Source organism: Leifsonia poae (assembly GCF_020009625.1).
In the GTDB taxonomy this organism is placed as follows: domain Bacteria; phylum Actinomycetota; class Actinomycetes; order Actinomycetales; family Microbacteriaceae; genus Leifsonia; species Leifsonia poae_A.
The window spans coordinates 1-55,085 of record NZ_JAIHLP010000001.1; the positions used below are offsets into that span (position 1 = coordinate 1).

Here is a 55,085-nt window from a genome sequence, read left to right on the forward strand (position 1 = left end):
GAGGTGCTGGTCTCCGACAACGCCGCCCACGCCGAGGGTCCCGGCGAGGAATGACCGCGCCGACGGCCGATCTGCTGCTCGGCGACTTCCATGTGCACTCGACCTTCTCCGACGACGCCCGCAGCACCCTCGCCGAGAACATCTCGGCGGCCGCTTCCGTGGGACTGCGACGCCTGCGTCTGACCGACCATGTGCGCTCGTCGACCACGTGGGTGCCCGAGTTCGTGCGTGCGGTGGCGGCGGAGCCGGTTCCGAGCGGGCTCGTCGTGGTCACCGGCGTCGAGGCGAAGCTTCTGGATGCGTCAGGCGCCGTCGACACGCCCGCGGGTCTGATCGTCGGGCGCGCCGGGGGAGTCGATGCGGTGGTGATCGGCGACCACCAGTTTCCGGGGACCGACGGCCCGTGGTCGCCGGCCGCCACCCGTGAACGGCTCGCGGGCAACCTCTCGGTCGACGACGCGCTCGACCTGTTCGTGACCGCGAGCATCCGCGCGATGGAGCGCACGCCGCAGGCACAGCTCGCGCACTGGTTCTCGATCCTGCCGAAGATCGGGCTCGCCGAAAACGATCTCGGTGCCGAGCGACTCGCGGCGTGGGCCGGCGCCGCCGCCCGCACAGGCACGATCGTCGAGGTCAACGAGAAGTGGGCCTGCCCGGGGCGCGCCGCGGTCGTCGCGCTGCAGGCGGCAGGCGCCAGGCTCGTCGCCTCGACCGACAGTCACGACGCGGCCGACGTCGGCCGCTACGAGCGGGTGCAGCGCATCCTCGCCGCGGCGGATGACACGTCGGAGCCGACCGACACGACCGGATGGATGCGATGAGTCACGAACTGGACGAGACCACGCGCGCCGAGTTGCAGCGGGAGATCGACGAGAACCGACGCTCCGAGCGTCGCCTGATTCCCGCGGCCGGTATCGCGCTGCTGGTGATCGCGGTCATCATCGTCGTCCGCGTGGTGTTCTTCTCGTGAGCGCAGGTGTGGGCGGCCCCAAGCGGGTTGTCATCGCCGACGACGACGCCGACATCCGCGCTCTCATGGTGATCGCTGCGGAGCGGGCCGGAGCGGAGGTCGCGGCAGCGGTCGACAACGGTCGGGCGGCGCTCGATGCGGTACGCGCCGGTGGTGTCGACCTGGTGGTGCTCGACCTCTCGATGCCGGGCCTGAACGGGATCGAGGTCGCGGAGGCGATCCGCTCGGAGCCGTCGGCCGGCGGCACGCTCATCCTCATGGTGTCGGCATCCGTTCAGCTGCTCACCGACCATGGCGTGGTCGCCGATCGTTCGGACGGGTTCGTGATCAAGCCGTTCAGCCCACGCGTGCTGTCGGCCCGCATCCGGGACATGCTCGGAGCGGGGGAGCGAGAATGACGATCGATCGTTGGATCCGCCGGATCTCCCTCGAATCGCCGTCTCCGTTCGTCAAACAGATTCCGACGATCGCCGGCTTCGCATTGGCCATCATCATCACTGTGCTGCCGTTCCAGCCGAGAATGAGCGACTCCGTCTACTTCGGCATCGCGCTCGGGATCGTGCTGCTGGCATCGATCCTCGCCTTCGCGCTCCCCTGGAACCGGCTGGGGATGGAATGGTCGATCATCGTCCCGGTGCTCTCGCTCATCGCGGTGGGCTTCTTCCGTCTCGGCACCGGTGGAGCCGCCTCGCCGTTCGGTGCGCTGCTGCTGCTGCCGTTCGTGTGGATCGCCAGCGAAGAGGGCCGCATCAATGTGCTCATCGCCGGGCTGGGGATCTTCCTCGTGCTGCTCGCGCCGTCGCTGTTCAGCGAGGATCCGGCGACGGTCGGCGAACTCGTGCGGGCGTTCTTCTCGCCGTTGATCTACGTGATCGTCGCCGCGGTGATCAACGAGATCGCGCACCGGGTGCGCCAGCAGCTCGCTGCGGCCCAGGCGGCGGCGGCCCAACGGAAGTCATTGCTGGAGGAGGCGATGCGGGTCTCTGACGAGCTGACCCTCAACGAGGCGCGCCTGAAGACCGCGAATCGACTCATTCAGAGCATCTGGAACGCCGTGACCGAGCAGTCGGTGATCGGCACCGACCTCGACGGTCTCATCGATGTGTGGAATCCGGGTGCGGAGAAGATGTTCGGGCTCACCGAACGCCAGGTTCTCGACGCCGGCCGGCACGTCGTCGACTTCCATCTGGCGTCGGAGCTCGAGGACCGTCTTCGCGACATGGACGCGCGGCTCAGCACCGTCTCCAGCGCTGAAGATTTCTCGGCGCTCGTCGACGCAGTGCGTTCCGGCTATGCGGATGTGCGGGACTGGACGTATGTGCGCCCCGACGGCAAGCATGTCCCCGTGCAGGTTGCGGCGACACCGCGCCTGGACGAGAACGGTCACCGTGTCGGCTTCATCTTCGTTGCGACGGACATGACGAAGGCCCGGGAGTTCGCCCGTCTGAAAGACGAGTTCGTCGGCCTCATCTCGCACGAGCTGCGCACCCCGCTGAGTTCCATCCTCGGATATCTGGAGCTCCTGCGCGACGATGAGGAGGCGCCGCTCTCGAGCGAGCAGATGCAGTACCTCGGGGTGGCCGAACGCAACGCCCACCGCCTGCTCCGTCTCGTCGGCGATCTGCTCTTCACGGCTCAGGTCGAGTCGGGTCGCTTCCCGCTCGACCTGCGTCCGGTTGACCTTGGTCCGGTGATCGCCGCATCGGTCGAGTCGGCTCGTCCCGTGGCGGACGCCGCCGCCGTGACGCTCGTGACGGGCCTGCCGGAGGAGTCCATCGTGCTCACCGGTGACCCGGTGCGTCTTGGTCAGGCGGTGGACAACCTCATCTCGAACGCGATCAAGTTCACTCCCGCCGGCGGGCACGTCACCGTCGCGGTGCGGTCCGAGGGGGCGGATGCTGTGATCACCGTGACCGATACCGGCATCGGCATCCCGGCCGTCGAGCTCGGTCAGCTCTCGACCCGCTTCTTCCGTGCCTCGACCGCGACGAGGAACGCCGTGCCGGGGGTCGGCCTCGGTCTCACGATCACGAAGGCGATCGTCTCCGCCCACGGCGGCAGCCTCGACATCGCCAGCGAAGAGGGTGTCGGCACGACGATCAGTGTGCGGCTACCGTTGACAGGGGCGACGCCGAGGGATGATCGGGGCGACGCCGAGGCGGACCCGCCGTCGGGTGTCGCCGCCGGTTCGACGACGGGAGTCTGATGGAGGGCGCGAGCGCACCGGAGATCGTCATCGCGGTCGTGCAGTTCGCACCGGGTGACGACCGGGCCGCCAACCGAGAGCGGGTGCGAGGGTTCGTGGCCGAGGCGGCTTCACGCGGGGCGAGGCTCGTGGTGTTCCCGAGTACTCGTCGTACTTCACGCATCCGCTCGGCGAGTCGTTCCTCGGCAACGCCGAGGCGCTCGATGGCGAGTTCGTGCGTGCGCTCGGCTCGGCCGCGCGCGAGCACGACGTGTTCGTGGTCGCCGGGCTGGTCGAGCGGGCGGCGGGGGACCGCTTCTCTAACACCCTCGTCGCGGCCGATCCGTTCGGTGAGATCGTCGCGGTCTACCGCAAACAGCACCTCTACGATGCGTTCGGTGCGAACGAATCGGAGTGGGTCGCACCGGGCGGGCTGGAGGATCCGGAGACGTTCGACGTCGACGGGATCCGGGTCGGGATGCAGACCTGCTACGACATCCGTTTCCCGGAGGTGACGCGCCGGCTCGTCGACGCCGGCGCCGAGCTGGTGCTCGTGCCCGCCGAATGGGTTCGCGGGCCGCTGAAGGAGCATCACTGGCGCACCCTGCTGACCGCGCGGGCGATCGAGAACACCGTCTACCTGGCGGCCGCCGACCACAGCCCGCCGATCGGGGTCGGCTCGAGCCTGATCGTCGACCCGATGGGGGTGGCGATCGCGGCGCTCGGCGAGACCCCGGGGATCGCGACGGCCCCGGTCTCCGCCGCCCGGATCGCAGAAGTGCGGACCACCAACCCGGCCCTCGCGCTCCGTCGCTACCGGGTCGAACCGCTCGGCTGAGGTCGCAGGCCGGCGAGCCTCGCGGCGGCCTGTTCGAGCACGTCCACGCGCTTGCAGAACGCGAAGCGGACCAGGGATGCGGTGCTCGCGGCGTATGCGTCGCGGCAGAAGGCCGACAGCGGAACGGCGACGACCCCTGCGAGACCGGGAAGAGCCTGGCAGAACTCGACCGCGTCCGAATAGCCGAGCGGAGCGGCATCGGCGACGACGAAATACGTTCCGTCGCTGGGGGAGACCGTGAAGCCGGCCGCGCGCAAACCCTCCGACAGGACATCGCGTTTGTGTCGGAGGTCTCGCGCGATTCCGGTGAAGAAGTCATCGCCGAGCCGGAGCCCGACGGCCATTGCCGGCTGGAACGGTGCGCCGTTGACGTAGGTGAGGAACTGCTTCACTGCGAGGATCGCCGTCACGAGCTCGGCGGGTGCCGTGAGCCAGCCGACCTTCCAGCCGGTGGTGTTGAACGTCTTGCCGCCCGAGGAGATGGTGACAGTGCGTGCGCGAGCGCCCGGAAGCGAGGCGATGGGAACGTGACGCGGCCCGAAGGTGAGGTGCTCGTAGACCTCGTCGGTCACGATGACCGCGTCGTGCCGGTGGGCGAGCTCGACGACGAGCTCCAGCGTCTCGCGGGGCAGGACGGTGCCGGTGGGATTGTGCGGATTGTTCACCAGGATCACCCGCGTGCGGTCGGTCACGGCACGGCGAAGTTCCTCCGGATCGGGCCGGAAGTCGGGCAGATGCAGCGGAACGGTGCGGTGCACGCCACCGGCCAAGCCGATGAGGCCTCCGTAGGCGTCATAGAACGGTTCGAACGTGACGACTTCGTCGCCAGGCTCCAGCAGAGCGAGGAGACTGGCGGCGATCGCCTCGGTCGCGCCGGCGGTCACCAGCACTTCGCGCTCAGGATCGACCGTGAGGCCGTAGAAGCGTGCCTGGTGTTCGGCGATCGCCGCACGCAGATCGGGGAGTCCGAGCCCGGGCGGGTATTGATTCACACCGGCCCGGATCGCCCCGATCGCAGTGTCGAGCACTTCGCTGGGACCGTCTTCATCGGGGAATCCCTGACCCAGATTGATCGCGCCGGTGCTCGCCGCGAGTGCACTCATCTCGGCGAAGATCGTGGCGGCGATCCGGCCGTCGGTCCCGAGGAGCCCTGCCCCGCGTGCTGCTGCCTGCCATGATCCGCTGACCGTCATCGGTGTCCCTCCTCGCGCTGTGAGTCCAACCTACGACCTGGTCTGCTCACGCGGCGTTCGGTACGTTAAGCAGAGTCATTGGCAGGCGGTAGCTCGCCCACAGGACTCGCAAATAGAACGTCCAGGTTCAACACCCAAGCTGTGAGTGCTTGGAAGGAGCAACACAATGACGGACACCCCGATCACACCGGAACCAGCGAAGCCCGACCACGACGCCGCCGCGGAGCCGGTCGTGGATGCGGTCGCCCAGAACATTCCCGAGCCGGCACAGGCCCCGGTTGCGGACACCACCTCCGCGGTCCCAGCGGAGCCTGCCGCGCAGACACTGGAGTCCCCGGCTCCGATCGAGCCGTCGGTCGCTGCCCCCGAGGTGCCGACCGCCGCTGAGGTGCCGGCCGTCGCTGAGGTGCCGACCGCCGCTGAGGTGCCGACCGCCGCTGCGGTGCCGGCCGTCGCTGTCGCGCCGATCCCCTCCGAGGGCCAGGCGACCCAGCCCCAGGGCGTTGCCGCACCGACCGCGACGCAGCCGACGCAGCCGCTCCCGCCGCAGGCGTATGGGCAACAGCCGTACGGCCAGCAGCCCGCCGCCCCGCAGCAGTATGGGCAGCAGCCCTACGGCCAGCAGTCGACGGCTCAGCAGCCCACCGTTCCGCAGCCGAACTATGGCCAGGGGTCCTTCGGCCAGCCCGGCGCACACGCCCCCTACCAGGGTGCCCCTCAGCAGCCGTACGCCCCGCAAGCGCCGAACCAGCAGTACGCGACCCAGAACGGTGGAGCCCCCGCCGGGGCAGCGCCCAAGACGGCGAAGAAGCGTTCGACCGGGGTGATCATCGCAACCCTCGCGATCGGCGCTCTCATCGGCGGTGTCGCCGGAGCCGGAGCCGGGGTCGGGATCTACGCCGCATCCGGTGCGAACAACGCCGTCATCAAGACGGCCACCGGCCCGCAGAACATCACGGTCAACAATGCGAACGACGCGACGACTGTGACAGCGGTGGCCGCGAAGGCCTCCCCGAGCGTTGTCACCATCTCCGTCACCGGGAGCAGCGAAGGCGGCACCGGTTCCGGGATCGTCCTGACATCCGACGGGTACATCCTGACGAACACGCACGTCGTCACGCTCGACGGCCAGGCCTCCAACGTCACCATCTCGGTGCAGGACAACAATGGCAAGATCTACACGGCCAAGATCGTCGGCACCGACCCCACGACCGATCTCGCGGTGATCAAGCTCGACGGCGCATCCGGGATGGCACCGATCACGTTCGCCGACTCGAGCAAGCTCAACGTCGGTGACACGGCCGTCGCCATCGGCGCGCCGCTCGGACTTTCCGGAACAGTCACCGACGGAATCGTGAGCGCGCTGAACCGCAGCATCAGCATCGCCTCCTCGGCTGCGCCGAAGAGCTCCGACGGATCCAGCGGCGGCGGCAGCGGTGGCGACAGCAACGGCAACCCCTTCAACTTCGACTTCCCCGGTCAGGGTGGAAGCGGCAGCGGAAGCCAGTCGCAGACTCAGACGCAGGCCACGATCTCGTTGCCGGTCATCCAGACCGACGCCGCGATCAACCCGGGCAACTCCGGTGGCGCGCTCCTCAACGCGAAGGGCGAGCTGATCGGCGTCAACGTCGCCATCGCCAGCGCCAGCGGCTCGTCCAGCTCCGGCACGCAGTCGGGCAACATCGGGGTGGGCTTCTCCATCCCGTCGAACCTCGCCAAGCGGGTCTCCGACGAGCTGATCAAGAACGGTTCGGCCAGCCACGGTCTGCTCGGTGCCTCGGTCGTCGACGCCAGCTCCGACGCGAAGGCCACGACGGTCGGCGCCGAGATCAAGACGGTCACGAGCGGCGGTGCCGCAGCCGGCGGCGGTCTGAAGGCGGGCGACATCGTCGTCGGTTTCAACGGTCTCCCGATCACCAGCGCGACCGACCTGACCGCGCAGGTGCGCGCGCTCGCGGCCGGGTCCAAGGCAGATCTGACCTACATCCGCGACGGTCAGACGAAGACAACCTCGGTCACCCTCGGATCGCTCCCCGCGAGCTGATCCGCGACCGCTCGGCGCAAAGGCCGTCCCGCTTTCGGTGGGGCGGCCTCTGCGCGTTCGGGAGCCGCCGACCCCCGGCTGATAAGCTCGAACAACCCGAACGAATGGACCAGATGCCGGACACTGCCGCACAGAACACCCTCCCCGGTGTCTCGTACGTGATGCCCGTTCTGAACGAGGTCACCCATGTTCGCGCGGCGGTGGACAGCCTTCTCCGGCAGGACTATGCCGGGCCGTTCGAGGTCACTCTGGCGCTCGGCCCGAGCATGGACGGCACGACCGAGCTCGTCGCCGAGCTGGCCGCGGTCGACCCGCGCATCCACGTCGTCGACAATGTGGTCGGCTCGACACCGGCCGGGCTCAACCTCGCCATCCGCGCATCGCAGTACCCGATCGTGGTGCGCGTAGACGCGCACTCCGTGCTGCCGCCCGACTACGCGCGCATCGCGGTCGAGACGATCGAGCAGACGGGGGCCGACAACGTCGGCGGTCTGATGGATGCCCAGGGCACCACCCCCTTCGAGGCCGCGGTCGCCCGCGCGTACGGCAGCAGAATAGGTCTGGGGGGCACGAAACTGCATGTCGGGGGCGAAGCAGGTCCGGCCGAGACGGTCTACCTCGGTGTGTTCCGCCGCGACCGCCTCCTCGAGGTCGGACTCTTCGACGAAGGAATCAAACGCGGGCAGGACTGGGAACTCAACCGCCGGCTGCGGAGCACGGGCGGGACCGTCTGGTTCACCCCGGAGCTCAAGGTGACCTACCGCCCACGTCCCAACCTCTACCGGCTCGCCCGGCAGTTCGTCTCCACCGGCGTGTGGCGTGGCGAGCTCGCCCGCCGCTTCCCAGCCGCGAACGGGTTGCGCTACTTCGCCCCACCGGTCATGGTCATCGCGGTGGCGGTCGGGTTGATCCTCGGAATCGTCGGGATCGTCCAAGCCGCGGTGGGGGCTGCACCGTGGCTGCTGCTCGGGTTCGCGGTTCCGGCCTTCTACATCCTCGTTGTCATCGCCTCCGCAATCCTCTGGGGTCGACGCGACGGACTTCGCTCGTTCCTGTGGTTTCTCGTAGTCTTGCCGTGCATCCATTTCTGCTGGGGGATCGGCTTCGTGCTGGGGTACCTCTCCCTCACGCGCAATATCACGGCCCACACGGGAAGGTAGCCATGTCAGCCCCTGACAGCGGTGCGCGCGGCGCGCGCCCCACCTCGATCGCCGAGCTGCGTGCTGTCGCACAGCCCCCGGAGGTGCGCGGTCGACGCAACGCCGAACACTGGACGGCGTCGCTCTACCTGCGAAATCTGTCCCCGTACCTCACCTGGTTCCTCCTGAAGACGCCGATCTCGGCCAACGGCGTGACCGGGCTGATGATCCTCGTCGGCTGGGCGACCGCGGCTTCCCTGCTCATCCCGGGGATCGCTGGTCCGGCGCTCGCCCTCGTGCTCGGCCAGCTGCAGATGCTCGTCGACTGCTGCGATGGCGAAGTCGCACGCTGGCGCAAGACATCGTCGCCGGCGGGGATCTTCCTCGACAATGTCGGGCACTACTCCACCGAGACGCTCATCGCCATCGCGCTCGGGTTCCGCGCCGCCGGTTACCCGTTCCAGGCCCCCGACGACTTCCTCTGGACGAACCTCGGCACGCTGCTCGCCCTCATCGTGGTGCTCAACAAGGCCCTCAACGACATGGTGCGGGTTGCGCGGGCCAACGCGGGGCTGACGAAGCTCGCCGACACTCAGAGTGAGTACGCGCCCACCAACGGCGCCATCGCCCGGCTGCGCCGGGTTGCGCGGTTCGTGCCGTTCCACCGGCTCTACCACTCGGTAGAACTGACGATCCTGATCTTCGTGTTCGGGATCGTCGGGCTGTTCATCGGAGACCAGCTCGCCGACCGCATCCTGCTGAGCGCACTCGTGCCGCTGGCGCTTCTGGCACTCGTGGGGCACTTCGTGACGATCATGGCGTCCAAACGGGTTCGTGGCTGAGGCGCGGGTCGGCGTCGTCGTTCTCACGCAGGGAACGCGCCCTGACGAGTTGCGCCACGGCATCGACTCGGTGCTCGCCCAAGTCGGCGTGAGCACCGACATCGTGGTGGTGGGGAACGGCTGGGATCCGGCGACCTCCGACCCTCCGCTACCGCCCGGTGTCGGAATCCTGCACCTGGAGGAGAACCTCGGCATCCCGGCCGGTCGCAACAGTGGTGTGCCGCTCGTGGAGGGGGAGATCCTTCTGTTCCTCGACGATGACGCGAGCATTCCGTCGTTCCGGTTCCTCGCAGACGCGATCGCACTGCTCGGGCGGGACGCGAGCGTCGGGATGATCCAACCTCGCATCGTCGACCCATCGGGCACGATGTCACCCCGGCGGTGGATCCCGCGCATCCGTAAGGGCGACCCCGCCCATTCCAGCCCTGTCTTCTCCGTGTGCGAGGCCGTGATCGTGATGCCGCGCCGCGTTTTCGAGCGGACAGGCGGCTGGGCTGCACCGTTCTTCTACGCCCACGAGGGCATCGACCTGGCTTGGAAGGTCTGGGATCAGGGCCTGCGAACCTGGTATGCCGGCGAACTCGTCGTCAACCATCCGGCGGTCTCTCCGACCCGCCACACCGAGTACTACCGTCTGAATGCTCGCAATCGGGTGTGGCTGGCGCGGCGCAACCTGCCGGTCGTCTTGATGCCGCTCTACGTCGGATCGTGGACCGGCATCCAGATCGTGCGCTGGTTCCGTCGCCCAGCCGCGCTCAAAGCGTGGTTCGGCGGCTGGGCGGAAGGCTGGCGGAGCGATCCGGGCGAGCGCCGTCCGATCAGCTGGTCGACCGTGTGGCGGATGGCGCTGGCCGGTCGTCCACCGATCGTCTAGCGCAGTGACCCGTCGAGATCAGTTCTCGCCGGGTTCGATTGCGGGCGCCTCCGTCCATCCACGCCGGGGGAGGGCGCCGCGCACAACGCGTCCCGCGCGGATCGCAGCATCACCCGCGCCGGCGCCAAGCCGTCGCGCGCCCCCGACCGTGGCAGCCAATGAGCGGGCCGCGATGGTGCCCTCACCACCGGATCGGACGCGCACGGTGCGCGCTTGCGGTGCAAGCGCGGCAGCAAAGGTTGCCGGAGCGGCGCCGAAGGCGAGGCGTGAATTCTGCACGACTCGTCGACCGACGATGTGGTTGCCTGCGCCGCCGATCACAGCGCCGACACCGAACGGGATGGCCCGTGCGACGAGACTCGTGCCACCGCGCACCGCGAACTGCCGCAGGAAGATGCTCTTGAGCCGGTCGACGAGCGGCCCCACAGCCATGGTCGGCAGGCTCGAAGTGACGAGTTCGCCCCAATAGGCGGAGCGGGTGCCGCCCCCGCCGGTCACCTGGCCGGCGAGCTGACGAACCAGGTCGGAGCCCTCCCGACCAAGCATCATGGTGAGCACGAGCGCGCGGGCGCGATCGGGGTCGTCGACGGCGATGCCGTGCAGTTCGCTCAGGGACTGCGCGTAGAGGGCGGTCGCCTCGAGGAAACCGGCAGTCTCGACCCCCGAGAGGACGAGGGTGAGGCCGGTGCCGATCGCCGGCACGACCGCCGTCACACCGACCGCCGCGCCCCCGGCGGTGACGGTCGCCAGATAGCGACGCTCGATGATCGTTGCGAGGTCGGACGGGGTGGCCTCGGGATGTCGCCGACGGATGCTGCGCAAGTGGGCGAGGACGACCGGGCGATGGATGGCGAGGAACCGATCGAGCGTCGTGTTGAGCAGCTGCGGAGTGTCGCCGCCCTTCGGCGGGCCGCCGGTGACCGAGACGATCGGCTTCTCTTGTTTCCCCATCGTCCGAGTTTACGTGGCCTCCCTGAACGCCGTCTCGAATACACGCATAGTCGGTGGTCTGGCCTGGAGGTCGACAGGCCCGAGGTGAGCCCGCTCTGGAATGAGATGTTTGATACCCGTAGGTATGTTGTATGGCAGAAAGACACTCCCGGGCCGCCCAGATTCTTGGCGAGCGAGTACGCACCGCACGAATGAAACTCGGACTCAGTCAAGAAAGCGTCGCGGATCTTGCTCAGATGCATGTGACCAATTTCGGGAAGATCGAACGGGGTTCCGCGAACCCGAGTCTTCACACGATCGTGCGCATCTCCAGCGTGCTCGGAATCGACCCCGCCATCCTCATCGGGGGATTGGATGGTGACGACCTTCCCGCAGCCCTGCGTGTTCTTACGGCGGCCGAGTTCATGCGCGAACGCCGAAATCGCACCCGTCGCTGAACGCGTGAGGGGGCCGCGCCCGCCTGTTTCGGGGGCCCGCCGGCCCGAGCCCCCGATTCAGCGCGTCAGAAACTGACGTGCCAGAGATATTCGGAACCATCGGACCGGAACCAGCGCACGACGAGAATCGTATCGCGCTCGATTCGAGCGCCGGTGACGGTGGCGTCGACGGCGGCACCCGGGGCGATGGAGGTGGGGGAGCTGACCTGCAGGCGCGATCGGCCCGCAATGCTGACGGAGACGCCGTGGAGCATCTCTCGGCTCGTGTTCACGAGACGATAGACCGGCGGTGCGCTCCGGTCGACACGCCAGGGAACCCGATGGGCGAGGCGAGGCGAACGTCGGACGGATGAGGGACTGTGAAGAACTCGATAACGAACCATGTGGCTAAAATAACCACCCCGTCCGACGCCCCGCGCCCTCTCCCGATCACGCCGAGAAACCAGTGGATAACTTCACAGCCCGCGACCCTGTGGAGGAGTCTTCGTGAGGTCGAAAAGCAGTCCTGATCGGGGGAAAGTATTCAGGACCCGTAGTCCACGTTGTACAGGTCGAGAACGTCGTCGATGGGTCCGTCGAGAACGAGCTTCCCCTTGTCGAGATAGAGTCCGCGCGTACAGAATCGACGCAGATCCTTTTCGTTGTGCGAGACGAAGAACAGCGTGCGGCCGCCGTCGAGGAGCTCCTCGATACGGGTGTAGCACTTCTCTCGAAAACTCCGATCGCCCACGGCGAGGACTTCGTCCACCAGGATGATCGGTTCCTCCAACTGGGAGATGACCGAGAACGCGATGCGCACCTTCATTCCGCTGGACAGGTGCTTGTACGGCGTGTCGACGAAGTCGCCGATCTCGGCGAAATCGATGATGCTGCCGAAACGCTCGTCGATCTGCGCTTTCGACATGCCGTGCAGACCCGCGGTGAGATAGACGTTGTCGCGCACGGTGAGGTCGTCGACGAACCCGCCGGTGATCTCGATCAGCGGGGCGACGCCATCGTCCACGCGCACCGTTCCCTCGTCGGGAAGCATCACGCCGGCCACGAGTTTGAGCAGAGTCGACTTCCCTTGGCCGTTGCGCCCGACGACGCCGATCGACTCACCGCTGTGCACCGTGAATGAAACGTCGCGCAGAGCCCAGAAATCGTCGGGGCGGACGCGCCGCTGTCGAGTGCTGAAGAGATCCTTGAATGAGCGGCGGCCGCCCCGGTTCCGGCGGAAGCGCACACCGAGCCCGGTGACGGAGATGACGGGTTCCGGCATCAGATCTCCTTCAGAACGGCGGCTTCACAGCGGCGGAAGACGAGCACCCCGATGCCGAGCAGGATCAGGGAGACGAGGCTGCTCGTGAGGACGAGATGCCAATCCAGCTCCTGGGCGAAGAAGGTCGATCGGTAGATGCTGAACAGGCCGGTGAGCGGGTTGAAGGCGGCGATGTCCCTGAGCCCGTGGATGTGTTCCAGGTCGCGCGCGCTGTAGATGATGGGCGAGGCGTAGAAGAGGAAGCGCAGGAACAGTTTGATCGCGCGCTCCAGGTCTCGGAAGAAGACCACGAGCGGGGCGACGATGAGGCCGACGCCGACCGTGAGCACGACCTGGATGGAGATGGCGAGCGGGAACAGCAGGATGTCGAGGTTGACCTTTGCGCCGCTGAAGATGGCGAACACCGCGAGCACGGGCAGGGAGAGGAGGAACTCGATCCCCTTGGAGGCCACGATCCGGTTGACCCAGATCGAGCGCGGGATCATGGTCGATCGGATCAGCTTCGACTCCCGCAGGAATGCCCGTGTGGAGTCGGAGACGGAGCCGTTGAACCACATCCACGGGAGCAGCGCGGAGAGGAGGAAGACGATGTAGGGGTTTTCGCCGACGTTCCGGTGGAAGATCTGTGTGAAGACGAGCCAGTAGATGCCGCTCATCACGAGCGGATCGAGGATCGACCATAGATAGCCCAGTGCACTCGTGGAATAGCGCACGCGCAGATCGCGCCTGGTCAGCAACCAGAGGGAGTGCCGATAGCGCGCGAACTTCGTCCGCTGGCCGGGCCGCACCTCAGAGAATGTACTGGTCACAGAACCCATCGTATTGATCGTTGCCGTGTGCTTCTGACACGGCCACGGTCACCAGTCGAGACGATCCGGCTCTCAGACGAAGAGATTGGCGCGTTCGAGGTCTTCGGCGAAGTCGACCTCCACCGCGTACAGGTCTGAGATGTCGACCGGTTCGGCGAGGAGGTTGTCCTGTTCGATGGCGAGCTCGATCCCGCGCTCGAAGTAATCCTGATCGCCGACACGCTGCAGCTGACGGAGCAACGACGCCTTGTCTTTGCTGGAGACGTAGTTGATGCCGACGGCCTCGCCGAGACCCCCCTTGACGGTCTTCGACAGCTCCTGGATGAATCCCTCGGCGCCGGTGGTGTACTTGACCTCTTCGTCGGCGACCGACGAGGTGTTGACGGTCACGAAGGTCTGGTCGCGGTTCACGAGCGCCGCGCCGCGAACGAGGACGGCGGGGTCGAAGACGACGTCGCCGTTCATCCAGAGCACGCCGCCGGCGGTCGACGCCTGGAGCGCGCGCATCAGGCTCTTGGATGTGTTGGTCTGGTCGTACTGCTCGTTGTAGACGAACGAGGCGTCGGGGAAGGCCTCGATGATGTGCTCGAGCTTGTAGCCGACGACGATGGTCACCTTGACGTCTTTGCCGAAGGCGGCGTGGATGTTGTCGAACTGCTGCTGCATGATCGTGCGACCGTCATTCAGCTCGGTCAGCGGCTTGGGAAGAGTTCGTCCGAGGCGGCTGCCCATGCCGGCGGCCAGAATCACTACCTGGGTCGTCACAATTGTCTCCTTGGGTTCCGTGCGGATGCGTTCCGAGGGTTCGTTCCCATCGGTTCACTGAACCTGGAAGAGTTTCGCCAGGGTTCACCCGCACTTACGCGTATCGACACCCCTTTATGCCTCCGCCAGAATACCGGCGCACCCCTTCGAGGGGCAGAGCGCGGACAATGTCGTTGTGGGGTCGTTATGTTCCTCACAGGAGTTTCCTAGGCTCAGATTTCTCAGGATTGCCCGCTGGGCATCCCAAGACTCGGGCGGCTTGGTACGTTAGCGGGGTGAGTTTCGAACGTTCGTCATCCGAGAGCCCCGAGTCCTTCGAGACGGTGGACGACTCGGCGCGCGAGACGGTCGGGCAGACCGGTGCGGCACCGACTCCCCGGAAGCGGACGGCGGCACCGCGAACTCGCAAGACCGGTTCGCCGGCCACACGCACGGGGGAGACGACGGGGGACGACATGGCGGGTCAGACGGACGAAGACGAAGCGGTGACACCGCGGAGAGCGCCGGCGAGGAGCGCGGCCAAGCGGCCTGCTGCGAAGACGGCCGCGGCGGCGGCGCCGTCGACAACGACCAGCACATCCGCGCGCGGTTCCCGGTCGACCGCGGCGAAGGGAACGGGCGCCCGCACGACCAAGCCGCCGACGCGATCGGGCACCACCACGAAGAAGGTCGCCGAACCCGCTGAGAAGCCTCTCATCGAGACTCAGGATCCGCCCATCCAGACGGCCGTGCCGACCGCCGAGAAGCTGCCGGCTGAGGCTGCGGCTCCGGTCACGCCCGCCAAGGCCAGCGTTCTGTCGCTGAGCGGACTCCACAAGCGGTTCGGCGAGACGATCGCCGTCGACGGCGTTTCGCTCGAGGTTCACGAGGGGTCGTTCTACGGCATCGTCGGGCCGAACGGCGCGGGCAAGACGACGACGCTCTCGATGGTGACAGGACTTCTACGCCCGGACGCAGGGCGGGTTCACATCCACGGCGTCGACGCCTGGAAGGACCCGGTGAAGGCCAAACGCGCCGTCGGCGTTCTGCCCGACAAACTCCGGCTTTTCGACCGTCTCACCGGCGCCCAGCTGCTCTTCTACGCGGGTTCGCTGCGGGGGCTGAGCGCTCATACGGTGCGCTCGCGTTCGGCGGACCTCGCGACGGCGTTCGGGATCGAGGATGCACTCGACCGGCTCGTCGCCGACTATTCGGCCGGCATGACCAAGAAGATCGCGCTGGCGGCGGCGATGATCCACTCTCCTCGACTGCTGGTGCTCGATGAGCCGTTCGAATCGGTCGACCCCGTCTCTGCCGCGAATGTCATCGACATCCTGCAGCGGTATGTGGCGGCGGGGGGAACGGTCGTGCTCTCCAGTCACGGCATGGACCTCATCCAACGGGTCTGCGACAGCGTCGCGATCATCGTTCGCGGGCAGGTTCTCGCGGCGGGACGATCGACGAGGTCCGTGGGGAGCAGACACTGGAGGAACGCTTCGTCGAGCTGGCGGGTGGGCGCAAAGCGGCGGAGGGCATGGAGTGGTTGCACAGTTTTTCGGACTGAAGCTCCGGCTGATGGGCAACGCCTTCCGGCGCAGCCCGTGGCAGGTGTTCGGCCTGGTCGTCGGCCTGGTGTACGGCGTGGCGATCACGGCCGTCGTGGTCGGGGTGCTCATCGCGGCCCGGTTGATCCCGGATGCGGCTTCGGTGCACAGCGTCATCGTCGTCATCGGCTCGCTGGTTGTGCTCGGGTTCGCGGTTCTCCCGCTCCTCTTCGGTGTCGACGACACGCTCGATCCGCGCAAGTTCTCGCTGTTCGGGATGCCCACTCGCCAGCTCTCGACCGGTCTCGCGCTTGCGGCGCTGATCGGCATCCCGTCGCTGGTGCTCTCGGTGTGCGCTCTCGCCACCGTCGTCACCTGGTCGAGGGATCCGGGCACGGCGCTGATCGCGCTGGTGTCGGCGGTCATCGTGGTCCTCACCTGCATGCTCGCCTCGCGGGTGACCACCTCGGTCGCCTCGTTCCTGCTTTCCACACGGCGTTCGCGTGAGTTCGGCGGTGTCATCGGCATCCTCGTGATCGTGCTGGTCGCCCCGGTCGTCTTCCTGCTGCTCACGATCGACTGGGGTCGTGACGGCCTCGGGGTGGTTTCGGGGTTCGCGTCCTGGCTGAGCTGGACCCCCCTCGGCGCGGTGTGGTCGGTGCCGGGCGAGGCCGCCCAGGGCGCATGGGGAACAGCCGTGCTGCAGCTGCTCGTGGCCCTGGCCACCCTCGGGCTTCTCTGGCTCGCGTGGACGAACCTCGTCGCTCGGATGCTTGTCACTCCGCCGCGCGAAGCGCAGGCGAGGGCATACCACGGTCTCGGCTGGTTCTCTCGTCTGCGCGGCGGCCCGACAGCGGCGATCTCAGCCCGGTCGATGACCTATTGGGGCAGGGACCCTCGCTACTGGATCTCGCTCGTGATCGTTCCGGTCGTGCCCGTGTTCATCATCGTCGCGCTCACCCTGGGCGGCATCCCGGCGCACTACGCGTCGCTCGTCCCGTTGCCGATGATCTGCCTTTTCCTCGGCTGGACCATCCACAACGACATCGCCTACGACAACACAGCGATCTGGCTTCACCTCGTCTCGGGCACCAGGGGGGTGGCCGACCGCGTCGGCCGGATTTTCCCGCCGCTGATCATCGGTGTTCCGGTGATCGTGGTGGGTTCCCTCCTCACGACCGCGATCTTCGGCGAGTGGGACATCCTCCCGGCCGTCGCCGGCCTCAGCGGAGCGATCCTGCTGATCGGTCTGGGGCTGTCGAGCGTCGCATCCGCACTGTTCCCGTATCCGGCCACGAAGCCGGGAGACAGCGCGTTCGCGCAGCCTCAGACCTCGGGAGCGTCTGCGGCGCTGGTGCAGGCGCTGAGCTTCCTCGCGATCATCGTGGTCGCCTCGCCCATCCTCGTGTTCTTGGTCCTCGGGCTCGCCGTGTCGCCGATCTGGCTCACGATCGCCCCGCTGTCGGCCGTAGTGCTCGGTTTCGGTTCGCTGTTCGGGGGCCTCTACCTGGGCGCGAGAGTCTTCGACCGGCGCGGGCCGGAGCTGATGGCCTTCGCGAACCGCAACGACTGACCCGCGGGCGATTTAGACTGGTCGGATGAACGAAGCGAGCATCTCCGAACCCGGCGCCATCCCCGACGGTGGCGGTACCGCGACGCTGGACCGCGAGCTCGAGGAGCTGCTGCAGAACCAGAACGTCGACCCGGGCGACCACGAGCGGTTCTCGCACTACGTCAAGAAGGAGCAGATCCTCGAGTCGGCCATGACCGGGAAACCGGTGAAGGCTCTCTGCGGCAAGATGTGGACGCCCGGCCGTGATCCGCAGAAGTTCCCGGTGTGCCCCACTTGCAAAGAGATCTACGAGAAGCTGAAAGACGAGTAGGTCGAACCCGACCCGTCACACGTAGATCGTCGGCAGCACGGCGTCGCCGCGTCCGACCCGGAATGCCTGGTCCGGCAGTTCCGCCATCGCACGTTCGCGGTGTTCGCGGGCGGCCGCCGTGCCCGACGCGCCGAGATGTTCCCGGTGCACGTCACCGGCGGTGACCAGGGGAACCAGGAGGTCGCGGCCGTTGTCGTGAACCGTGGCGCCGTGTTCCACGATGTGGATCGCCTCGGCCACGGCTCTGCCCTTCGCATCCAGGCGACGCACCGGATGCTTACGGCCGCCGACACTCGCTTTGCCGTCCGACTTCTTCGCCACCGGAACCCAGTCGCCGTCGCCGTCGTGGCTGCGATGCGCGACGAGCTTGTAGACCATACCGGAGGCGGGGGAGCCCGACCCGGTGACGACCGAGGTTCCGACACCGTATGAGTCGACCGGCGAAGCGGAAAGCGCGGCGATGGTGAACTCGTCGAGGTCGTTGGTCACGGTGATCCGGGTGCTCGTCGCCCCGAGGGAGTCGAGCTGAGCACGCACCTGTCGCACGAGGTTGGGCAGATCGCCGGAATCGAGGCGCACGGCGCCGAGGCCGGGGCCGGCGACGCGCACTGCCAGTTCGATCGCCTTCTCCACATCGAAGGTGTCGACGAGCAGGGTCGTCGACGGGCCGAATGCGTCGACCTGGGCGCGGAACGCTTCTTCCTCGCTGTCGTGCAGCAGCGTGAACGCGTGTGCGGCCGTCCCCATGGTGGGGACGCCCCAGGTGCGTCCGGCCTCCAGATTGGAGGTGGCGCTGAAACCGGCGATGAATGCCGCCCTGGCCGCCGCGACGGCCGAGCGCTCGTTCGCGCGGCGCGAACCCATTTCGGCGACCGGGCGCCCGTTCGCGGCGGTCACCATGCGCGCGGCGGCGCTGGCGACGGCTGAGTCGTAGTTGAAGACACTGAGGATGAGCGTCTCGAGGATCACACCCTCGGCGAAGGGCGCGTCCACGACCAGGAACGGGGAACCCGGGAAGTAGACCTCGCCTTCGCGGTAGCCGCTGATGGTGCCGCTGAACCGGTAGTCGGCGAGCCAGTCGAGTGTCGCATCCCGAACCACCCCGTTCTCGCGCAGCCACTCCAGCTCGGGCTCGCCGAACCGGAATTGCTCGATCAATGCGAGCAGGCGCCCGGTTCCCGCGAGGATGCCGTAGCGGCGACCCTCGGGCAGCCGGCGGGTGAACGCCTCGAAGACGCACTCCCGGTCGTGCGTGCCGGCCAGCAGCGCTGCGTCAAGCATGGTGAGTTCGTAGCGGTCGGTCAGGAACGCGGAAGAGGCGGTCACGCTGTCAGCCTAGGTGATGTCTGCCGTTTTCGGCGGGCTACGCGTTGTATGGTGGCTTCTTGTGACCGATGCGCCGATTGGGATTTTCGACTCGGGTGTCGGGGGGCTCACCGTCGCCCGGGCGATCCGCGATCAGCTCCCTCACGAGTCCCTGCTCTACGTGGGGGACACTGCGCACTCGCCGTACGGGCCGAAGCCGATCGCCGATGTGCGGCGCTTCTCGCTCGAGGTGCTCGACTTCCTCGTCGATCAGGGTGTCAAGTTGCTCGTGATCGCCTGCAATACTGCATCGTCGGCGATGCTGCGGGATGCGCGCGAGCGCTATTCGGTTCCGGTGATCGAGGTCATCCAGCCGGCGGTGCGTCGCGCGGTCGCCGCGACCAGGACGCGTCGTGTCGGGGTGATCGGAACACTCGGCACCATCAACTCGCGAGCCTACGAGGATGCCTTCGCCGCCGCTCCCGATCTGCAGCTGTTCACGCAGGCGTGTCCCCGTTTCGTGGAGTTCGTGGAGGCCGGGGTGACCAGCGGCGACGAGGTGCTGCAGATCACGGCCGACTACCTTCGGCCGCTCCGCGACGCCGATGTCGACACCCTCGTGCTCGGATGCACGCACTACCCGTTCCTGAAAGGCGCGATCTCGTACGTGATGGGCGAGGGCGTCACGCTCGTCTCCAGCGACACCGAGACGGCCAAAGACGTCTACCGCACTCTTGTCGGGCAAGGCCTGGAGAGGACCTCGACGGCTCCTCCGACGATCCGCTACGAGGCCACCGGCTCGGATGCGGGCGACTTCCTGCGCCTGGCGCACCGTTTCATCGGTCCCGAGGTCTCACGGGTCGACCTCGTGCAGACCGGTGTGATCGATCTTCCCCTCTGACCGCATCCCCACCCCTAGGAGACTCCTGTGACCGACATCACCCGCGCCGACGGGCGCACCCTCGACCAACTGCGACCGGTGACGATCGAGCGCGGCTGGAGCAAGAACGCCGAAGGCTCGGCGCTGATCTCTTTCGGTAACACCCGAGTGCTGTGCACGGCGTCGTTCACGAATGGTGTCCCGCGCTGGATGGCGGGCAAGGGCAAAGGCTGGGTCACCGCCGAGTACTCGATGCTGCCGCGCTCCACGAACAGTCGCATGGATCGCGAGTCGGTGAAGGGGAAGATCGGTGGACGCACCCACGAGATCAGCCGGCTCATCGGGCGCAGCCTGCGCGCGGTCGTCGATATGAAGGCTCTCGGCGAGAACACGATCGTGCTCGACTGCGATGTGCTCCAGGCCGACGGCGGCACGCGCACAGCGGCGATCACCGGGGCTTACGTCGCCCTCGCCGACGCCCTCGAGTGGGGACGCGAGCACCGGTTCATCGGCCAGCGCGCGACACCGCTGATCGACTCTGTCTCGGCCGTTTCGGTGGGCATCATCGACGGTTCGCCGATGCTCGACCTCGCCTACGTCGAGGATGTGCGCGCGGAGACCGACATGAACGTGGTCGTCACCGGTCGCGGCCTCTTCGTCGAGGTGCAGGGCACCGCCGAGGGTGCCCCGTTCGACCGACGGGAACTCGATTCGTTGCTCGACCTCGCGCTCGGCGGCGCCGAGACGCTGAAGACGGTTCAGAGCGAGGCGCTGGCGGCGGAACTGCGATGACCCGCGTCGTCCTCGCCACCCACAACCAGCACAAGGCCGGGGAGTTCCAGCAGATCCTCGGCGACGCGGTTCCGGGGTTGGAGATCGTCGCTTACGACGGCCCGGAGCCGGTCGAGGACGGGGTGACCTTCGAGGCCAACGCCCTCATCAAGGCCCGCACCGCTGCGACGCACACCGGGCTTCCCGCTCTGGCCGACGACTCCGGGATCTGCGTCGACGCGATGGGCGGCGCACCCGGCATCTTCTCCGCTCGATGGGCCGGCCGCCACGGCGACGCCGAGGCCAATCTGCGACTGTTGCTCGACCAGCTCGCTGATCTGCCGGACGGCGCCCGCGGTGCGTATTTCTCCGCCACGCTGGCTCTGGTCACGCCCGAGGGTGACGAGACCGTTGTGGAGGGTCGCTGGCCCGGCAGCATCGCCCACGAGGCTCGTGGCACCCAGGGTCACGGCTACGATCCGATCTTCGTCCCGCGCGGCCACGAGTCGACGACGGCGGAGCTCGGCCCCGAGGTCAAGAACGTGGAAAGCCACCGCGCCCGGGCCTTCGCGGCCGCCATCCCCGCGCTCAGGGAGCTGGTCGCGCGCGGCTGATCGCTGCCGGCGTCGTGAGAATGAGAACGGCACTCATTCCTATCTGGGCCCCACCTCTGGCGGGTCGAGGGTCTGCATGCCTACCGTTGAAGAGATGAGTCACAACCACGCCCACGGGCACACCGGAAACCGCAACCGCCTCCTGATCGCGATCGGGATCGTGGCGGCGGTGCTCGTCGTGGAGGTCGTCGGTGCCTGGCTGAGCGGATCGCTCTCACTGCTGGCCGATGCCGGCCACATGTTGAGCGATCTGACCGGGCTCATCGTCGCCCTGATCGCAAGCATCGTGGCCGCTCGACCCCCGAGCGACCGGCAGACGTTCGGCTACCAGCGCGCGGAAGTGTTCGGCGCGCTCATCAACGGCCTGATCCTGCTCGTCGTCGCTGTGACGGTCACGGTCGGAGCGATCGGCCGGTTGGTCGGCGGTGCCGAGGCCGAAGTGCAGAGCGTTCCGATGCTGATCGTGGCCGGGATCGGCCTGGTCGCCAATGCTGGTGCGCTGCTGCTGCTGCGCCCCGCGGCGGGGCGTTCGATCAACATGCGCGGCGCGTACCTGGAGGTGCTCGGCGACCTGATCGGGTCGGTCACGGTGATCGTGGCCGCTTTGGTCATCCTGTTCACCGGGTTCGTCCCCGCCGATGCGATCGCCTCGTTGCTGATCGCAGCCCTGATCGTTCCCCGGGCGTTCCTGCTGCTCAGGGATGTGGTGCGCGTGCTGAGCGAGGCGGCGCCGGCCGACACCGATGTGGCCGAGATCCGAACCCACATCCAGGGCACGAAGGGGGTCGTCGCCGTCCACGACGTGCACGTCTGGGCCATCACATCCGGCGCGCCGGTGTTCACCGCACATGTGGTGGTGGAGCCGGAGGTCTTCCGTTCGGGGCGCACGGGTGAACTGCTCGACGAGCTCTCGGGCTGTCTCTCGGCGCACTTCGATGTGGAGCACTCCACTTTCCAGCTGGAACCGGCCGAGCACGCCGCCCACGAGGACGAACTTCACCGGTAGCCGGCAGCCGGTAGCCGGCAGCGAGGAGGGGCGGTCAGTTCTCCGGCGCCGTCTCGGCGGCCCGGGCGGCCGCGTTCTTCTTGGCCTTCCGCGTGGACTTGATGTAGTGGTACAGCGTCGGGACGAGCGTCACGACGACCGCACCGATGAGGATCACGTCGATGTACTTCTCGACGAAATGCGCCACCGGCGGGATGTAGCCGATCAGGAAGCCGAAGTAGGTGAGCCCTGCACCCCAGAGGAGGGCGCCGATCGCGTTGTAGAGCGAGTACTTCTTGTAGTTCATGTGTCCGACGCCGGCGGCGACCGGCGCGAACGTGCGGATGATCGGCACGAAGCGCGCGAGGATCACGGCGAGGGCGCCGAAACGCTCGAAGAAGCCGTTCGTGCGTTTCACGTTCTCCATGCTGAACAGTCCGGTCTCTTTGCGTTCGAAGACGCGGGGACCGAGCTTGTGGCCGATCAGATAGCCGGCCTCGCCGCCGAGGAAGGCGGCGAACGCGATGGCGAGTGCCACCCACCAGATGTCGACGCCGAAGACGAGCGACGTATGGGTGAGCAGGCCCGCGATCACGAGCAGCGTGTCGCCCGGGAGGAGGAACCCGACGAGGAGTCCGGTCTCGGCGAAGACGATCGCGCACACGACGACCAGGGCCCAGGGTCCGGCGCCGGTGATGATGGCGTGCGGGTCGAGCCACGGGATGAGGGCAGCGTGATGGATCAAGGTTCTCCAGGTGGCATGTGGCCGGGCGGCGGATGCTCCGAGTTTAGCGGCGGGCTCCTCCGCGAACGCTCAGAATGTGCCAAGCCGACGCAAAGATCATCCCGTGGTCTGACGGCCGTTCACCCGACGGTACGGGGATGCCGATCGGCTGGAGCGAAGTGCGGGAGAAGGGACTTGAACCCTCACGCTCGAAAGCACAGGAACCTAAATCCTGCGTGTCTGCCAATTTCACCACTCCCGCGGTCGCGCTAGGCGCGGCTACGACAATAGCTCATGCACGCGCGGAGCGACCTCGGTGCCGTAGAGCTCGATGGCCTTCATGAGATGGTCGTGCCCGAGTGTCCCGTTGCTGATCTTGAGGTCGAAGCGTTCGATCCCGAGGCCACGTGCGGCGTAGGCGATCTTGTTCGCGACCGTCTCGGGTGACCCGACGACGAGCGCGCCGTCTTCTCCCGCCTCGTGTTCGAATCGGGCGCGGGTGGTGGGTGGCCAGCCGCGCTCGCGGCCGATCCGGTTGGTCATCGCCTCGTAGTGCGGCCAGAGGATCTCTTTCGCCTCTTCGTCGGTGGCGGCGATGAAGCCGGGGGAGTGGACACCGATCGGAAGGTCGGTGTCGTGCCCGAATTGTTCGAGGGCGCGGTGGTACAGCTCGGTGAGGGGCTGGAACCGCATCGGCCCGCCGCCGATGATCGCGAGCATCAGGGGCAGACCGTAGTGCGCGGCGCGCACGACCGATTCCGGGCTGCCTCCGACGCCTATCCAGGTCTTGAGGGGTCCGTTGTCGAGGTGTGGGTACACGGATTGGTTTTCGAGTGGTGCGCGCAATTGGCCTGTCCAGCTGACCGGCTGCTCTTTGCGCAGCTCGGCGAAGAGGTTCAGCTTCTCGTCGAAGAGCTCTTCGTACTGTGCGAGGTCGAATCCGAAGAGCGGGAACGACTCGATGAACGACCCGCGCCCGAGGATGACCTCGGCCCGGCCACCCGAGACGCCGTCGAGGGTCGCGAAGCGCTCGAACACGCGCACCGGGTCGTCGGAGCTGAGCACGGTGACCGCTGTTCCGAGGTGGATGTTCTGGGTGCGGCCGGCGATGGCCGCCAGCACCACTTCCGGTGCGGAGACGGCGAAGTCTTCGCGGTGGTGCTCGCCGACCCCGATGAAGTCGAGGCCGACCTCGTCGGCGAGGACGCCCTGTTCGACGACGTTGCGCAGCACATGGCCGTAGCCGAGTGGCTTCCCCTGATCGTCGACGGTCACATCGCCGAAGGTGTCGATGCCCAGTTCCAGTGGTTTCGTCATGCCGTGTCGCCCGTCCGTTCGTCATTTACATGCGTTTGCATACATTAAACCGTGCCGTCTCCGAGACTATTCCTCGGAGGGCGCCATGCCCACGGGCTCAGGCGGGACGGGGGCGCTTCGGGACGTAACGCGGAATGTACCGGGCGAGCATCCCGGCACCGACGAGGCCGAGCAGGCCGACGATGCCGCTGGCGAACGCGAGCGAGACGAGGGCGGTGAGCAGCGAGACGAGAAGGGGCGCGGCGGCCTGACCGGCATCGCCGGAGAATCGCCACGCGCCAAGGAAGGGCGCGGGCTGATCCTTCGGCGCGAGATCAGCGCCGAGGGTCATGATGATGCCCGAGCCGACGCCGTTCGCGACCGAGAGGAACATCGACACCCCGATGTACCAGACGATGTTCGTCGGCAGGTCGTGGGTGAACGCGAGCACGAGGAACCCGATGCTCAGCCCCAGCATCGACGGCAGTGCGCTCCACATGCGCCCCCAGCGGTCCATGATCTGGCCGCTCGCATAGAACAGAGCGAAGTCGACGGCGCCGGCGAGTCCGATGATGAGGGCGGTGTTCGATTCGCTGAGCCCGATGCTGACGGCCCACAGGGGCATCATCACGGTGCGTGCCGAGCGGATGGCGCCGATCAGAGCGACACCGGTCCCCATTCTCGCCAGCACCCCGCGGAAAGACCAGATGGTTCGGAACAACCCGTGGGTGCGCTCCTCCGCCTCCTCTTCGCCGGCGCTGAGCTCCCCGGCGCGAACGGCGGCGCCGTCGATCCCGGCGGCCGGTGACGGCCCGAACATCTTCTCGGGGTCGGGGAGCACGAACAAGACGATCACCGAGCCCAGGCAGCTGATGATGAAGATCCAGAACACCGACTGCGTCGATCCGGTGATCGCGATCACGGCCGAGGCGATCAGCGGGCCGATGAACCAGCCACCGCGGAAGATCCCGCCGAGCGTCGAGAGGGCGCGAGCCCGGTACTTCACCGGGACGTATGACGTCATGAAGGCGTGCCGGGCCAGGGCGAAGACGGCCGTGGCCAGACCGACGACGAAGATGCCGACCATCAGCACCCAGTAGTTCGGCGCGACGAGGCAGACGACGACGCCGGCGATCGCCACGAGGGCGGCGTAGATCATCGAGGTGCGCTCTCCGATGCGCGACACGATCCAGCCGCTCGGGATGTCGCCCGCCAGCTCACCGAGCATCACCATCGACGAGATGAAGCCCGCGATCGCCAGGCTCGCCCCGAGATTGCCGGCGGCGATGGGGATGATCGGGATGATGGCGCCTTCTCCGATGGAGAACAGCAGCGTGGGGAGGAAGGCGGCGAGGGCGACCGAGCGGAAACTGAAGGGGCGCTCGGCGGAAGTCATATCGTTTACACAGTACAACCGCTTACGCCGTCGTTCCGGCGCTCGGCAGGCCCACCGTGGGCACCGGTAAGCTGGGCGGCGACATGATTGAACTCGATCTTTCGCAGCAGATCGCCGAACTGCGCTCCACTTTCTCCGACATCCGCTCCGTCGTCGACGTCGACGCCCTGACCGCCGAGATCGCCCGACTCAGCGAAGAGGCCGGCGCCCCCGACCTCTGGGACGACACCGAGCGCGCGCAGAAGGTGACCAGCGCGCTCAGCCACCGGCAGTCCGAACTCGCGCGCATCGCCTCCATCGAGCAGCGTCTCGACGACCTCGAGGTGCTCGTCGAGATGGCCAACGACGGGCAGGGAGACGAAGAGACGGCGGCGGAGGCTCGCAGCGAGCTGGAGTCGCTGCAGAAGAGCCTCGGCGACCTCGAAGTGCAGACCCTGCTCAATGGCGAATACGACCCGCGCCCCGCGGTCATCACCATCCGCGCCGGCGCAGGCGGGGTGGATGCGGCCGACTTCGCCGAGATGCTCCTGCGCATGTACCTCCGCTGGGCCGAGCACCACAAGTACCCCGTGCAGGTGATGGACACCAGCTACGCGGAGGAAGCCGGCATCAAGTCGGCGACCTTCGAGGTGGACACTCCATACGCTTTCGGCACGCTCAGCGTGGAGGCCGGAACGCACCGGCTCGTGCGGATGAGCCCGTTCAACTCGGCCGGCAAACGGCAGACGTCGTTCGCGGCCGTCGAGGTCATCCCGCTCATCGAGGAGACCGAGTCGATCGAGATCCCCGAGAACGACATCCGGGTCGACGTCTTCCGCTCCTCCGGTCCGGGAGGGCAGTCCGTCAACACCACAGACTCGGCCGTGCGCATCACCCACCTTCCGACCGGGACCGTCGTCTCGATGCAGAACGAGAAGAGCCAGATCCAGAACCGCGCCGCGGCCATGAGGGTTCTCCAGAGCCGGCTCCTCCTGCTGCAGCGCGAGCAGGAGGCGGCTGCGAAGAAGGAGCTCGCGGGTGTGATCACCGCCAGCTGGGGCGATCAGATGCGCAGCTACGTCCTGGCCCCGTATCAGATGGTCAAAGATCTGCGCACCGACTACGAGGTGAACAACCCGTCGAACGTGTTCGACGGCGACCTCGATGGATTCATCGCGGCCGGTATCCGCTGGCGTGCCGGGGCCAAGGCCGAGGCCTGACGTGTCGGAGGAACTCACCGTCGTCGTCGCGCGCGAGCTCGACAGCGGCCTCGCGGATGCGGTGGCCGGGCTGATCCCCCAGCTCTCCTCGAGCGCCGCATTCGATCGCGAACTGCTCGAGCGGGTGGTGGCAGCCGACGCCTGCGAACTCTTCGTCGCGAAGCTCGGTGAGACTGTCGTGGGAATGGCGACCCTGGTCACGTTTCCGATCCCCACCGGTGTACGGGGTCACATCGACGACGTCGTGGTGGACGAGAGCACACGCGGCCGTGGTGTCGCCCGGGCCCTGTTGCAGGCGATGATCGGACGCGCAGCGGAGCAGGAGATCCGCACGCTCGACCTGACCTCGCGTCCGTCGCGCGTCGCCGCGATCCGGCTGTACGAGTCGGTCGGGTTCGTGCGTCGCGACACGAACACGTTCCGCTTCGCTGGATAGGCGTCGCTCGGGTTTCGTTCGGTGGGCATTCAGGCTTGCGCTGTCGGGCATGTCGCTGCTGCGGTTCTGCCGCGGGTTGCTTAGTCTCTAGAAGTCATGATCCGGTTCGAACACGTATCCAAACAGTACTCGGGCACTAGGCGCCCGGCGCTCAACGCCATCAACCTCGAAGTGCTGCGCGGAGAATTCGTCTTCCTCGTCGGCGCCTCCGGCTCGGGCAAGTCGAGCTGCCTGCGGTTGATCCTGAAAGAGGAGAAGCCCAGCAAGGGGAAGATCCATGTCCTCGGGCAGGATCTGGGCACGATCTCGAGCCGCAAGGTTCCCTACTTCCGCCGCAACATCGGAGTCGTCTTCCAAGACTTCCGGTTGCTGCCGAACAAGACCGTCTTCGAGAACGTCGCGTTCACGCTGCAGGTCATCGGCAAGTCCCGCGGGTTCATCCAGGAGGCTGTGCCAGATGTGCTCAAGATGGTGGGACTCGACGGCAAGTCCCAACGGCTCCCGCACGAGCTCTCCGGTGGTGAGCAGCAGCGCGTCGCGATCGCACGCGCGGTGGTGAACAAGCCGCAGGTGCTCCTTGCGGACGAGCCCACGGGCAACCTCGACCCCGCGACGAGCGCGGGCATCATGGCGGTGCTCGAACGGATCAACGCCGGCGGCACCACCGTGCTGATGGCGACACACGAGGCCGCCATCGTCGATCAGATGAAGCGTCGCGTGATCGAGCTCGTCAACGGCCAGATCGTGCGCGATGAGCGCCATGGCGGCTACGGCTTCACCACTGCCATCCCCACGATCCCGCAGCAGGCGACCGAGGAAGCCGATGCGCGCCGCGCGGCGGAGTCCTCCGGCATGCCCCAGCCGGCGTCCGCGCCGCAGCAGGCGGCCGCGATGGCGCGTCCGGTGATGCCTGCGGCGAATCCGCAGACACCGGTCACCGCTCCGGCGCCCACAGCTCAGCCGGCTCCGCAGTGGGCACCCGTGGCGCAGCCCGGCCTCGCGCAACAGCCGCAGCCCGGCCTCGTGCAACAGCCGCAGCCCGGCCTCGTGCAACATCCGCAGCCCGCTCCCGTGCAACAGCCGCAGCCTGCCCCCGTGCAACGGCCGCAGCCCACTCCTACTCAGCCGGCTCAGCCCCCTGCGGTTCACTCCGCCTCGGACGAGGCGCTGCCCGACCACCTGAACTTCACCGCGAACCTGGACTTGCGAGGCCTTCGCGCCGACACCGATCCGAGCGGCGAGCAGAACGTGGGGCCGACCAAATGAGATTCGCACTGGTCTGGTCCGAGGCGGCCAACGGGCTCCGACGCAATCTGTCCATGGTCGTGTCCGTCATCCTTGTCACCTTCATCTCCTTGACCTTCGTCGGCACGGCCGTTCTTCTGCAGATGCAGATCGGGCAGATGAAGACGTATTGGTACGACCGGGCCCAGGTCGCGGTCTACATGTGCATCGACTCCGACAAGTGCGCCGGCGGGGCGGCGACCGATCAGACCATCGCTGCGGTCCAAGCCCAGCTGAAGTCACCGGAACTCGCGCCCTACATCCAGAAGTTCTACTTCCAGGATCAGAAGGATGGCTACGCGCAGTTCAAGCAGCAGTTCAAAGGCAACCAGATCTCCGACTTCGTGACGCCCGAGATGATCCCGCCGACATTCTGGGTGAACCTCAAAGACCCGGGGCAATCGGCGGTGTTGACGGAGACGCTCTCCAGCTCGGCCGGGGTGCAGAGTGTCGTCGACCAACGAAGCTATCTCGACCAGATCTTCTCCATCCTCAACGCAGCGAGCTTCACCGCGATCGGCATCGCCGCGCTCATGCTCATAGCGGCCGCGCTCCTCATCGCTACGACGATCCGCCTCTCGGCATTCTCGCGAAGACGGGAGCTCGGGATCATGCGCCTGGTGGGCGCCTCCAACCGGTTCATCCAGACCCCCTTCATTCTGGAGGGCGTCGTCGCAGCGCTGATCGGTTCGGTGCTGGCCGCTGGAGCCGTGTATGCGATCGTGCGATTCTTCGTGCAGGGATACCTCTCTGAACGCATCCAGTCCATCAACTTCGTGGGAGAGCAGGATGCGCTGCTCGTCGCGCCGATCCTGCTGCTCGTCGGCATCGTGCTGGCGGCCGTCTCGGCGAACTTCGCCATCAGTCGTTACCTGAAGGTCTGAGTCGGATAGACTGGGTGGCTGCCTGGTGAACGCCGGGCGACATCCGATCAGAATCGTCAGGAGTGCGCTGTGCCCAGGGAACGTGGCCAGAAGGTGGTGGCCACCAATCGCAAAGCCCGCCACGACTACCTCATCGAAGACACCTATGAGGCGGGGCTCGTTCTGACGGGCACCGAGGTGAAGTCGTTGCGCGCCGGTCGCGCCTCTCTCGTCGACGGCTACGCCTTTGTCGACGGGGGCGAAGCGTGGCTCGATGCCGTGCACATCCCGGAGTACGCCGACGGCACCTGGAACAACCACGCACCGCGGCGTAAGCGCAAACTCCTGCTGCACAAAGCGCAGATTCTGAAGATCCACAACAAGGTCAAAGAGGGCGGCTACACCATCGTCCCCCTCTCGATCTACTTCAGCGACGGCCGCGCCAAGGTCGAGCTCGCAGTGGCGAAAGGCAAGCGCGAATTCGACAAGCGGCAGGCCTTGCGCGAGCGGCAGGACAAGAGAGAAGCCGACCGTGCGATGTCCAGTCGCCGTCATCTCGGCGAGTGACGACCTCGACCGCGCTCCCGTGCATGCCAGACTGAGAGAATGAGCACTCCGCCCGAACGGATCCAGGTCAGCGGAACGTACAATTTTCGCGATGTGGGCGGGTATCCGGTTGCGGGCGGCCGCATTCGCTCCCGCAAGCTCTTCCGCTCCGACGGCCTGCATTCACTTGGTGAGACCGGCAAAGAGCAATTGCGGGAGCTGGGCGTGAAGGTCGTCATCGACCTCCGCGACGAGTTCGAGGTTCAGGCTCTGCCCGACGACCTGGCCGGGCTGGGCGTCGATGTGCTGCGCCTGCCCGTCTTCGAGGGGTCCGGTGGTTCGCAGAGCACGATCGGCGCCACCCTGAACGACATGTACGCCAAGATCGCGCTGCAGCACCGGGACGTCGTGGTCTCGGCGCTGCGCGAGATCGCCGACACCTCCGAGGCCGGGGTCGTCGTGCACTGCACGGCCGGAAAAGACAGGACGGGCATCGTCGTCGCGCTCGCGCTGCTCGCGGTCGGAGTCGACAGGGAGACCGTCGTGGCCGACTACGCCGCGACGGAGGACAATCTGCGCGGTCCCTGGCTCGAACGGATGCTGCAGCTCGTGGAGAGTCACGGCGTGGCGATCACTCCCGGCTTGAGAGCGATCATGGGAGGCAGCCCGCCGGAGGCGCTCGAGTCGGTCCTCGATCTGATCGATCGGGACCACGGTGGCGTTCGCGCCTACCTTCTCGACGCCGGCTTCGACGAGATCGAACTCGCCGAACTGCGCTCGGTTCTGGTCGAACCGGCCTGATCCTCTTCGCGCGGGTCTGCTCCGGGACGCGGATCCCGACAGCCGATCAGGAAGCGACGAACCGCGCGTGCACTTGCACGGCGATCGTGATGTCCTCGGGCTTGAGGGCGAGCGTGCCCCCGCCGCTCAGATCGGCCGAGACCGCGCGGGCGAACAGCGGCTGGGGCGGAACTCCGGGGGAGGAGCCGTCGCCGAGCATCCCCGGGTCGCTCAGCGCGACCGCTCTGACCGACCCGAGACCAAGACTCGTGGCATAGACCGTGGCCTTCGCCACGGCGTTCTCCACGGCGCGCCGTCTCGCCTCCTGAACGAGGGTCTGCTTGCGCGCTTCGGTCAGCGACCAGGTGATGCCGTTCACCGCGACGCCGTCGAGAAGCGAGACGACCCCCACCCAGTCGGAGAGGGCGGCGAGATCGCTGAACTTGGCGTCGATCCCGACCTGCGCGTGGTAGACGACGGGCAACTGTCTGCCGTCCTGATTCCAGGGCCTCTCGCCCCACACGCGCAGCTGGTCCGATGCCCACCAGGTGACCGGTCCCGATTGGGGGTGGTGGATGTCGCGCAGTTCGGCGGTGAGGGAGATGTGGCGCTGAGTGGCGAGGGCGAGCACCTCATCCCGGCTCTCGCCCTCGTAGGTGACCGTGAGGCGCACGGTGCCCCGTTCGGCCGGATGGTGCAACTCGTATTCGCCCTGAACGGTGATGATCGCGTCAGCCATTCCCCGATCGTGGCATAGAACGGCGCTCCGCGATGTTGTACGATGAGAAGCTCGTCGGATTCGGCGATAGTTATGAAACAACTCAACAGCGCGTGACAGTGACCCGGCCTCGCGGCCGTCGCATGGGGATGATCGGTTTCGACATTGTCTGCGAGAGTGTGAGAAGCGGGTCGAGGATGCAGGCTTATCTCGTAAACGATGCCCGCAAAAAAATAAGTGCCAATTCAAACCGCACTGTCTCTGCCAAGGCAGACTTCGCCCTCGCGGCGTAAGTTCCTTCGCAACTTATAGAGACCGTCAGACCGGGAATGCTCTCTACCCGGATCCTGGCGTAATTTAGAGAGATTGCTTCTATGTTTCGTCTGAGGGCATAGAGGGACTTCAACTGAGACTGGGCTCGTCGGTTTAGGTGCCAGTGGCGAATTCCGGAGCCGAGTAGAACGCTTGTACTGGCTACACCCGTAGAAGGCATATGACCACAGCAGTGGACGGGGGTTCAATTCCCCCCATCTCCACCATCAGGTCGCTGTCACGCGTTGTTTGAGGTCCGCGGTATTCCGCGGAATTTGGGGCCTTTTCCGGTTTCGGAGAAGGCCCCAGTTTTGTCTTGTTCCCACACTTTGCCCACGGTTACTGAGCGCCTGACGGCTCAATCCCGTTCGTGCCACGAGGGAGCTCCAACTCTCGCCAGCCTCTCGAAGCTGAGCGATCAGCTCGTCACGTTCGAGAAGAGCGGCGTCCTGCTCAGCCCGGAGTCGACCGGGGCCTGCGAAACTTCGCTTAGTCGTTTGAGGGCGTCGGCGTGGCTGCCCCATCTTGCCTCGAGCCCCCGCAGGGAGTCCGCGGCATGCCGTTGTGCGGCTGCACGTTCACGCTCTTTGGCGTGCCTTATCGCGGCGGCTTCGTGTTCCTGACGCTGTCGTGCATACGCTGCCACGCGACGGTCGGCGTGGCCGGTGGCCTTGGCGTCGTCGACGGGACCCCGACGATCGTGCCGCCTCATCCAATGAATAACACGTCCTTCTGCGGCCCATCGCTCGTAGACTTAAGGCTGAGAGGTGACACGGTCGGTATTGTGAGCCCGTGAAGATCGATGCCGATGCATTGCTTAGTGGACCACGAGGTAGAAGGGCGTCACTCTCTGTAGCGGCTGGCACGAGCGGCAACCAGAAACTCTCGGCGACGCTCCTCAACGCCATCATGGAACTTGGCGGTGAACTTGATCCATCCACGGGTGCTGGCCGGGCATACCTCAGGTTCGAAGCGGACAACGCGCGGGGTGCGGACGGATACTCTGGCAGGTTTTCGGTACCGGGGGTCCCGCCCATCGAGAGTGCGGATGACCTGGTGGCAGCACTTCTGGACGCGCCGATACTCACGGAACTCATCAATCCGCTCGACGTGCTCGAGGAGGCCGTGAGCTCAGCCCGCTACTGGCAGGAGCCCGACGGCGAAGACTTCCTGTGCGCCCTCCCGATCCTGCGGCCGGCACTGCAGCGCGCCGCCGAGGTGCTACTCGGCCAACCGGGAACGGAGTGGTGGGATGCTCCGATCGATCGGTCCGATCAATGGGATGTCGACTTCGAATTCGGCCGGCAGAACGCTCCACGAGTCGTGCGGCCGGACATTCGAACCTTTCGTGCCAAGGCCGTGGCGGAGGAGCATCGGGCTCGTCGTGACCGCCCCTCCGACCTGACGGCGAGCTTCTCTGGCTCGTGGTGGTCCACACCACTCGTACCGCTGGCTTCTTTCACTACCACTCGGAGCGTCGGCGCTACTGGACCGGTTGGCCTGCATCTCATCGAGGATTCGATGGGGTGGGAAGAGGCGCAGACGCGGCCGGTGGGTATCGACCCGCGTGCGCGCGTCTACGAGATCAGCACTGCGGATGACTGGGCGGAACTGTGTCGCCGGTTCCCGCTCGACCTCACCTCGTCGCGTCGGCATGACTGGTACCGAGCCACTGGGCGCATCGGCGAGTGGGTGATTCCCGACTGGACCTCTGTTGGGGAGCATTTTGACGGCGTGCATTTGAGCGCCGCCGCCTATCTGCAGGCCGCGGGCCTGCCGGTGCCCGTCGACGGGGACACCGCATCGCTCATCGCTGGGTGGGGCCCGGATGAGACGTGGTGGTTTCGCCTCGAGGTCGTCGACATCGGTGACGGAAGCGTTGCGTGGCATCGCAGAGGCGGCGCGGAGTGGCGTCCGCGGTGATAGTCGAGCTGAGCGCTTCCACGCCGTGAAGCCCCCCACGTCGATGCCGCGCCCACCCTTTGCCCACATTTTTCTGAGAACGTATCGTCGTCAATGTAATTGTAAAAGGGGCTCCAACGGGGGTTCAATTCCGCCATCTCCACCATCAGGTCGCTGTCACGCGTTGCTTGAAATCGGCGGGAGTTGGGGCCTTTTCCGGTTTGTGGAGGGCCGACCGTGAGGAAACCGCTATGGGCCGATTGATCGTGCAGATGCAGATGAGCGTCGACGGGTATGTCGAGGCGAGCGATCCGACGGTGAGCTGGCAGCTCTGGGATTGGGGTGCGGACTGGCCGTGGGATCGCCCGCTTCGTGACCGGTTCAATGCCACCTTCGAGAGGGCCGATGCCATCCTGCTCAGCAGGCCGATGGTGGAGGAAGGCTATCTCGCACACTGGGCGGGCATCGCAGACGCGATGGATGCACAGAGCGATTTCCGATTCGCGCACCGGATCACCGAACTCGACAAGGTTGTGCTCAGCTCACGGCCGATCGTGTCGCACTGGGAACGCACCACGGTGGTGCCCGGAGGGTTTCTGGCCGGAGTGGAGTCGCTGAAAGCGGATGACCGCACGTATGTGACGTTCGGCGGTGTGGGGTTCGTCTCCGCGCTGATCGACGTCGGAGCCGTCGATGAACTGGAACTCTTCATCAATCCGGCGGCGGCAGGCGGAGGGCGATCGATCTTCCCGCCGCGCGGGATCGCTCTCGAGCTGCTCGAATCGGCGGGGTTCGCCAGCGGGATCGTCGTGAATCGATATCGCTCCGCAGCCGCGCGGGCGCCTCACTCGGGCAGGGGTCGTGCGGCCGCGGCGGACCGCGCCTCCGCCAACATCCGGAACTCAGTAGGGGTGAGACCCGAGTAGGTCTTGAAGACCCGGCAGAAATGGGTCGGGTCGTGGAAACCCCAGCGACGGGCGATGGCTGAGCTGGGGCGATCGATGAGGGACGGGTCGTGGAGGTCGCGGCAGCAGCGCTCGAGACGGCGATTGCGGATCCACGCGGCGATGGTCGTCCCCTGGGCCTGGAAGAGCCCGTGAAGATGGCGCGTCGAGACGTAGTGGACGGCGGCGATGCTGTCGGGGGTGAGCTCGGTGGATCCGAGGTTCATATCGATGTAGTCGAGCACGCGCTCGAAAAGCAGACGGTTCTGCCCGCGGTCGGGTAGACGCTCGCCGATCGAGGCGGACAGGGTGGTGCTGAGAAGGTCGAGGACATTGTGCGCGAGGCGTGGCCCGAAAGGATCGCGCAGCTGCTCCAGATTGCTCGCGACCTGGGCGAGGAACGGCACGACCAGGTTGCCGACGCCCTTACGGCCCGAGACGGTGACGGCGGTGAGCTGATCGATCGTGTCGGGCGGGATGTCGACGGCTTCGCGCGGGAACATGACGACGAGAGAACGGGAATCGTCCTCGAACGCGAGTGAGAAGGTGCGCTGCGTGTCGTACACGGCGAGATCGCCCGGGCGCAGCAGCGCTTGACGGTCGTCTTGGATGAGGAGACCGGTGCCGGCGAGCTGCACGTTCACTTTCAGATAACCGCGGGAGTGGCGGTCGATGTTCTCGGGCGCGCGCACGGCGGTGTGCCGGGAGGCGGTGACCTCTGTGAACTGCACGCAATCGGCTTCGGCGGCCCGGATGCGGCTCCAGAAGTTCTCGGGACTGAAACTCGAGACCTGCATCGGGATGAGCGAACGGGAGATCGCTTCCTGGAATGCGGCGAACCCGCGTGTGACGGTGTTCATCGCGCTCGCCGGCTCGGCCGGCGTTCTCGACGGATGCATGGCGTCTCCCGATCCTGGTGCCTCGTCGCACCGTTGACACAGGATAGCGGGGGCGAAGAGCGGACGGGCGCGGAGTTGACGTTCCCAGAACGCGGATTGACATCCCCGGAAATGATGACCCGACCCGGTTGAGTGGCGACGGAGCGACGGAGCAGAGTGTCGGCACGCCACGGGTCATCCTGGGCACCCCCGAGACAAAGGAGTTCTCCATGGCATCCCTGCGCTTCCGCCGCAGCCTCGCGGCCGGGCTCGTCGCCTCAGCCGTGCTGCTCGGCGCGGCCGCCTGTTCGGCTTCGGGCGGGTCGCCGTCGAAGAGCGAACTCGTGCTCGGCGTCGTCGGCAACAACAAGGATCAGATCCAGCCGTACACGGCCACCTCGTCGGCGTCGGCAGATGCTCTGCGTCAGGAGCTCTACGACGGTTTGACCGAGTACAGCGACAAAGGCGGTGTGACGATGCGGCTTGCGGAGTCGATGACGCCGAACGCCGCTCTCGACGTGTGGACGGTGAAGCTGCGCCCCGATGTGAAACTGCACGACGGCAGCGCATTCACCGCCGCCGACGTGATCCAGAGCATCAGCTACATGCTCGATCCGAAGAACGACTATCCCGCTTCGACGCAGATCGACTTCGTCGACCCGGCACGGATCACCAAGGTCGACGACCTCACGCTCGAATTCCACCTGAAGAAGCCGGTGGGAACATTTCCCGAGGTGTGGGCGTCGCGGGACCTGCTCATGCGCGGTCTCGACGCCAAGGGGGAGGCGGTGGGCACTGGGCCGTTCGACCTCGTCTCCTTCACCGCGGGCCAGCAGGCGCAGCTCACCCGCTTCGACGACTACTGGAGCGAGAAGCCCGGCTTCAAGAACCTGCGCCTGCAGTTCTTCCAAGACCAGCAGGCCATCACCAACGCGCTGCGCGGCGGTCAGATCGATGTGGCGTACTCGGTGCCGTTCACCGATGTGGCCTCGCTGAAGACGGCGTCGCACATCAAGACGCTCGTGAGCGAGAGCGGCGCATACATGACCCTCTCGATGCGCGTCGACACCAAACCGTTCAGCGATCCGAAGGTGCAGGAGGCGCTGAAGCTGGTGGTCGATCGAAAGCAGATCATCGACAACGCGTTCGGCGGGTTCGCCTCCATCGGAGACGACTACCTCGGCAACAACACCGACTGCCCGGCGCCGGATGTGCCCCAGCGCACGCAGGATCTGGCGAAGGCGAAGAAGCTGCTCGCCGAAGCGGGCCAGTCGAACCTCTCGATCGAACTCGCCACCGACGGCGCCTTCCCGGGGATGATGGAGACCGCCCAGCTCTACGCGCAGCAGGCCGCTCAGGCCGGTGTCACGGTGACGGTCAAGAAGCTGGACACGGCGACCTTCCTCAACGGCTGGGGTGACTGGCCGTTCTACATCGGCTATTCGGGGAGCCCTTACGTCGTGACGGCGTCGACGCACTTCCTGCCAGATGGTGTCGAGAACGCGAACCACTTCAACAACCCCGCGTTCACCAAGCTCGTCGGTGAGATGATGGCGACGTCCGACCACGCGACGCAGTGCGCGCTCATCACCACGATGCAGGCGATCGACTACGCCTCGGGCGGGAACATCGTCGCGGCGTACCCGCAGAGCATCGTGGCGTACCGCGACTCCGTGCACGGACTGAAGCCGGATCTCTGGGGTCGTGCCTCCACCGACTTCGCCGGCGTCACCCTCGGCTCGAAGTAGCCCGCCGTGGCCGTCGATCTGCTGAGTGCCCCCGTCGCCCCGCCGCGTGTCAGCGCGCGGCAGGCGCGGTCTGTTCTCGTGAAGGGGCTTCAGGGGCTGCTCACTCTTCTGATCGTCTCGCTGCTGATCTTCCTCGTGACGCAAGCGATGCCGGGCGATGTTGCGCACGTGGTGCTCGGCACGAGGGCGACACCGCAGTCGCTCGCCCTGCTGCGCGACCAGCTCGGTCTGGACCGTCCGATCTGGCAGCAGTATCTGAGCTGGCTCGGCGGTATTCTGCACGGCGACTGGGGGAAGTCACTGGTGAACGGGGTGCCCGTGTCCGATCTGCTGGGGGAGCGCATCCGCAATTCGGTGACGCTGAGCGCGGTCTCGATGCTGATCATGCTGCCGGTGTCGCTGGTGGTCGGCGTTTACGCGGCTCAGCACCGGGACGGACTGTTCGACCGGATCTTCCTGGGCGGTTCGATCGTTGTGAACGCGACACCCGAGTTCGTGATCGGAACGGTCGTCGTCGCTCTGCTGGGCACGACCGTGTTCCATCTGCTCCCCCGGTGTCGTTCATTCCGCCCGGTGACAGCCCGCTGGCGCATCCGGATGCACTCGTGCTGCCCGTGCTGACCCTCGTCGTCACCGGGGTGATGTACCTCTCCCGGCTTGTCCGCGTGGCGTTCATCGACACGATGAACAGCGAGTACGTGCAGACGGCACGACTCAAAGGTCTCTCGACGAGGCGCATTCTCTACCGGCATGCGCTGCCGAACGCGCTGGCGCCGGTGATCCCGGCGGCGAGCCTCGTGGCCGCGTACACCGTGGGTGGCGTGGTCGTGGTCGAGTACCTGTTCGCGTATCCGGGGATCGGCGCCGCACTCGTCGAGGCCGTGAACAACCGGGACATCCCCGTCATCCAGGCGATCGTGCTGCTGATCGCCGTGACCTACTTCGTGCTCAACCTCGTCGCGGACATTTTCACCCGCGGCGCGGCGCAGAGCCGCTGAGAGAGAGAACGAGATGAGCAACCGACCGATCACCGAGGCGTTCGCGCTTCCTCCGCGGGCCCGGCCGCGCGCCGTCGGTCTCCGACGCTTCTGGGCGGCGCCCCGCGTGCGCTTGGGGGTGGTGCTTCTTGTGGCGACGACGCTCTTCGCGGTCTTCGGCGGCCTGCTCGCCCCCCACGATCCGACGAAGCCGGTGGGTCTGCCGTATGCGGCACCGTCCGCAGAGGCGTGGCTCGGCACCGACCAGCTCGGTCGAGACGTGCTCTCACGAGTGTTGAGCGGCGGTATCTACATCGCCTGGATGGCGCCGACCGCGGCTGTGCTCTCCGTTGCGGTCGGCGCCGCGGTCGGATTGGCCGCCGCGTATTGGGGGCGCGGCGTCGACACGGTGCTCATGCGGGCGATGGATGTGCTTCTCGCCTTTCCCGGCATTCTGCTGACGCTGCTTTTCGTGGCTGTGCTGGGGCCGACGCCGTGGCTGCTGGTATCGCTCGTCGTGGTGGCACTGATCCCTGGGGTCGCCCGTGTCATCCGCGGGGCCGCGTTGCCGGTCATCGGCCGGGAGTACGTGCAGTGGGCCAAGGCGGTCGGGATGCCGAGCCGTACGATCCTCGCTCGCGAGCTGCTGCCGAACGTCTCGTCGCCGCTCCTCGTCGAGCTCGGGGTGCGTCTGATGTGGGCGGTGGGCATCCTCGCCTCGATGAGCTTCATCGGATACGGAATCCAGCCCCCGGCCTCGGATTGGGGCCTCATGGTCAGCGAGAACCGCGCCGGGCTCGGCATCCAACCGCTGGCCGTACTCGCGCCCATCGTCATGATCGTGATCTACACCGTGTCGGGCAACCTCATCGCCGAGGGCGCCGCACGGGTGATCGCACGAACGGAAGGAACGAACCGATGACCGCCGCCCTGCAGGTCTCGCATCTGACCATCGCGCGGGAGTCCGACGGCGCACTCATCGTCGATGATCTCTCATTCACCCTGCAACCGGGGGAGGTGATGGGCGTCGTCGGTGAATCGGGGTCGGGAAAAAGTACGGTCTCCCTCGGCCTTCTCGGCTACGCGCGCCCAGGAGCCCGGATCACCGCGGGATCGGTCGCGGTTGACGGTGTCGAGCTTCTCACCCTGACCGGCACAGCACTCCGGGATGCACGCCGTCGGCTGGTCGCCTATGTTGCCCAGGACCCGGCCACGGCCCTCAACCCGTCGCTCTCGTTGGTCACTCAGCTCACGGAGAGTCTCGACGGGCCGCGTGAGGAGAACCTCGCTCGCGTTCGGGAGGTGCTGCAGACCGTCGGGCTCCCGAGCGACGACGCGTTCCTGCGCCGCAAGCCGCGTCAACTCTCCGGCGGGCAGCAGCAGCGCATCGCCATCGCGATGGCGGTGGTCGCGCGGCCCCGGGTGATCGTGCTCGACGAACCGACGACCGGGCTCGACGTCTCCACGCAGGCCAAGGTGCTCGCCCTGGTGAAGCGGTTGTGTGTCGACTTCAGCATCGCTGCGATCTATGTCAGTCACGACCTCGCGGTCGTCGGCGATGTGGCGGACACGGTCACGGTCATGTACGGCGGTCAGGTCGTCGAGCTGGCCTCGGCGGCGGACGCGCTGACTCGGCCGCTGCATCCGTACTCCCGCGCGTTGCTCGACGCGGTGCCGACGGCTCGGGAGCGTCAGGTGCTCCGGCCGATCCGTGGCCGGGCACCCGGGGTGGGGGAGAGCGCCGACGGCTGTGTCTTCCGTGAGCGCTGCGATTTCGCGACCGCCGCCTGCGCCAGCCGACCCGCTCTCCGCGAGGTGCGGTCCGGCGGGCTCGTGCGATGCATCCGCGCCGAGGAGATCGAGAGGCTTCCGCACCGCCGACGGATCGTCGACCGACCGGACCGGCCTGCGGTGGTCTGCCGGCCGGCGACGCTGGAGGCCGAGGGTATCGATGCCTACTACGGCGACAGGCAGGTGCTGTTCGGCGTGTCCGTGGACGTAGAACCCGGGCGCTGTTTGGCGATCGTCGGCGAATCGGGCAGCGGGAAGACCACGCTCTCGCGCTGCCTGATCGGTCTGCACGAACAGTACACAGGGGCGTTGCGTTTCGATGGGCAGCCCCTGCCGTTGACCGCGCGCGAGCGTTCTCATGCCGCGCGGAAACAGCTCCAATACGTCTTCCAGAACCCGTTCGGGTCGCTCAACCCGCGCAGAACCGTTGGATCGAGCCTGTCGGCCGCGCTCGGATTGTTCGAAGATCTCGGTGCGCGCGGGACGGCCGGCCGGGTCTCCGAAGCGCTCGAGCGGGTTGAGATCCCGTCGCGTCTGGCCGGGATGTATCCGGCGGAGCTCTCCGGTGGGCAGCGGCAACGCGTGGCGATCGCCCGGGCACTGGCCTGCCGGCCATCCCTGCTGATCTGCGACGAGGTGACCAGTGCTCTGGATGTGTCGGTCCAGGCGTCGGTGATCGAACTGCTGCGCTCCCTCCTGGACGACGGCCTGGCCATGATCTTCGTCACCCATGATCTCTCCGTGGTGCGCAGCATCGCCGACAACGTCGCTGTGCTGAGCGAGGGGTTCGTGGTGGAGCGCGGGGAGACGGCGGCCGTGCTCGACGAGCCGCACCATCCGTATACGCAGGCTCTGCTGGCCGACACGCTCGAGCTGCCCGAGGCTTTCGTCGGCTGAGACGGACGTCGGCTGAGACGACGAAGCGGCCCCGCGACGAGTGTCGCGGGGCGGCTTCGTGCGCCCGGTCAGGCGAAGTAGGAGAGAAGGAGGTCGTGCGGCAGACCGGGGGCCGTGAATCCGTCGACCCCGACGAAGGTGGGCGAAGCGAGCATGGCGTTCAGGATGGCCTCCTCTGTGGCCTCGATGGTGGCGTAGAAGAGCGGATCGATGTGCTCGTTGGCGAGGACCTCGATCGTGCTCGTCAGCGCCGCGCCGCGCTCGAATCCGCCGGCGAGGGTGTCGTTCGTCGCACTGAAGCAGAGCACGAGGTCGCCGCTGCCGTTCTCACCGGCCCCGCCGGTGCGGCCGATGCCCAGCGCGGCCCGCTTGGCCAGGCGGGCGCACTGCGTCGGCAGGAGCGGGGCGTCGGTCGCGACGACGACGATGATCGAGCCCTCCTCTTCGCCGATCCGGTCGAGGAAACGCTCGACCGGGGGCAGGTCGCGGTCGAAGAGCTCGCCCACGCGCACGCCGCCGATCGTCAAGCGGGAGCGCGCGCCGTGGTTGGCCTGCACGAGCACGCCGACGGTGTATCCACCCGACTCTTCGGGGACGACACGGGATGCGGTTCCGATCCCCCCTTTGAAGCCGTGGGCCATCATCCCGGTGCCACTGCCGACGCTGCCTTCGGCGACGGGGCCGGTCGTCGCCGCCGCGATCGCCGCGTGGACGTGCTCGGGGCGCACATGGAACCCGTTGATGTCGTTCAGAACCCCGTCCCAGGTCTCGCCGACCACGGGAAGGGAGAAGAATCCGCGATCGCCGTTGCGACGTCGTGCCTCGTCCGCGACGAGTGCGTCACGCACGACGCCGACACTGTGGGTGTTGGTGAGGCCGATGTAGCTGGTGAGGGTGCCGGACTCGCGCACCCACTCCAGCCCGGTGAGCTCCCCGTTGCCGTTGAGGCGGAACGGCGCCGCGAACAGGGGATGCGACCAGGGTTCGTCCCGCGGGATGATCACCGTCACGCCGGTGCGCACCGGTCCCGCTCCGACGTCCAGCGGCCCGTCGCCCGTGATGAGCGTGGTGTGGCCTACCCTCACGCCGGCGACATCGGTGATCGCGTTGTGGATGCCGCTCGGAAGGGAGCCGACCGGGATGCCGAGATCGCGGGCGCGGGCGGTCATGCGCCGGCCGCTTCGGCGGCGAGCTGCGAGTCGGCGATCTGTTCGAAGCCGATGATCCGTCCGTCGGCGAGCGTCCAGAGGTGCACTGTGCGCGTGTCCAGGCAACGGCGCGTGCCGCGGTGCGTGGCCGTGTACCGGCCGATGGCGACGACAGCGTCGTCTTGCACGACGAGACGGTCGACCGAGACCGCGAACCCGTCCCATTCGGCGGCGGTCGGCCCGAACACGCCGTCGATCACGGCCTCCGGCCCGATGTAGGTTCCCGCGGTCGGGAAGCCGGCGCATTCGGTCCACACGATGTCGTGTGCGAAGTCGGCGACCATGCCGGGCAGGTCGCCTCGCCGTGAGGCGTCGTAGTGGGCTCGGACGATGTCGGCATTGCTCATGGGTGTCCCCTCTCGTTTCGTCTGCCAGTCTCTCCGCCCGCGCGAGCGCCGCTCAACCGGCCCGAATGCAAGCGTGCGGCCGGATCCAATGCCGCTTCGGGCATCGTCAACCCCGGCCCGCCGTGCCGCCTCTAGCCTGGCCGTGACCGGCCCTGACCAGGATGGAGACGCCGACCATGGACATCACCCGCGCGCACAACGACAGGATGCGCGATCTCGACCCGCTGATCGGGCCGCTCGCGCCCCTCGATCCGACCGCCGCCGGCTATCGGGTGGCCAGGGTCGGCGCGGCGGGCGCCGAAGCGATCGCGCGGCTGGAGGCCGTCGAGGCGGATTCGCTGGACGCCGTCTGGGGTGCGCTCCGTCGTCACTCGCTCGACCTGCGGTCGGCCGGTGAGGACGGTGAGCGCACTGTCGCCGTCGAGCGCGTGCTCGACGCATGGTTGGCCGAGATCACCGATGCCGAGCGGCGCGGCGATCGGGACAGTTCCGCGCGCGTGGCGGTGCCGTCGCGAGATATCGCGCTGGTCAACGCGCTGTATGGTCGCGGTTTCGGGCCGACCGGCATCCGGGCGCTGAGGCCTCGCCCGCGTTCGCACCAGGGCGCGGCCCCCGGCCTCCCGCGAACGCTTCAGGGCGGCGTCGTCCGCACGGCGACGGTGGACGACGCCGAGGTGCTCGGCCGGCTCGATGAGAAGCTTCTCGCCTTGGACGCACATTTCGCCGGGGTCACCGTGCGGCCGAAGGCCGCCTCGATGTTCGCCGATGCCTATCGCGATCGTCTTCGGCGGGCGCCGGACACCACCTGGGTGCTCGAACGAGGCGGAACGATCACCGGGTTCATCCATGTCATGCCCGACGAAGCATCGCCGGAGCCGGATTCGCCGCCCCTCGCGCTCGTCGGCGGACAGTACCTCGTGGTCATGTACCTCGACGAGAGCGAGCGGGGCGCCGGAATGGGTGCTGAGTTCGTCGGAATCGCGCACGACATCCTGGATGCGACCGCCTCGCCGTACACCCTGCTCAGCTACGCCGTGGCGAATCCGCGCTCCGGGCCGTTCTGGTCGCGTTCGGGCTACCGACCGGTGATCACCGAATGGCAGCGGCGCCCGGCCGTGCTGTGATCGCCGCGCATTGACGCTCGCCGCACGGCGCCTTGACACGCCCGGAACACTCGCTGCCGACTCCTGGAGCGGCGCTCGGCGGCTCGCTTAGCGTCGAGGCAGCCAATCGATAGAGGAGGAATAGTGAGTCACATCGACGAACTGCTCAACAACACCCTGCCGCTGCTCGACGTGGAGTGGACGGACGAGGGTGAGGCCGCAGGCCTGGAGGAACCCGCCAACCTGGGCGAGGGCTTCGAACTCGTGGGCCGGCTGACGCAGAAGGACAGCCGCATCCACATGACCTACATCTGGGTCACCGAGCTCGACGAGGAGACCCACTGGGTCAATGAGCACGTGCACGACTACGACGAGGTGCTGATCTGGACGGGGAGCGACCCGGAGAATCCGCGGGATCTCGGTGCCGAGATCTACATGGAGATCGACGGTGAGCGGCGCACCATCACCGAGTCCGGGTCGATCTACATTCCGGCCGGCACCAAGCATTGTCCGCTCGGGTTCATCCGTGTCACGCGCCCGTTCACCTTCAGCGCGCTCTCGTTGGCACCGGAGTACAAGTCGACGCGATGACGAAGGTCGGACGGGGTTCCACCGAGGGGCCGGGTGCGGATCGCATCCGGCCCCTCGGCGTTGCGGTATGGTGGCTGTGCGATATAAGAATCGTGTGTTCGAATAGCGAATATGACTCGCTGGTGTGAGTCCCCACGACGAAGTGAGGAGAGTCCGTGCAGTTCCACCACCACGGCTATGTTTCCGGTGATCCGCGCATCCAGGCGGCGGCCGGTGTCGGCATCGATCGTCCCGATGAACTCCCGGATGCGGTCGACGTGCTCATCGTCGGCAGCGGACCGGCCGGCATGATCACCGCCGCGCAGCTCTCGCAGTTCCCCGGCATCACGACGCGCATCGTGGAGCGGCGCGGCGGCCGGCTCGCGATCGGCCAGGCGGACGGCATCCAGGCCCGCAGTGTGGAGACGTTCGACGCGTTCGGATTCGCCGAGCGGATCACGGCCGAGGCCTATCGAATCACGGAGATGGCCTTCTGGAAACCGGATCCTGCAGACCCAACGCGGATCGTGCGATCGGCGCGCGCCGTCGATGATCCGGCAGGGATCAGCGAGTTCCCGCACCTCATCGTCAACCAGGCCAGAGTGCTCGACTACTTCGCCGAGGTGATGGCGACCTCGCCGACCCGGATGACCCCCGACTACGGATTGGAGTTCGTCCGCCTCGAGATCGCCGAGACGGGGGCGTACCCGGTGACGGTCACCCTTGAGCACACGGTGGGAGACCGGGCGGGCGAGAGACGTATCGTGCGCGCGAGGTACGTCGTCGGAGCGGACGGGGCGCGCAGCAGAGTGCGCGAGTCGATCGGGTGCCACCTCGCCGGAGACCAGGCCAACCACGCCTGGGGCGTCATGGATGTGCTCGCGGTCACCGATTTCCCGGATATCCGCACGAAGTGCTCGATCCAGTCCGAGACAGGGAACATCCTGCTCATTCCCCGCGAGGGCGGACACCTTTTCCGAATGTATGTCGATCTCGGTGAGGTGGCGGCCGACGACAACGGCGCGGTGCGCGCCACCACAATCGAGCAGATCATCGCACAGGCGAACGGGATACTGCATCCGTACCGCCTCGATGTGCGGAGCGTGGCATGGCACAGCGTCTACGAGGTCGGCCATCGCCTGACCGACCGGTTCGACGACGTGCCGACCGGGGCGATCGGGTCCCGGGCGCCGCGTGTGTTCATCACCGGCGACTCATGCCACACACACAGCGCCAAAGCCGGACAGGGGATGAACGTCTCGATGCAGGACGGCTTCAACCTCGGGTGGAAGCTCGCGCACGTGCTCGAGGGCCGCAGCCCGGAGAGTCTGCTCGCAACATACTCCGCCGAGCGGCAGGTGGTGGCCAAGAACCTCATCGACTTCGACAAAGAGTGGTCGACCCTGATGGCGACGAAACCCGAAGACCTCGCCGACCCGTCAGAACTGGAGGACTTCTACGTCAGGACGGCGGAGTTCCCGGCCGGGTTCATGACCGAGTACGCGCCGTCACTGCTGATAGGGCAACCCGAGCATCAGAGCCTGGCAACGGGGTACCCGCTCGGCAAGCGGTTCAAGTCGGCGATCGTCGAACGCGTCTGCGACACGAACCCCGTGCACCTGGGCCACCAGGCGAAGGCAGACGGCCGCTGGCGCCTCTATGTCTTCGCCGACGCCGCGAAGGCGGGGGAGCCCTCGGCGCTCGCCGGGTTCGCGGAGTGGCTCGCCCACTCGCCCGAGTCCCCGGTCGTGGCGTGTACGCCACCGGACGGCGATGAGGACGCGTGGTTCGACATCACGGTGATCTACCAGCAGGACCATACCGGCGTCGACCTCGGTGCGGTGCCCGCTGTGTTCAAGCCGCGGGTCGGCCCGTTCGGCTTGATCGACCTGCAGAAGGTGTTCGCGGCCGAACGCGGCGACGACATCTTCGATCAGCGCGGGGTCGACCGCGGTGGTGCCGTCGTGGTCGTGCGGCCGGACCAGTATGTGGCGAACATCCTCCCGCTGACCGCGACGGACGATCTCGCCGCGTTCTTCCGACCGATTCTGTTCTCCCGACAGCCCGACCGCGTCTGAGACCGACACGGTGGAAGCGAGGGGCGGGATGACTGTGCGATCGCCGTGACGACGACGTAGCGCCCGTGAACGCATCCGGTCTGAGCCGCCCGTAGGCTGTCCCTGTGTCCGACTCATCCTCCTCGCCGCGCCGCATCGAGATCACCCTCCATCGGCCCCGGATCGGCTGGTACCCGAAGCCGACCGTCGTGTACAACGGGCACGGGCATCCCGCCCAGTGGGGAACCGGCACCTGGCAGATCGCCCTCGACGGCCCGACGTCGGTCGGCGTCTTCCTGTTCAATCGGTTGTGGAAGTTCGGTGCGGCCGAAACCATTGTCACCGCTGACGGCCCGACGAGACTCGTCTACCGTGCACCCGTGCTGCCCTTCCTGCCCGGGCGGCTGACAGCGGAGGCGTAGGTCCGATCCCACGCCCGGTGACGGTCGGTCCTACGACGGATGCGACATCGCTGCGCCCGCCGTATCGTCGAGGGGTGTCCACGCGGTGGACGGGAGAGGTTCGACGATGGACGGTCGGTCGAGAAGGATGCGATTCGCCGCCGTCGGTGCGCTCATCCTGGCCGTCGGACTGCTGGTCCACCGCTTCGTCGGCGGCGACCTCGGCGGCTTCCTGGGGGATGCGCTGTATGCGGCTCTCATCTACGTGCTCGTGGCATTCATCGCACCCCGGGTGCGGATCGTCGTGCCGGTGGCCGTAGCGCTGGCGTTCTGCTGGTCGATCGAGGTCTTCCAGCTGACACCGGTGCCGGCCGAGCTCTCCCAGACGATCCCCGGCGCCTCCCTCGTTCTTGGGTCGACGTTCCAATGGTTCGACCTCGTGGCGTACGCGATCGGGGTCGGGCTCGCCGCACTGCTGGATGCGCGTCCCCGCTCGGTCGCCGCCCGGCAGGCTCGAGGTGGTGCGTCGGAAGGTGAGCGCCTTCCGGGACGCTCCGGCTAACCCGCCTGCAGCAGGATCTTGCCCCGATGGACCGACGACTCCATGCGCCGGTGGGCCTGAGGGGCATCCTCCAGCGGGAACACGGAGTCGATGACCGGGCGCACCCGGCCGGCATCGAGCAGGGGCCACACGTGTTCGCGAACGGACGCGATGACGGCCACGCGTTCTGCGAGCGGTCGGGCGCGCAGTGTCGTTCCCCAGATGCGGGCGCGCTTGCGCATCAGCGTTCCCACGTCGATGCTGCTGGGGGTGTTGCTGCGCGCGGCGATCGACATGATGCGCCCGCCGACCGCCAGCGCTTCGAGGTCGCGGGCGATGTAGTCGCCGCCCACGATGTCGAGGACGACGTCGACGCCGACCCCGCGCGTGGCATCAGCGATGACATCGACGAAGTCCTGTTCGCGGTAGTCGATAGCGACCTCGGCGCCGAGTGCGCGACAGAACGCGACCTTCTCGGCGGTGCCGGCGGTGGCGAACACGCGTGCGCCCATCGCGGCGCCCAGCTGCACGGCCATCGAACCGATCCCGCTGGAGCCGCCGTGCACGAGCAGGCTCTCGCCGGGTCGCAGGCCGGCGTTGTGGAAGACGTTGGACCAGACGGTCGCCGTCACCTCAGGCAGCCCGGCCGCCTCGACGAGGTCGACTCCGGCCGGCACGGGCAGCACCAGGCCCGCATCCACTGTGGCGAGCTCAGCGTAGCCGCCGCCCGGAAGGAGTGCGCAGACCCGGTCGCCGACCGCCCATTCCGTCACGGATGCGCCCAGCCCGACGACCTCGCCCGACACCTCGAGCCCGGGCCAGTCCGGTGCGCCCGCCGGTGCGGGGTAGAAGCCGCGGCGCTGCGCGAGATCGGCGCCGTTCAGTCCGGCCGCGGCGACCCGGATGAGGATCTCCCGATCGCTCGGAACCGGGTCGTCCATTTCGGTCAGAGCGAGAACGTCGGGACCTCCGGGGGCGGTGATGACGACCGCGCGCATCAGCGCCCGCCCGACCGTTCGGCGGCGGGTGCTCGGCGGCCGAGCACATCCCGGATCTTCACCTTGTTCGTGTACTCGATCGACCCGTAGCGGAACAGCCGCACAGCCACCCGGAGCACGATCGCCGAGAGCACGAAGAGCTCGACGATGATGATGATCGCCTGCCACAACGGCAACGTTCCGAACGCGTTGCGCAGCAGGGCGGTCACAGGCGCCGAGTAGGGGAAGAACGAGAACACTTGCACGATCGTGGCGTTCGGGTCGCTGATGATGAGAGCGATCGTGTAGAAGGGGATGAAGATCAGCACCATCAGCGCGCCGAAGATCGGGCCCGCATCCTTGGCTGTCGGCATCACCGCACCGAGGGCGACGAGCGTTCCGGTGAACAGCGAGAACCCTCCGAGCAGGATGAGCGCGCCCACGATCATCTGCTGCGGGTCGAACACGAACGCCGACAGGTCGAGGTCGGGGATGTTCAGCTGGGAGCGGAAGAACAGGTAGGCGAGCACCGTGGGGATCGCGAACACCAACATCTGCACGATCCCGATCATGAACAGCGAGATCACCTTGCCGAGAATGAGACTCGTCGGGTTGATCGTGGTGAGGATCATCTCGGTGACGCGGTTCTCCTTCTCTTCGAGGGTGGAGTTCAGCATCTGGTTGCCGAGCAGCAGGATCACGATGTAAAAGATCACCAGGAAGAGCAGGGCGGGGATGACGGCGTTGAAGCCGCCTGCGACCTCCCCGTTTTTGAATGTGGTTGTGTCGGAAGAGACGGTGCCCTGCAGGATCGCGGAGTACTGGGGGGAGTCGATCCGACTTTCGACGCTCGTCGTGAGGATCGCTTCGGCGACCGAGGAGTATCGGCCGTTCTGGAAGACGCCGCTGTCGGCGCCGTAGACCTTGATCGGCTGTTTCGCCGGGTCGGCCGGGTAGGCGAAGAAGGCGTCGACCGTGCCGGTTTTCACTGCGGCGACGCCGGCGACGTCCCCCTCGGCCTTCGTGCCGCCGAGCTTGTCGACGACGGCGGGGTCGACCAGGCCGGAGGCATCGGTGTACTCGAACGAGAAGTGGGCGTCCTTCTGCGCGGCGGCACTCTTATCGGTCGAGCTGTTGGAGGCGAAGACGAGGAGGAACACGATGATCAGGATGACCGGCACGAACAGGGTGGCCACCCAGAACCGCCCCTTGGTGATCGTGCGGACGAACTCGAACGTGATGACGGTTCCGAGGTTGTGCTGGGCCATCAGCCGAGCTCCCTGTTCTCGGCTCCGTAGACTTCGACGAAGATGTCGTCGAGCGATTTGCGGGTCGGGGCGAAGCGCGCCACGTTCAAGCCGCCGTCGACGAGCGCCCGCAGGATGCCACTGACATCGGCGTCGTTCGCGACCTCGAGCTGGGCGTGGCCGCGCTCATCCGACAGCAGCGTGTAGTCGGGGGAGGTGGGGATCGTGCCGGTGTGGTCGACGTGGATGACGGTGCCACCGAACTGCTCCTGCACCTCGGCGACGGTGCCGTAGGCGCGCGATGTTCCGTCTTTGAGCAGAATCACGCGATCGCAGAGTCGTTCGACTTCCTCCATCTGGTGGGTGACCATCATCACCGTCGATCCCGCCTTCTTCTGGTCGTCGATGATGTCCATGAGCAGGCGGCGGTTGACCGGGTCGAAGCCTTTCGTGGGCTCGTCGAGGATGAGGAGCTCGGGGTCGTTCATGATCGTCACGCCGAGCTGCACTTTCTGCTGCTGACCGCCCGAGAGCTTGTCGAGGCGCACCTTCTCTTTCTCGCCGATGCCGACCCGCTCCAGGTATTCACGGGACCACCGACGCGCGTGTTCTTTGCCGAGCCCCTTCAATTTGCCGAAGTAGACCATCACGTCGATCACGGACTCTTTCTTGTAGAGCCCGCGCTCCTCGGGCAGGTACCCGAGTCGCTCGCCGGTCTCCGGGCTGAACGTCCGGCCGTCGATGAGGAGGGTGCCGCCGGTCGGCTGGTAGATGCCGAGGAGGGCGCGGATCGTCGTTGTCTTGCCAGACCCGTTGCTTCCGAGGAAGCCGAACGTCTCGCCCCGGTTGATGTCGAAGGAGAGGTCGCGGATGACGGTGGTGCGGCCGAAGTCCATGCGGAAGTTCGCGATGTGCACGAGGGGGGTGCGGTTGCGGTGCTCACCGTCCCCAACCTAGTGATAGACGTCGTGGCCGGGAAGCCTTGACACGGTGAAGAGTTCGATCTACTGTATTCAACAGAAACGTTGATAAAGGAGTTAATTGAGTATGCAGCAGGATGCGGCGGCTGAAGATCGGCTCGACCGGGCGTTCCAGGCGTTGGGCGACCGGGTGCGACGGGCCATCGTCGCCCGCCTCAGTCGGGGGCCGGCGACGGTCAACGAGCTGGCGGAGCCGTTCGCCATCACGACGCAGGCGATCTCTCGGCACATCCACGTGCTGGAGCACGCCGGGCTCGTGACCCGCAGCCGCGACGCGCAGCGGCGGCCTGTGCACCTGAACCCCGGGGCGCTCGAAGAGCTCACCGCGTGGATCGACGGCTACCGCCTCGTGCGCGAACAGCAGTTCCGCACGCTGGACGCCGTTCTCGCCGAGCCCGGCCCCGCTCGGGGCCGGGCCGGTGGGGGCGGAGGAACCCATAACAAGGAGAAATGATCATGAGCAATCCCGTCACCATCACCGCCCCGGAAGGGCTGCCGTTCGTCGACGTCGTGCGCGAGTTCGACGCTCCCGTCGAGAAGGTGTTCGAGGCCCACCGCAACCCCGACCTCGTCGCGCGCTGGCTCGGTCCCCGAGGGTACGCCATGGTCATCGAGGAGTATTCCTTCCGTACCGGGGGTCGCTATCGCTATGTGCACCGCGACACCGACGGTGCGGAGTACGCCTTCCACGGCGTCTTCCATGTGGTCCGCGACAACGAATTCGCGATCCAGACCTTCGAGTTCGAAGGCTTTCCGGATGTCGTGAGCATCGAATCCTTGAGCTTCGAACCGCTGGAGGGTGGACGCAGCCGTCTGCGCGTGCATGCCGTCTACCCGAGCCTCGAGGCGCGGGACGGGATCGTCGCGTCCGGGCAGGCGAAAGGGTTGACCGAGGGCTACGAACGACTCGACGACGTCGTGACCGCGCGCTGAAGCGGCGGCGGCCGGCGACGGGGCGATCAGGAGTTCTGTTCGCCCCGCGGCTGTGCCGAACCCTTCAGGCTGCCGGTGGTCTGGCCGTCGAGGTAGACGACGCAGATCGCCGAATGAATCTGGTCCCAGGTCTCCTCGACCGGGGGATAGGAGCTCCACCCCGCCTCCGCCGCCTCGGGCGCGATGCCGACGTAGGCTGCGAAAGCGTCATGGCAGCTCGTATCTGCGGAATTCTCGACGGCCGTGTCGCCCGGGTAGGAGCCGCTTCCCACGGAGGGGATGGCGTAGATTTCGCTGTCGTGCGGAACGGAGCAGTCCACCACCGGGAAGCCCGGACCGGTGTACGAGTCGTCGAGATCGTCGATGCACTCGCCGACGACGAGATCGGGAAAGTCGGTGGGTGTTCCCCCCGAGTCCGGGGCTGCATCCGTACCGCCAGAGGGATCGGCCGGCGCTGTCGCGCTCGGCGGAGCCTTGCGCAAGAACCGGTCGCGGATGACATCCCCGAACGGAACGCAGGCTGTAAGGCTGACGGTCATCAGGGCGGCCACAACCGCGGCGAGCATCGCACTGCGGTGCGGACGACGGGTCGGTCTCATCGGTCTCCTCGGGTCTTGCGCCTACGCTAGTGCCTCCAAAAGCGCTTCGTGCAGCAATCCATTGCTCGCGAGGGAGGAACCATTGCCCGGACCCGCCTGGCCCGTCACCGACGTGAACCGGCCTCCTGCCTCCTCGACGATCGGGATGAGCGCCGCGAGGTCGTAACTCTTCACACCGAATTCGCCGACGGCGTCGACGAGTCCTTCGGCGAGCAGCATGTACGACCACATGTCGCCGTATGCGCGGTCCCGCCACACCTGTCGGGTGAGGGCGACCAGCCGATCGAGGTAGCCTGCCTCATCCCACTGGGCGATGCTCTGGAAGCTGATCGATGCGTCCGCCAGCTCTGTGACCCCTGAGACGGACAACCGTCGCGGCTCGCCACCGTTCTCGGAGGTCCAGGCGCCCGAACCAGACGCCGCCCACCAGCGCCGGCCGAGGGCGGGAGAGCTGACGACGCCCACCACGGGCACTCCGTCGACAGCCAGAGCTATGAGCGTTCCCCACACCGGAACGCCGCGAAGATAGTTCGCCGTGCCATCGATCGGGTCGATGATCCACTGCCGTGTCGCATCCCCCTCTGTGCCGAACTCTTCACCGAGGATGCCGTCGGCCGGCCGTTCAGCGGCGAGGGTCTCGCGGATGGCGCGCTCCACTGCCAGATCAGCTTCGGTGACGTGGGTGCGGTCCTGTTTGGTGTCGACTCGCAGCCCGATGCTGCGGAACTTGTCGGCGGAGATGCGGTCGGCCGCATCCGCGAGGCGGAGGGCGAGGGCGAGGTCGTCGGAGAGAGGGGCGGTGCTGGCGAGGTTCGAAGTCACGCGAAGAGCCTACCGACCGGGCGTGTCTTCCCGGTGCGGAATCGGCACCCGTCTCGTGACCCGCCGTCGCGGGGTGCTCGATTGGCGGGAGGCGCGAATCAGATGCTAGTGTTGAGCCTCGGTTCGGGTAACGAATCGAAACGCACCTCTAGCTCAATCGGCAGAGCAACTGACTCTTAATCAGTGGGTTCCGGGTTCAAGTCCCGGGGGGTGCACAATCAAGGCCCGGAATCTAGCGGATTCCGGGCCTTTTTCGTTGGCTACCGAGTCGAGGCGAATCGCGAATCCAGTATTTACCCATTACTTTGAAACATCGTCTCAATGACTTCTGCGAAGTCTGAGACCTGTTCAGCCCGCTCCAAGTAGTACGTCGTCGTGATCTCTTCGGACTCGTGCCCCAGCTGCGATTGAGCCGCCTTAATGCCCAGGGTCTGGTCCAGATGGGTGGCAATTGCCTTGCGGAAATCCCGGGGAGTCTTGCCGACGTACGGGGACCCTTTCAGAGCCTCGCGCCAATGCCGACGTGTATTCGCCGGCCATCGGTACGTCCCAGTGCTTGACGGGAAGACCATCTCAAAGTGAGCGTTGATACGACGCTCGGTGAGCATCTGAACTGCTGTTGCCGGGAGCATCAGTCCGCGCTGTCCAGCCTCCGATTTGGGGTGATCTTGGCGGAAGAGCTTGCCGGTATCCGGGTCGGTGGAGAGCGTGCCGCAGATTCGCAACAGCCCTCGATCCAGGGCAACATCTTGCTCCCATCGTGGCGCCAAGCCTTCGCCGGTCCTCGCTCCGGTGGACATGATGAGCATCGATATCTCAGACAGTTCCGATGTGTGGGTTTCGTCGTACGCCGCGAAAAGCTCTCGCATCCGGTGGATGTGATTGATGGCGATGACCTTGACAACATTCTTGACCGCCGGCACGGGCATCGTCTCTGTCACGGGGTTCTTGCCGATCGCTCCTTGCCTCACGGCCAGGGCAAACATCTGAAGCATGACCGTCCGCGCGGTCCGGGCGATTGCCGGCGTAGCGAGCATGGACTTGATGAATCGATCAACCCGAGGCACTGATGCCTCGTTCAGCCGCAAGCTTCCGATTCCCGGCTTGATTCTCGACTGAATCGAGTTCCTGTACGTGTTGAATGTCCCTGCGACGGTCTTCTTGAGTCGCAGTTCTTCAAGCCACTTATCAGCGAGCTCGCTAACCGACGAAGTGGGGGAGAGGAGGTCAGCGTCGGTCCCCTCCGCGAGCTTAGATTTGAGCGCCTTGATGAGGTTCTGCTCCGCATTCGCTTCGGTTCTTCCGTTGCGCTGCATCTGTCGACGCCTCCCGCTTGCGTCGCGGAAATACGCGTATGCGATCGGTTGGCCGTCGATCGTGGTTCGCCGAATCGATCCCCACGTCTCGAGTACCAGTGGTGGTCTAGCCATACCGAATCCTCTCAGGAGAGCGCTCGCGCGAGCGTGTTCGTAAATCGTCCAAGTGGGCGCGTGCTGTACGTGCGGGCGCCGAGCCGTTGCAGGCAATGCGTCCGGTAGTGGTCGAGCAAGTCGATGGTGATGCCGAGCTCGTCGGCGATGTAGAACCGGTCAGTGCTGACCTGTTCGAGGGCGGCGTACTCGGCCGGGTCGATCAAGAGCTCCGCAGCGAACGTATCGGCCTGGCGTTCGGCGGTGAGCGAGTCGCAGGTGTGGCCGTGGTGGGCGTGCCCGAGTTCGTGGGCGATCGTGCAGCGGCGCTCGTCGGGGGTGAGCGACAGGTCGAAGTAGATGCGCCCCTCGCTGGGGGAGTAGTACCCCAGGCCGCCATCGTCGAGATGGACTCCGTGCACCCTGACCCCCATCTCCGCCGCCCTCCGGAGCAAAACCTTCACCGCATCCTCCATCTACTCCGCGTGAGGCTGGTCGGCCTTCTTTCGCCCTTTCTTCGCCACCAGGTCGACGTCCTTTTTGGTCACGTCCTCGTGTGTCACATCCCAATCCTCACCGATGAGATCGTCATCCGTGAGAGAACTCTCAGTATCGGGGGAGGGTGCGACATCCAGGATCGGCGTGAGCTTTGGAACCGCCCTTCCAGAGGCGGGTGGAATCATGGGAAGGCGGTCATCTTCGGGGTAGGTTGACCCGTCGCGTTCGCCTAGTTCGACAGCGAGGCGGCTATATGCGGTTTCGACTATCACCTGCGGATCAATGTCGATTACTTCGCACGCCTCACAGACGACGGAAAGCGGAATCTCGGTCTTCCCGTTGAGCCACCGGTTGAAAGCGGCGGGAGAGCGATTGATCGCTTCGGCTACGGCCGAGGCTGTAAAGCCCATGGCTGTGATCTTCCCCTTCAACT

58 protein-coding genes, 2 tRNA genes, 1 other RNA gene and 2 pseudogenes (1 of these 63 running past the window's edge) are annotated in these 55,085 nt (G+C 66.7%); 39 read left to right on the forward strand and 24 right to left on the reverse strand.

The features are described 5' to 3' along the window. Positions 1–50 precede the first annotated feature (50 nt). The 5 genes and pseudogenes from K5L49_RS00005 to K5L49_RS00025 all read left to right on the forward strand — a co-directional run bounded on the left by K5L49_RS00005 (position 51) and on the right by K5L49_RS00025 (position 3,993). Complete coding sequence (locus K5L49_RS00005) at positions 51–821, forward strand: PHP domain-containing protein (protein WP_223690015.1); 771 nt, start codon at positions 51–53, stop codon at positions 819–821. Further along, a complete protein-coding gene (locus K5L49_RS00010; protein ID WP_223690016.1) occupies positions 818–970 on the forward strand; it encodes a hypothetical protein in 153 nt (50 codons plus the stop codon). The genes K5L49_RS00005 and K5L49_RS00010 overlap by 4 nt, the downstream gene beginning before the upstream one ends. Beyond that, complete coding sequence (locus tag K5L49_RS00015; protein ID WP_223690017.1) at positions 967–1,368, forward strand: response regulator; 402 nt, start codon at positions 967–969, stop codon at positions 1,366–1,368. The genes K5L49_RS00010 and K5L49_RS00015 overlap by 4 nt, the downstream gene beginning before the upstream one ends. Continuing rightward, positions 1,365–3,176 (forward strand): sensor histidine kinase, encoded by a 1,812-nt coding sequence (locus K5L49_RS00020; protein ID WP_223690018.1) that lies wholly within the window; start codon positions 1,365–1,367, stop codon positions 3,174–3,176. Before K5L49_RS00015 ends, K5L49_RS00020 begins: the two co-directional genes overlap by 4 nt. After that, positions 3,176–3,993: pseudogene (locus tag K5L49_RS00025) on the forward strand (carbon-nitrogen hydrolase family protein). Before K5L49_RS00020 ends, K5L49_RS00025 begins: the two are co-directional and overlap by 1 nt. Here K5L49_RS00025 and K5L49_RS00030 read toward each other — a convergent pair. Next, complete coding sequence (locus K5L49_RS00030) at positions 3,969–5,186, reverse strand: pyridoxal phosphate-dependent aminotransferase (protein WP_223690019.1); 1,218 nt, start codon at positions 5,184–5,186, stop codon at positions 3,969–3,971. The pseudogene K5L49_RS00025 and the gene K5L49_RS00030 sit on opposite strands and share 25 nt — an antisense overlap. Positions 5,187–5,352: 166 nt before the next feature. On the opposite strand from K5L49_RS00030, the gene K5L49_RS00035 reads away from it, so the two are divergent. The 4 genes from K5L49_RS00035 (at position 5,353) to K5L49_RS00050 (ending at position 10,085) form a co-directional block, all read left to right on the forward strand. Beyond that, positions 5,353–7,230: a S1C family serine protease gene (locus K5L49_RS00035; protein WP_223690020.1), complete on the forward strand. Its 1,878-nt coding sequence runs from the start codon at positions 5,353–5,355 to the stop codon at positions 7,228–7,230. A 113-nt stretch (positions 7,231–7,343) separates the two neighbouring features. After that, complete coding sequence (locus K5L49_RS00040; RefSeq protein WP_374107665.1) at positions 7,344–8,390, forward strand: glycosyltransferase family 2 protein; 1,047 nt, start codon at positions 7,344–7,346, stop codon at positions 8,388–8,390. Positions 8,391–8,392: 2 nt separating this feature from the next. Next, a complete protein-coding gene (locus K5L49_RS00045) occupies positions 8,393–9,211 on the forward strand; it encodes a CDP-alcohol phosphatidyltransferase family protein (protein ID WP_223690022.1) in 819 nt (272 codons plus the stop codon). Then, positions 9,204–10,085: a glycosyltransferase family 2 protein gene (locus tag K5L49_RS00050; RefSeq protein ID WP_223690023.1), complete on the forward strand. Its 882-nt coding sequence runs from the start codon at positions 9,204–9,206 to the stop codon at positions 10,083–10,085. Before K5L49_RS00045 ends, K5L49_RS00050 begins: the two co-directional genes overlap by 8 nt. Positions 10,086–10,103: 18 nt before the next feature. Here the strand turns inward: K5L49_RS00050 and K5L49_RS00055 are convergent, their stop codons facing one another. After that, positions 10,104–11,036, reverse strand: a complete 933-nt coding sequence (locus tag K5L49_RS00055) for a hypothetical protein (protein WP_223690024.1) — start codon at positions 11,034–11,036, stop codon at positions 10,104–10,106. 131 nt (positions 11,037–11,167) lie between these two features. Between K5L49_RS00055 and K5L49_RS00060 the strand changes: the two genes are divergently transcribed. Next, positions 11,168–11,473, forward strand: a complete 306-nt coding sequence (locus tag K5L49_RS00060) for a helix-turn-helix domain-containing protein (RefSeq protein WP_223690025.1) — start codon at positions 11,168–11,170, stop codon at positions 11,471–11,473. A gap of 65 nt (positions 11,474–11,538) precedes the next feature. Here the strand turns inward: K5L49_RS00060 and K5L49_RS00065 are convergent, their stop codons facing one another. From K5L49_RS00065 to K5L49_RS00085, 5 genes are all read right to left on the reverse strand, one after another. Then, the gene (locus K5L49_RS00065) at positions 11,539–11,745 is read right to left on the reverse strand and encodes a hypothetical protein (protein ID WP_223690026.1); all 207 of its coding nucleotides are present in this window, start codon (positions 11,743–11,745) and stop codon (positions 11,539–11,541) included. Between the two features lie 251 nt (positions 11,746–11,996). Next, positions 11,997–12,734, reverse strand: a complete 738-nt coding sequence (locus K5L49_RS00070) for an ABC transporter ATP-binding protein (RefSeq protein WP_223690027.1) — start codon at positions 12,732–12,734, stop codon at positions 11,997–11,999. Continuing rightward, positions 12,734–13,543: an ABC transporter permease gene (locus K5L49_RS00075; RefSeq protein ID WP_223690028.1), complete on the reverse strand. Its 810-nt coding sequence runs from the start codon at positions 13,541–13,543 to the stop codon at positions 12,734–12,736. The genes K5L49_RS00070 and K5L49_RS00075 overlap by 1 nt, the downstream gene beginning before the upstream one ends. A 72-nt stretch (positions 13,544–13,615) precedes the next feature. Next, positions 13,616–14,308 carry a phosphocholine cytidylyltransferase family protein gene (locus tag K5L49_RS00080; RefSeq protein ID WP_223690029.1) on the reverse strand — a complete coding sequence of 231 codons (693 nt, stop codon included), beginning with the start codon at positions 14,306–14,308 and terminating at the stop codon, positions 13,616–13,618. A 463-nt stretch (positions 14,309–14,771) separates the two neighbouring features. Next, positions 14,772–15,005: a hypothetical protein gene (locus tag K5L49_RS00085; protein WP_223690131.1), complete on the reverse strand. Its 234-nt coding sequence runs from the start codon at positions 15,003–15,005 to the stop codon at positions 14,772–14,774. 49 nt (positions 15,006–15,054) lie between these two features. On the opposite strand from K5L49_RS00085, the pseudogene K5L49_RS00090 reads away from it, so the two are divergent. The 3 genes and pseudogenes from K5L49_RS00090 to K5L49_RS00100 all read left to right on the forward strand — a co-directional run bounded on the left by K5L49_RS00090 (position 15,055) and on the right by K5L49_RS00100 (position 17,714). Beyond that, positions 15,055–15,851: pseudogene (locus K5L49_RS00090) on the forward strand (ABC transporter ATP-binding protein). After that, positions 15,827–17,404, forward strand: coding sequence for a hypothetical protein (locus K5L49_RS00095; RefSeq protein ID WP_223690030.1), 1,578 nt, complete (start codon positions 15,827–15,829; stop codon positions 17,402–17,404). The pseudogene K5L49_RS00090 and the gene K5L49_RS00095 overlap by 25 nt, the downstream one beginning before the upstream one ends. A 25-nt stretch (positions 17,405–17,429) precedes the next feature. Further along, positions 17,430–17,714, forward strand: coding sequence for a DUF3039 domain-containing protein (locus K5L49_RS00100; RefSeq protein ID WP_223690031.1), 285 nt, complete (start codon positions 17,430–17,432; stop codon positions 17,712–17,714). A 15-nt stretch (positions 17,715–17,729) separates the two neighbouring features. On the opposite strand, the gene K5L49_RS00105 is transcribed toward K5L49_RS00100, so the two are convergent. Then, positions 17,730–19,040, reverse strand: coding sequence for a nicotinate phosphoribosyltransferase (locus tag K5L49_RS00105; RefSeq protein WP_223690032.1), 1,311 nt, complete (start codon positions 19,038–19,040; stop codon positions 17,730–17,732). 61 nt (positions 19,041–19,101) lie between these two features. On the opposite strand from K5L49_RS00105, the gene murI reads away from it, so the two are divergent. The 4 genes from murI to K5L49_RS00125 all read left to right on the forward strand — a co-directional run bounded on the left by murI (position 19,102) and on the right by K5L49_RS00125 (position 22,290). Beyond that, on the forward strand, positions 19,102–19,920 hold the full coding sequence (gene murI, locus K5L49_RS00110) for a glutamate racemase (protein ID WP_223690033.1): 819 nt from the start codon (positions 19,102–19,104) through the stop codon (positions 19,918–19,920). A 27-nt stretch (positions 19,921–19,947) separates the two neighbouring features. Then, positions 19,948–20,691 carry a ribonuclease PH gene (rph, locus tag K5L49_RS00115; RefSeq protein WP_223690034.1) on the forward strand — a complete coding sequence of 248 codons (744 nt, stop codon included), beginning with the start codon at positions 19,948–19,950 and terminating at the stop codon, positions 20,689–20,691. Next, on the forward strand, positions 20,688–21,284 hold the full coding sequence (rdgB, locus tag K5L49_RS00120; protein ID WP_223690035.1) for an RdgB/HAM1 family non-canonical purine NTP pyrophosphatase: 597 nt from the start codon (positions 20,688–20,690) through the stop codon (positions 21,282–21,284). Before rph ends, rdgB begins: the two co-directional genes overlap by 4 nt. A gap of 94 nt (positions 21,285–21,378) precedes the next feature. Next, positions 21,379–22,290: a cation diffusion facilitator family transporter gene (locus tag K5L49_RS00125; RefSeq protein WP_223690036.1), complete on the forward strand. Its 912-nt coding sequence runs from the start codon at positions 21,379–21,381 to the stop codon at positions 22,288–22,290. 34 nt (positions 22,291–22,324) lie between these two features. On the opposite strand, the gene K5L49_RS00130 is transcribed toward K5L49_RS00125, so the two are convergent. The 4 genes from K5L49_RS00130 to K5L49_RS00145 all read right to left on the reverse strand — a co-directional run bounded on the left by K5L49_RS00130 (position 22,325) and on the right by K5L49_RS00145 (position 25,685). Next, a complete protein-coding gene (locus tag K5L49_RS00130) occupies positions 22,325–23,014 on the reverse strand; it encodes a DedA family protein (protein WP_263298767.1) in 690 nt (229 codons plus the stop codon). Positions 23,015–23,173: 159 nt separating this feature from the next. After that, positions 23,174–23,255: transfer RNA gene (locus tag K5L49_RS00135), tRNA-Leu, on the reverse strand. A 17-nt stretch (positions 23,256–23,272) separates the two neighbouring features. Beyond that, positions 23,273–24,310, reverse strand: coding sequence for an LLM class flavin-dependent oxidoreductase (locus K5L49_RS00140; protein WP_223690037.1), 1,038 nt, complete (start codon positions 24,308–24,310; stop codon positions 23,273–23,275). Between the two features lie 97 nt (positions 24,311–24,407). Further along, positions 24,408–25,685, reverse strand: a complete 1,278-nt coding sequence (locus K5L49_RS00145) for an MFS transporter (RefSeq protein ID WP_223690038.1) — start codon at positions 25,683–25,685, stop codon at positions 24,408–24,410. 83 nt (positions 25,686–25,768) lie between these two features. Here K5L49_RS00145 and prfB point away from each other — a divergent pair, with 83 nt between their 5' ends. The 6 genes from prfB (at position 25,769) to K5L49_RS00175 (ending at position 30,814) form a co-directional block, all read left to right on the forward strand. Then, a complete protein-coding gene (gene prfB, locus K5L49_RS00150; RefSeq protein WP_223690039.1) occupies positions 25,769–26,884 on the forward strand; it encodes a peptide chain release factor 2 in 1,116 nt (371 codons plus the stop codon). 1 nt (position 26,885) lies between these two features. Then, positions 26,886–27,320 (forward strand): GNAT family N-acetyltransferase, encoded by a 435-nt coding sequence (locus K5L49_RS00155; RefSeq protein WP_223690040.1) that lies wholly within the window; start codon positions 26,886–26,888, stop codon positions 27,318–27,320. A gap of 96 nt (positions 27,321–27,416) precedes the next feature. After that, the gene (ftsE, locus tag K5L49_RS00160; RefSeq protein WP_223690041.1) at positions 27,417–28,586 is read left to right on the forward strand and encodes a cell division ATP-binding protein FtsE; all 1,170 of its coding nucleotides are present in this window, start codon (positions 27,417–27,419) and stop codon (positions 28,584–28,586) included. After that, on the forward strand, positions 28,583–29,488 hold the full coding sequence (ftsX, locus tag K5L49_RS00165) for a permease-like cell division protein FtsX (protein WP_223690042.1): 906 nt from the start codon (positions 28,583–28,585) through the stop codon (positions 29,486–29,488). Before ftsE ends, ftsX begins: the two co-directional genes overlap by 4 nt. Before the next feature lie 69 nt (positions 29,489–29,557). Continuing rightward, positions 29,558–30,034, forward strand: coding sequence for an SsrA-binding protein SmpB (gene smpB, locus K5L49_RS00170; RefSeq protein ID WP_223690043.1), 477 nt, complete (start codon positions 29,558–29,560; stop codon positions 30,032–30,034). Positions 30,035–30,073: 39 nt separating this feature from the next. Beyond that, the gene (locus K5L49_RS00175) at positions 30,074–30,814 is read left to right on the forward strand and encodes a tyrosine-protein phosphatase (protein WP_223690044.1); all 741 of its coding nucleotides are present in this window, start codon (positions 30,074–30,076) and stop codon (positions 30,812–30,814) included. Positions 30,815–30,860: 46 nt separating this feature from the next. Here K5L49_RS00175 and K5L49_RS00180 read toward each other — a convergent pair whose 3' ends face one another. After that, a complete protein-coding gene (locus tag K5L49_RS00180; protein ID WP_223690045.1) occupies positions 30,861–31,532 on the reverse strand; it encodes an SIMPL domain-containing protein in 672 nt (223 codons plus the stop codon). 124 nt (positions 31,533–31,656) lie between these two features. On the opposite strand from K5L49_RS00180, the gene ssrA reads away from it, so the two are divergent. The 3 genes from ssrA (at position 31,657) to K5L49_RS00195 (ending at position 34,651) form a co-directional block, all read left to right on the forward strand. Beyond that, positions 31,657–32,050, forward strand: a transfer-messenger RNA (tmRNA) gene (gene ssrA, locus K5L49_RS00185). Positions 32,051–32,615: 565 nt separating this feature from the next. Next, positions 32,616–33,746, forward strand: a complete 1,131-nt coding sequence (locus K5L49_RS00190; RefSeq protein ID WP_223690046.1) for a hypothetical protein — start codon at positions 32,616–32,618, stop codon at positions 33,744–33,746. Positions 33,747–33,976: 230 nt separating this feature from the next. Next, a complete protein-coding gene (locus tag K5L49_RS00195) occupies positions 33,977–34,651 on the forward strand; it encodes a dihydrofolate reductase family protein (RefSeq protein ID WP_223690047.1) in 675 nt (224 codons plus the stop codon). On the opposite strand, the gene K5L49_RS00200 is transcribed toward K5L49_RS00195, so the two are convergent. Next, positions 34,570–35,568 carry an AraC-like ligand-binding domain-containing protein gene (locus tag K5L49_RS00200; RefSeq protein WP_223690048.1) on the reverse strand — a complete coding sequence of 333 codons (999 nt, stop codon included), beginning with the start codon at positions 35,566–35,568 and terminating at the stop codon, positions 34,570–34,572. The two genes, K5L49_RS00195 and K5L49_RS00200, sit on opposite strands and share 82 nt — an antisense overlap. 209 nt (positions 35,569–35,777) lie before the next feature. On the opposite strand from K5L49_RS00200, the gene K5L49_RS00205 reads away from it, so the two are divergent. Genes K5L49_RS00205 through K5L49_RS00225 form a run of 5 tightly spaced genes read left to right on the forward strand, consistent with a single transcriptional unit; the run spans position 35,778 to position 40,960 of the window. Next, a complete protein-coding gene (locus K5L49_RS00205; RefSeq protein ID WP_223690049.1) occupies positions 35,778–37,295 on the forward strand; it encodes an ABC transporter substrate-binding protein in 1,518 nt (505 codons plus the stop codon). Positions 37,296–37,301: 6 nt separating this feature from the next. After that, a complete protein-coding gene (locus K5L49_RS00210) occupies positions 37,302–37,916 on the forward strand; it encodes an ABC transporter permease (protein WP_223690050.1) in 615 nt (204 codons plus the stop codon). Then, positions 37,850–38,293 (forward strand): ABC transporter permease, encoded by a 444-nt coding sequence (locus K5L49_RS00215; protein ID WP_223690051.1) that lies wholly within the window; start codon positions 37,850–37,852, stop codon positions 38,291–38,293. The genes K5L49_RS00210 and K5L49_RS00215 overlap by 67 nt, the downstream gene beginning before the upstream one ends. A gap of 13 nt (positions 38,294–38,306) precedes the next feature. Next, positions 38,307–39,194 carry an ABC transporter permease gene (locus K5L49_RS00220; protein WP_223690052.1) on the forward strand — a complete coding sequence of 296 codons (888 nt, stop codon included), beginning with the start codon at positions 38,307–38,309 and terminating at the stop codon, positions 39,192–39,194. Beyond that, positions 39,191–40,960: an ABC transporter ATP-binding protein gene (locus tag K5L49_RS00225; protein ID WP_223690053.1), complete on the forward strand. Its 1,770-nt coding sequence runs from the start codon at positions 39,191–39,193 to the stop codon at positions 40,958–40,960. Before K5L49_RS00220 ends, K5L49_RS00225 begins: the two co-directional genes overlap by 4 nt. 68 nt (positions 40,961–41,028) lie before the next feature. On the opposite strand, the gene K5L49_RS00230 is transcribed toward K5L49_RS00225, so the two are convergent. Next, entirely contained in the window at positions 41,029–42,129 is a 1,101-nt protein-coding gene (locus tag K5L49_RS00230; RefSeq protein ID WP_223690054.1) for a DmpA family aminopeptidase, read from the reverse strand. Continuing rightward, positions 42,126–42,515, reverse strand: a complete 390-nt coding sequence (locus K5L49_RS00235) for a nuclear transport factor 2 family protein (protein WP_223690055.1) — start codon at positions 42,513–42,515, stop codon at positions 42,126–42,128. Before K5L49_RS00235 ends, K5L49_RS00230 begins: the two co-directional genes overlap by 4 nt. A 176-nt stretch (positions 42,516–42,691) precedes the next feature. On the opposite strand from K5L49_RS00235, the gene K5L49_RS00240 reads away from it, so the two are divergent. From K5L49_RS00240 to K5L49_RS00260, 5 genes are all read left to right on the forward strand, one after another. Further along, positions 42,692–43,639, forward strand: coding sequence for a hypothetical protein (locus K5L49_RS00240; RefSeq protein ID WP_223690056.1), 948 nt, complete (start codon positions 42,692–42,694; stop codon positions 43,637–43,639). Positions 43,640–43,762: 123 nt separating this feature from the next. Continuing rightward, positions 43,763–44,209 carry a hypothetical protein gene (locus K5L49_RS00245; protein ID WP_223690057.1) on the forward strand — a complete coding sequence of 149 codons (447 nt, stop codon included), beginning with the start codon at positions 43,763–43,765 and terminating at the stop codon, positions 44,207–44,209. A gap of 155 nt (positions 44,210–44,364) precedes the next feature. After that, on the forward strand, positions 44,365–46,266 hold the full coding sequence (locus K5L49_RS00250; RefSeq protein WP_223690058.1) for an FAD-binding monooxygenase: 1,902 nt from the start codon (positions 44,365–44,367) through the stop codon (positions 46,264–46,266). 104 nt (positions 46,267–46,370) lie between these two features. Continuing rightward, on the forward strand, positions 46,371–46,667 hold the full coding sequence (locus K5L49_RS00255) for a hypothetical protein (protein ID WP_223690059.1): 297 nt from the start codon (positions 46,371–46,373) through the stop codon (positions 46,665–46,667). A gap of 127 nt (positions 46,668–46,794) precedes the next feature. Then, positions 46,795–47,208, forward strand: a complete 414-nt coding sequence (locus tag K5L49_RS00260; RefSeq protein ID WP_223690060.1) for a ribosomal maturation YjgA family protein — start codon at positions 46,795–46,797, stop codon at positions 47,206–47,208. Here the strand turns inward: K5L49_RS00260 and K5L49_RS00265 are convergent. From K5L49_RS00265 to K5L49_RS00275, 3 genes are read right to left on the reverse strand one after another with little or no spacing between them, the layout of a single operon-like run. Continuing rightward, entirely contained in the window at positions 47,205–48,185 is a 981-nt protein-coding gene (locus tag K5L49_RS00265) for an NAD(P)H-quinone oxidoreductase (RefSeq protein WP_223690061.1), read from the reverse strand. The two genes, K5L49_RS00260 and K5L49_RS00265, sit on opposite strands and share 4 nt — an antisense overlap. Continuing rightward, positions 48,185–49,432 (reverse strand): ABC transporter permease, encoded by a 1,248-nt coding sequence (locus K5L49_RS00270; protein ID WP_223690062.1) that lies wholly within the window; start codon positions 49,430–49,432, stop codon positions 48,185–48,187. Before K5L49_RS00270 ends, K5L49_RS00265 begins: the two co-directional genes overlap by 1 nt. Further along, positions 49,432–50,307 (reverse strand): ABC transporter ATP-binding protein, encoded by an 876-nt coding sequence (locus tag K5L49_RS00275; RefSeq protein WP_223690129.1) that lies wholly within the window; start codon positions 50,305–50,307, stop codon positions 49,432–49,434. The genes K5L49_RS00270 and K5L49_RS00275 overlap by 1 nt, the downstream gene beginning before the upstream one ends. A gap of 151 nt (positions 50,308–50,458) precedes the next feature. Here K5L49_RS00275 and K5L49_RS00280 point away from each other — a divergent pair, with 151 nt between their 5' ends. After that, positions 50,459–50,845 (forward strand): ArsR/SmtB family transcription factor, encoded by a 387-nt coding sequence (locus tag K5L49_RS00280; RefSeq protein ID WP_223690130.1) that lies wholly within the window; start codon positions 50,459–50,461, stop codon positions 50,843–50,845. Between the two features lie 2 nt (positions 50,846–50,847). After that, entirely contained in the window at positions 50,848–51,324 is a 477-nt protein-coding gene (locus K5L49_RS00285; protein ID WP_223690063.1) for an SRPBCC family protein, read from the forward strand. 26 nt (positions 51,325–51,350) lie between these two features. Here K5L49_RS00285 and K5L49_RS00290 read toward each other — a convergent pair whose 3' ends face one another. Together K5L49_RS00290 and hisN are read right to left on the reverse strand one after the other, a co-directional pair. Further along, entirely contained in the window at positions 51,351–51,923 is a 573-nt protein-coding gene (locus K5L49_RS00290; RefSeq protein ID WP_223690064.1) for a septum formation family protein, read from the reverse strand. 21 nt (positions 51,924–51,944) lie between these two features. Further along, on the reverse strand, positions 51,945–52,745 hold the full coding sequence (gene hisN, locus K5L49_RS00295; protein WP_223690065.1) for a histidinol-phosphatase: 801 nt from the start codon (positions 52,743–52,745) through the stop codon (positions 51,945–51,947). 142 nt (positions 52,746–52,887) lie between these two features. Here hisN and K5L49_RS00300 point away from each other — a divergent pair. Next, a tRNA-Lys gene (locus K5L49_RS00300) sits at positions 52,888–52,960 on the forward strand. 78 nt (positions 52,961–53,038) lie between these two features. Here K5L49_RS00300 and K5L49_RS00305 read toward each other — a convergent pair. The 3 genes in view from K5L49_RS00305 to K5L49_RS00315 are tightly spaced (at most 12 nt apart) and all read right to left on the reverse strand, a layout consistent with a single transcriptional unit that may run on beyond the window. After that, positions 53,039–54,175: a tyrosine-type recombinase/integrase gene (locus K5L49_RS00305; RefSeq protein WP_223690066.1), complete on the reverse strand. Its 1,137-nt coding sequence runs from the start codon at positions 54,173–54,175 to the stop codon at positions 53,039–53,041. Positions 54,176–54,186: 11 nt separating this feature from the next. After that, entirely contained in the window at positions 54,187–54,618 is a 432-nt protein-coding gene (locus tag K5L49_RS00310) for an ImmA/IrrE family metallo-endopeptidase (RefSeq protein ID WP_223690067.1), read from the reverse strand. 12 nt (positions 54,619–54,630) lie between these two features. Beyond that, a protein-coding gene (locus K5L49_RS00315) for a helix-turn-helix domain-containing protein (RefSeq protein ID WP_223690068.1) crosses the window boundary here: on the reverse strand, positions 54,631–55,085 show its 3' portion. The gene runs 49 nt beyond the window's last position; 455 of the gene's 504 nt are visible here — the last part of the coding sequence; the start codon falls outside the window, past its right edge — the gene reads right to left on this strand; the stop codon is at positions 54,631–54,633.

Coding starts and splice junctions, on each gene's coding strand:
- K5L49_RS00030 (WP_223690019.1), bottom strand. CDS start 5,186: ATGACGGTCAGCGGATCATGGCAGGCAGCAGCACGCGGGGCAGGGCTC.
- K5L49_RS00235 (WP_223690055.1), bottom strand. CDS start 42,515: ATGAGCAATGCCGACATCGTCCGAGCCCACTACGACGCCTCACGGCGA.
- K5L49_RS00240 (WP_223690056.1), top strand. CDS start 42,692: ATGGACATCACCCGCGCGCACAACGACAGGATGCGCGATCTCGACCCG.
- K5L49_RS00100 (WP_223690031.1), top strand. CDS start 17,430: ATGAACGAAGCGAGCATCTCCGAACCCGGCGCCATCCCCGACGGTGGC.
- K5L49_RS00275 (WP_223690129.1), bottom strand. CDS start 50,307: ATGGACTTCGGCCGCACCACCGTCATCCGCGACCTCTCCTTCGACATC.
- K5L49_RS00200 (WP_223690048.1), bottom strand. CDS start 35,568: ATGCATCCGTCGAGAACGCCGGCCGAGCCGGCGAGCGCGATGAACACC.
- K5L49_RS00260 (WP_223690060.1), top strand. CDS start 46,795: ATGCGATTCGCCGCCGTCGGTGCGCTCATCCTGGCCGTCGGACTGCTG.
- K5L49_RS00270 (WP_223690062.1), bottom strand. CDS start 49,432: ATGGCCCAGCACAACCTCGGAACCGTCATCACGTTCGAGTTCGTCCGC.
- K5L49_RS00040 (WP_374107665.1), top strand. CDS start 7,344: ATGCCGGACACTGCCGCACAGAACACCCTCCCCGGTGTCTCGTACGTG.
- ftsX (WP_223690042.1), top strand. CDS start 28,583: ATGAGATTCGCACTGGTCTGGTCCGAGGCGGCCAACGGGCTCCGACGC.
- K5L49_RS00180 (WP_223690045.1), bottom strand. CDS start 31,532: ATGGCTGACGCGATCATCACCGTTCAGGGCGAATACGAGTTGCACCAT.
- K5L49_RS00045 (WP_223690022.1), top strand. CDS start 8,393: ATGTCAGCCCCTGACAGCGGTGCGCGCGGCGCGCGCCCCACCTCGATC.
- K5L49_RS00285 (WP_223690063.1), top strand. CDS start 50,848: ATGAGCAATCCCGTCACCATCACCGCCCCGGAAGGGCTGCCGTTCGTC.
- prfB (WP_223690039.1), top strand. CDS start 25,769: ATGATTGAACTCGATCTTTCGCAGCAGATCGCCGAACTGCGCTCCACT.
- K5L49_RS00205 (WP_223690049.1), top strand. CDS start 35,778: ATGGCATCCCTGCGCTTCCGCCGCAGCCTCGCGGCCGGGCTCGTCGCC.
- K5L49_RS00060 (WP_223690025.1), top strand. CDS start 11,168: ATGGCAGAAAGACACTCCCGGGCCGCCCAGATTCTTGGCGAGCGAGTA.
- K5L49_RS00070 (WP_223690027.1), bottom strand. CDS start 12,734: ATGCCGGAACCCGTCATCTCCGTCACCGGGCTCGGTGTGCGCTTCCGC.
- K5L49_RS00035 (WP_223690020.1), top strand. CDS start 5,353: ATGACGGACACCCCGATCACACCGGAACCAGCGAAGCCCGACCACGAC.
- K5L49_RS00290 (WP_223690064.1), bottom strand. CDS start 51,923: ATGAGACCGACCCGTCGTCCGCACCGCAGTGCGATGCTCGCCGCGGTT.
- K5L49_RS00125 (WP_223690036.1), top strand. CDS start 21,379: ATGAGTCACAACCACGCCCACGGGCACACCGGAAACCGCAACCGCCTC.
- ftsE (WP_223690041.1), top strand. CDS start 27,417: ATGATCCGGTTCGAACACGTATCCAAACAGTACTCGGGCACTAGGCGC.
- K5L49_RS00085 (WP_223690131.1), bottom strand. CDS start 15,005: ATGAGAGGCTTCTCAGCGGGTTCGGCGACCTTCTTCGTGGTGGTGCCC.
- K5L49_RS00005 (WP_223690015.1), top strand. CDS start 51: ATGACCGCGCCGACGGCCGATCTGCTGCTCGGCGACTTCCATGTGCAC.
- K5L49_RS00010 (WP_223690016.1), top strand. CDS start 818: ATGAGTCACGAACTGGACGAGACCACGCGCGCCGAGTTGCAGCGGGAG.
- K5L49_RS00305 (WP_223690066.1), bottom strand. CDS start 54,175: ATGGCTAGACCACCACTGGTACTCGAGACGTGGGGATCGATTCGGCGA.
- K5L49_RS00140 (WP_223690037.1), bottom strand. CDS start 24,310: ATGACGAAACCACTGGAACTGGGCATCGACACCTTCGGCGATGTGACC.
- K5L49_RS00020 (WP_223690018.1), top strand. CDS start 1,365: ATGACGATCGATCGTTGGATCCGCCGGATCTCCCTCGAATCGCCGTCT.
- K5L49_RS00175 (WP_223690044.1), top strand. CDS start 30,074: ATGAGCACTCCGCCCGAACGGATCCAGGTCAGCGGAACGTACAATTTT.
- K5L49_RS00280 (WP_223690130.1), top strand. CDS start 50,459: ATGCAGCAGGATGCGGCGGCTGAAGATCGGCTCGACCGGGCGTTCCAG.
- K5L49_RS00195 (WP_223690047.1), top strand. CDS start 33,977: ATGGGCCGATTGATCGTGCAGATGCAGATGAGCGTCGACGGGTATGTC.
- K5L49_RS00225 (WP_223690053.1), top strand. CDS start 39,191: ATGACCGCCGCCCTGCAGGTCTCGCATCTGACCATCGCGCGGGAGTCC.
- rdgB (WP_223690035.1), top strand. CDS start 20,688: ATGACCCGCGTCGTCCTCGCCACCCACAACCAGCACAAGGCCGGGGAG.
- K5L49_RS00230 (WP_223690054.1), bottom strand. CDS start 42,129: ATGACCGCCCGCGCCCGCGATCTCGGCATCCCGGTCGGCTCCCTTCCG.
- K5L49_RS00145 (WP_223690038.1), bottom strand. CDS start 25,685: ATGACTTCCGCCGAGCGCCCCTTCAGTTTCCGCTCGGTCGCCCTCGCC.
- K5L49_RS00220 (WP_223690052.1), top strand. CDS start 38,307: ATGAGCAACCGACCGATCACCGAGGCGTTCGCGCTTCCTCCGCGGGCC.
- K5L49_RS00265 (WP_223690061.1), bottom strand. CDS start 48,185: ATGCGCGCGGTCGTCATCACCGCCCCCGGAGGTCCCGACGTTCTCGCT.
- K5L49_RS00055 (WP_223690024.1), bottom strand. CDS start 11,036: ATGGGGAAACAAGAGAAGCCGATCGTCTCGGTCACCGGCGGCCCGCCG.